This window comes from Lottiidibacillus patelloidae, assembly GCF_002262935.1.
Lineage (GTDB): Bacteria > Bacillota > Bacilli > Bacillales > SA5d-4 > Lottiidibacillus > Lottiidibacillus patelloidae.
The window spans coordinates 230,687-288,357 of record NZ_NPIA01000002.1 but is presented as its reverse complement, the minus strand read 5'-3'; the positions used below and the strand labels follow the sequence as shown (position 1 = coordinate 288,357).

General features: G+C 34.7%; 66 protein-coding genes and 1 other RNA gene (2 of these 67 running past the window's edge). 46 read left to right on the top strand and 21 right to left on the bottom strand.

The genetic code is table 11. From position 1 onward, the window contains the following. From aspS to CIB95_RS05510, 5 genes are all read left to right on the top strand, one after another. Positions 1-979 carry the 3' portion of an aspartate--tRNA ligase gene (aspS, locus tag CIB95_RS05530; protein ID WP_094922969.1) on the top strand. The gene continues 797 nt to the left of window position 1, outside the view, so only the last 979 of its 1,776 coding nucleotides appear in the window; its start codon lies beyond the left edge, outside the window; it ends in the stop codon at positions 977-979. Between the two features lie 64 nt (positions 980-1,043). Then, positions 1,044-1,228, top strand: a non-coding RNA gene (gene ssrS, locus CIB95_RS05525) — 6S RNA. A 154-nt stretch (positions 1,229-1,382) separates the two neighbouring features. Continuing rightward, the gene (locus tag CIB95_RS05520; RefSeq protein ID WP_094922966.1) at positions 1,383-2,141 is read left to right on the top strand and encodes a tRNA threonylcarbamoyladenosine dehydratase; all 759 of its coding nucleotides are present in this window, start codon (positions 1,383-1,385) and stop codon (positions 2,139-2,141) included. A 131-nt stretch (positions 2,142-2,272) separates the two neighbouring features. After that, positions 2,273-4,111 (top strand): GAF domain-containing sensor histidine kinase, encoded by a 1,839-nt coding sequence (locus CIB95_RS05515; protein WP_094922964.1) that lies wholly within the window; start codon positions 2,273-2,275, stop codon positions 4,109-4,111. Beyond that, positions 4,089-4,739, top strand: a complete 651-nt coding sequence (locus CIB95_RS05510) for a response regulator (protein ID WP_094923441.1) — start codon at positions 4,089-4,091, stop codon at positions 4,737-4,739. Before CIB95_RS05515 ends, CIB95_RS05510 begins: the two co-directional genes overlap by 23 nt. A 308-nt stretch (positions 4,740-5,047) precedes the next feature. On the opposite strand, the gene CIB95_RS05500 is transcribed toward CIB95_RS05510, so the two are convergent. Both CIB95_RS05500 and CIB95_RS05495 read right to left on the bottom strand, forming a co-directional pair. Further along, entirely contained in the window at positions 5,048-5,845 is a 798-nt protein-coding gene (locus CIB95_RS05500) for an RsfA family transcriptional regulator (protein WP_094922960.1), read from the bottom strand. Positions 5,846-5,967: 122 nt separating this feature from the next. After that, on the bottom strand, positions 5,968-7,302 hold the full coding sequence (locus CIB95_RS05495) for an AAA family ATPase (RefSeq protein ID WP_094922959.1): 1,335 nt from the start codon (positions 7,300-7,302) through the stop codon (positions 5,968-5,970). A gap of 186 nt (positions 7,303-7,488) precedes the next feature. Here CIB95_RS05495 and CIB95_RS05490 point away from each other — a divergent pair, with 186 nt between their 5' ends. The 19 genes from CIB95_RS05490 (at position 7,489) to CIB95_RS05400 (ending at position 25,122) form a co-directional block, all read left to right on the top strand. After that, positions 7,489-8,076 (top strand): YczE/YyaS/YitT family protein, encoded by a 588-nt coding sequence (locus tag CIB95_RS05490; RefSeq protein WP_094923439.1) that lies wholly within the window; start codon positions 7,489-7,491, stop codon positions 8,074-8,076. Next, on the top strand, positions 8,060-8,479 hold the full coding sequence (cymR, locus tag CIB95_RS05485; protein WP_094922958.1) for a cysteine metabolism transcriptional regulator CymR: 420 nt from the start codon (positions 8,060-8,062) through the stop codon (positions 8,477-8,479). The genes CIB95_RS05490 and cymR overlap by 17 nt, the downstream gene beginning before the upstream one ends. Before the next feature lie 24 nt (positions 8,480-8,503). After that, positions 8,504-9,649 (top strand): cysteine desulfurase family protein, encoded by a 1,146-nt coding sequence (locus tag CIB95_RS05480; RefSeq protein WP_094923436.1) that lies wholly within the window; start codon positions 8,504-8,506, stop codon positions 9,647-9,649. Between the two features lie 24 nt (positions 9,650-9,673). After that, positions 9,674-10,798 (top strand): tRNA 2-thiouridine(34) synthase MnmA, encoded by a 1,125-nt coding sequence (mnmA, locus tag CIB95_RS05475; protein WP_094922955.1) that lies wholly within the window; start codon positions 9,674-9,676, stop codon positions 10,796-10,798. Positions 10,799-10,903: 105 nt separating this feature from the next. Continuing rightward, on the top strand, positions 10,904-11,572 hold the full coding sequence (locus tag CIB95_RS05470) for a tetratricopeptide repeat protein (RefSeq protein WP_094922953.1): 669 nt from the start codon (positions 10,904-10,906) through the stop codon (positions 11,570-11,572). A gap of 22 nt (positions 11,573-11,594) precedes the next feature. Continuing rightward, positions 11,595-13,871 carry an SF1B family DNA helicase RecD2 gene (recD2, locus tag CIB95_RS05465; protein WP_094922952.1) on the top strand — a complete coding sequence of 759 codons (2,277 nt, stop codon included), beginning with the start codon at positions 11,595-11,597 and terminating at the stop codon, positions 13,869-13,871. A 49-nt stretch (positions 13,872-13,920) separates the two neighbouring features. Further along, positions 13,921-14,391 carry a PRC-barrel domain-containing protein gene (locus CIB95_RS05460; protein ID WP_094922950.1) on the top strand — a complete coding sequence of 157 codons (471 nt, stop codon included), beginning with the start codon at positions 13,921-13,923 and terminating at the stop codon, positions 14,389-14,391. A gap of 19 nt (positions 14,392-14,410) precedes the next feature. Next, on the top strand, positions 14,411-14,599 hold the full coding sequence (locus tag CIB95_RS05455) for a hypothetical protein (RefSeq protein WP_094922949.1): 189 nt from the start codon (positions 14,411-14,413) through the stop codon (positions 14,597-14,599). Between the two features lie 20 nt (positions 14,600-14,619). Further along, the gene (locus CIB95_RS05450; RefSeq protein WP_094922947.1) at positions 14,620-14,757 is read left to right on the top strand and encodes a YrzQ family protein; all 138 of its coding nucleotides are present in this window, start codon (positions 14,620-14,622) and stop codon (positions 14,755-14,757) included. A 67-nt stretch (positions 14,758-14,824) separates the two neighbouring features. After that, entirely contained in the window at positions 14,825-15,889 is a 1,065-nt protein-coding gene (locus tag CIB95_RS05445; protein WP_094922946.1) for an AI-2E family transporter, read from the top strand. 337 nt (positions 15,890-16,226) lie between these two features. Continuing rightward, a complete protein-coding gene (gene alaS, locus CIB95_RS05440; protein ID WP_094922945.1) occupies positions 16,227-18,860 on the top strand; it encodes an alanine--tRNA ligase in 2,634 nt (877 codons plus the stop codon). Positions 18,861-18,933: 73 nt separating this feature from the next. Beyond that, on the top strand, positions 18,934-19,197 hold the full coding sequence (locus CIB95_RS05435) for an IreB family regulatory phosphoprotein (protein WP_094922943.1): 264 nt from the start codon (positions 18,934-18,936) through the stop codon (positions 19,195-19,197). Position 19,198: 1 nt separating this feature from the next. Continuing rightward, a complete protein-coding gene (ruvX, locus tag CIB95_RS05430; protein WP_094922940.1) occupies positions 19,199-19,612 on the top strand; it encodes a Holliday junction resolvase RuvX in 414 nt (137 codons plus the stop codon). 17 nt (positions 19,613-19,629) lie between these two features. Next, on the top strand, positions 19,630-19,929 hold the full coding sequence (locus tag CIB95_RS05425; RefSeq protein WP_332893032.1) for a DUF1292 domain-containing protein: 300 nt from the start codon (positions 19,630-19,632) through the stop codon (positions 19,927-19,929). 178 nt (positions 19,930-20,107) lie between these two features. After that, positions 20,108-21,247, top strand: a complete 1,140-nt coding sequence (gene mltG, locus CIB95_RS05420; protein WP_158217566.1) for an endolytic transglycosylase MltG — start codon at positions 20,108-20,110, stop codon at positions 21,245-21,247. Positions 21,248-21,331: 84 nt separating this feature from the next. Beyond that, positions 21,332-21,973, top strand: coding sequence for an O-methyltransferase (locus CIB95_RS05415; RefSeq protein ID WP_332893029.1), 642 nt, complete (start codon positions 21,332-21,334; stop codon positions 21,971-21,973). Between the two features lie 76 nt (positions 21,974-22,049). After that, a complete protein-coding gene (gene udk / locus CIB95_RS05410) occupies positions 22,050-22,685 on the top strand; it encodes a uridine kinase (protein WP_094922932.1) in 636 nt (211 codons plus the stop codon). Positions 22,686-22,767: 82 nt separating this feature from the next. Next, on the top strand, positions 22,768-23,244 hold the full coding sequence (greA, locus tag CIB95_RS05405; protein WP_094922930.1) for a transcription elongation factor GreA: 477 nt from the start codon (positions 22,768-22,770) through the stop codon (positions 23,242-23,244). 102 nt (positions 23,245-23,346) lie between these two features. After that, on the top strand, positions 23,347-25,122 hold the full coding sequence (locus CIB95_RS05400; RefSeq protein WP_233143929.1) for a peptidoglycan D,D-transpeptidase FtsI family protein: 1,776 nt from the start codon (positions 23,347-23,349) through the stop codon (positions 25,120-25,122). Here the strand turns inward: CIB95_RS05400 and CIB95_RS05395 are convergent. After that, positions 25,119-25,334 (bottom strand): KTSC domain-containing protein, encoded by a 216-nt coding sequence (locus CIB95_RS05395; RefSeq protein WP_094922928.1) that lies wholly within the window; start codon positions 25,332-25,334, stop codon positions 25,119-25,121. The two genes, CIB95_RS05400 and CIB95_RS05395, sit on opposite strands and share 4 nt — an antisense overlap. Before the next feature lie 142 nt (positions 25,335-25,476). Between CIB95_RS05395 and CIB95_RS05390 the strand changes: the two genes are divergently transcribed. Further along, positions 25,477-26,112, top strand: coding sequence for a YrrS family protein (locus CIB95_RS05390; protein WP_094922925.1), 636 nt, complete (start codon positions 25,477-25,479; stop codon positions 26,110-26,112). Positions 26,113-26,136: 24 nt separating this feature from the next. On the opposite strand, the gene CIB95_RS05385 is transcribed toward CIB95_RS05390, so the two are convergent. Next, positions 26,137-26,343, bottom strand: a complete 207-nt coding sequence (locus tag CIB95_RS05385; RefSeq protein WP_094922923.1) for a DUF2536 family protein — start codon at positions 26,341-26,343, stop codon at positions 26,137-26,139. 122 nt (positions 26,344-26,465) lie between these two features. Between CIB95_RS05385 and mtnN the strand changes: the two genes are divergently transcribed. The 4 genes from mtnN (at position 26,466) to CIB95_RS05365 (ending at position 29,536) form a co-directional block, all read left to right on the top strand. Continuing rightward, complete coding sequence (gene mtnN / locus CIB95_RS05380) at positions 26,466-27,164, top strand: 5'-methylthioadenosine/S-adenosylhomocysteine nucleosidase (RefSeq protein ID WP_094922920.1); 699 nt, start codon at positions 26,466-26,468, stop codon at positions 27,162-27,164. A gap of 108 nt (positions 27,165-27,272) precedes the next feature. Continuing rightward, positions 27,273-27,512, top strand: a complete 240-nt coding sequence (locus tag CIB95_RS05375) for a YrhC family protein (protein ID WP_233143919.1) — start codon at positions 27,273-27,275, stop codon at positions 27,510-27,512. Positions 27,513-27,650: 138 nt separating this feature from the next. Then, positions 27,651-28,784, top strand: a complete 1,134-nt coding sequence (locus tag CIB95_RS05370; RefSeq protein ID WP_094922918.1) for a bifunctional cystathionine gamma-lyase/homocysteine desulfhydrase — start codon at positions 27,651-27,653, stop codon at positions 28,782-28,784. Between the two features lie 158 nt (positions 28,785-28,942). Beyond that, the gene (locus tag CIB95_RS05365; protein ID WP_233143918.1) at positions 28,943-29,536 is read left to right on the top strand and encodes a polysaccharide deacetylase family protein; all 594 of its coding nucleotides are present in this window, start codon (positions 28,943-28,945) and stop codon (positions 29,534-29,536) included. Positions 29,537-29,602: 66 nt separating this feature from the next. Here the strand turns inward: CIB95_RS05365 and CIB95_RS05360 are convergent, their stop codons facing one another. Continuing rightward, positions 29,603-30,043, bottom strand: a complete 441-nt coding sequence (locus tag CIB95_RS05360) for a cell wall hydrolase (protein ID WP_094922916.1) — start codon at positions 30,041-30,043, stop codon at positions 29,603-29,605. Positions 30,044-30,157: 114 nt separating this feature from the next. Next, complete coding sequence (locus CIB95_RS05355) at positions 30,158-31,534, bottom strand: MATE family efflux transporter (RefSeq protein ID WP_233143916.1); 1,377 nt, start codon at positions 31,532-31,534, stop codon at positions 30,158-30,160. A 552-nt stretch (positions 31,535-32,086) separates the two neighbouring features. On the opposite strand from CIB95_RS05355, the gene sigK reads away from it, so the two are divergent. Beyond that, a complete protein-coding gene (gene sigK / locus CIB95_RS05350) occupies positions 32,087-32,791 on the top strand; it encodes an RNA polymerase sporulation sigma factor SigK (protein WP_094922911.1) in 705 nt (234 codons plus the stop codon). A gap of 43 nt (positions 32,792-32,834) precedes the next feature. Here sigK and CIB95_RS05345 read toward each other — a convergent pair whose 3' ends face one another. From CIB95_RS05345 to CIB95_RS05330, 4 genes are read right to left on the bottom strand one after another with little or no spacing between them, the layout of a single operon-like run. Beyond that, positions 32,835-33,527, bottom strand: a complete 693-nt coding sequence (locus CIB95_RS05345; protein WP_094922908.1) for a hypothetical protein — start codon at positions 33,525-33,527, stop codon at positions 32,835-32,837. Then, a complete protein-coding gene (locus CIB95_RS05340; RefSeq protein ID WP_094922906.1) occupies positions 33,527-34,264 on the bottom strand; it encodes a hypothetical protein in 738 nt (245 codons plus the stop codon). Before CIB95_RS05340 ends, CIB95_RS05345 begins: the two co-directional genes overlap by 1 nt. Beyond that, complete coding sequence (locus CIB95_RS05335; protein WP_094922905.1) at positions 34,236-35,147, bottom strand: ATP-binding cassette domain-containing protein; 912 nt, start codon at positions 35,145-35,147, stop codon at positions 34,236-34,238. Before CIB95_RS05335 ends, CIB95_RS05340 begins: the two co-directional genes overlap by 29 nt. 2 nt (positions 35,148-35,149) lie before the next feature. Beyond that, on the bottom strand, positions 35,150-35,533 hold the full coding sequence (locus tag CIB95_RS05330; protein ID WP_094922903.1) for a GntR family transcriptional regulator: 384 nt from the start codon (positions 35,531-35,533) through the stop codon (positions 35,150-35,152). A 214-nt stretch (positions 35,534-35,747) separates the two neighbouring features. Here CIB95_RS05330 and CIB95_RS05325 point away from each other — a divergent pair, with 214 nt between their 5' ends. Continuing rightward, entirely contained in the window at positions 35,748-37,541 is a 1,794-nt protein-coding gene (locus tag CIB95_RS05325) for a M3 family oligoendopeptidase (protein WP_094922902.1), read from the top strand. A 102-nt stretch (positions 37,542-37,643) separates the two neighbouring features. Then, positions 37,644-38,099 (top strand): hypothetical protein, encoded by a 456-nt coding sequence (locus CIB95_RS05320; RefSeq protein ID WP_094922900.1) that lies wholly within the window; start codon positions 37,644-37,646, stop codon positions 38,097-38,099. A 56-nt stretch (positions 38,100-38,155) separates the two neighbouring features. Here CIB95_RS05320 and pssA read toward each other — a convergent pair whose 3' ends face one another. Further along, on the bottom strand, positions 38,156-38,695 hold the full coding sequence (gene pssA / locus CIB95_RS05315; protein WP_094922898.1) for a CDP-diacylglycerol--serine O-phosphatidyltransferase: 540 nt from the start codon (positions 38,693-38,695) through the stop codon (positions 38,156-38,158). A gap of 105 nt (positions 38,696-38,800) precedes the next feature. On the opposite strand from pssA, the gene CIB95_RS05310 reads away from it, so the two are divergent. Continuing rightward, positions 38,801-39,580 (top strand): phosphatidylserine decarboxylase, encoded by a 780-nt coding sequence (locus CIB95_RS05310; RefSeq protein WP_094922897.1) that lies wholly within the window; start codon positions 38,801-38,803, stop codon positions 39,578-39,580. A 47-nt stretch (positions 39,581-39,627) separates the two neighbouring features. Here the strand turns inward: CIB95_RS05310 and mnhG are convergent, their stop codons facing one another. The 6 genes from mnhG to CIB95_RS05280 are packed head-to-tail and all read right to left on the bottom strand — an operon-like array spanning position 39,628 to position 44,863. Beyond that, a complete protein-coding gene (mnhG, locus tag CIB95_RS05305) occupies positions 39,628-39,978 on the bottom strand; it encodes a monovalent cation/H(+) antiporter subunit G (protein ID WP_094922894.1) in 351 nt (116 codons plus the stop codon). Next, entirely contained in the window at positions 39,959-40,249 is a 291-nt protein-coding gene (locus tag CIB95_RS05300) for a Na(+)/H(+) antiporter subunit F1 (RefSeq protein WP_094922891.1), read from the bottom strand. The genes mnhG and CIB95_RS05300 overlap by 20 nt, the downstream gene beginning before the upstream one ends. After that, positions 40,246-40,722 (bottom strand): Na+/H+ antiporter subunit E, encoded by a 477-nt coding sequence (locus CIB95_RS05295; RefSeq protein WP_094922888.1) that lies wholly within the window; start codon positions 40,720-40,722, stop codon positions 40,246-40,248. Before CIB95_RS05295 ends, CIB95_RS05300 begins: the two co-directional genes overlap by 4 nt. A gap of 4 nt (positions 40,723-40,726) precedes the next feature. Beyond that, positions 40,727-42,196 carry a Na+/H+ antiporter subunit D gene (locus tag CIB95_RS05290; protein ID WP_094922885.1) on the bottom strand — a complete coding sequence of 490 codons (1,470 nt, stop codon included), beginning with the start codon at positions 42,194-42,196 and terminating at the stop codon, positions 40,727-40,729. Next, the gene (locus CIB95_RS05285; RefSeq protein WP_094922882.1) at positions 42,189-42,527 is read right to left on the bottom strand and encodes a Na(+)/H(+) antiporter subunit C; all 339 of its coding nucleotides are present in this window, start codon (positions 42,525-42,527) and stop codon (positions 42,189-42,191) included. Before CIB95_RS05285 ends, CIB95_RS05290 begins: the two co-directional genes overlap by 8 nt. Beyond that, positions 42,527-44,863, bottom strand: coding sequence for a Na+/H+ antiporter subunit A (locus CIB95_RS05280; RefSeq protein ID WP_094922879.1), 2,337 nt, complete (start codon positions 44,861-44,863; stop codon positions 42,527-42,529). The genes CIB95_RS05285 and CIB95_RS05280 overlap by 1 nt, the downstream gene beginning before the upstream one ends. 168 nt (positions 44,864-45,031) lie before the next feature. On the opposite strand from CIB95_RS05280, the gene CIB95_RS05275 reads away from it, so the two are divergent. Beyond that, a complete protein-coding gene (locus tag CIB95_RS05275) occupies positions 45,032-45,505 on the top strand; it encodes a hypothetical protein (RefSeq protein ID WP_094922876.1) in 474 nt (157 codons plus the stop codon). Between the two features lie 13 nt (positions 45,506-45,518). On the opposite strand, the gene sda is transcribed toward CIB95_RS05275, so the two are convergent. Continuing rightward, complete coding sequence (gene sda, locus CIB95_RS05270; protein ID WP_094922873.1) at positions 45,519-45,656, bottom strand: sporulation histidine kinase inhibitor Sda; 138 nt, start codon at positions 45,654-45,656, stop codon at positions 45,519-45,521. A 344-nt stretch (positions 45,657-46,000) separates the two neighbouring features. On the opposite strand from sda, the gene CIB95_RS05265 reads away from it, so the two are divergent. The 8 genes from CIB95_RS05265 to CIB95_RS05230 are packed head-to-tail and all read left to right on the top strand — an operon-like array spanning position 46,001 to position 51,090. After that, positions 46,001-46,516, top strand: a complete 516-nt coding sequence (locus CIB95_RS05265; protein WP_094922870.1) for a YqeG family HAD IIIA-type phosphatase — start codon at positions 46,001-46,003, stop codon at positions 46,514-46,516. Positions 46,517-46,519: 3 nt separating this feature from the next. Continuing rightward, the gene (yqeH, locus tag CIB95_RS05260; protein ID WP_094922867.1) at positions 46,520-47,629 is read left to right on the top strand and encodes a ribosome biogenesis GTPase YqeH; all 1,110 of its coding nucleotides are present in this window, start codon (positions 46,520-46,522) and stop codon (positions 47,627-47,629) included. Positions 47,630-47,646: 17 nt separating this feature from the next. Beyond that, the gene (gene aroE / locus CIB95_RS05255) at positions 47,647-48,486 is read left to right on the top strand and encodes a shikimate dehydrogenase (protein ID WP_094922864.1); all 840 of its coding nucleotides are present in this window, start codon (positions 47,647-47,649) and stop codon (positions 48,484-48,486) included. Beyond that, positions 48,480-48,770 (top strand): ribosome assembly RNA-binding protein YhbY, encoded by a 291-nt coding sequence (gene yhbY / locus CIB95_RS05250; RefSeq protein WP_094922861.1) that lies wholly within the window; start codon positions 48,480-48,482, stop codon positions 48,768-48,770. The genes aroE and yhbY overlap by 7 nt, the downstream gene beginning before the upstream one ends. 20 nt (positions 48,771-48,790) lie before the next feature. Next, the gene (locus CIB95_RS05245) at positions 48,791-49,363 is read left to right on the top strand and encodes a nicotinate-nucleotide adenylyltransferase (RefSeq protein WP_094922858.1); all 573 of its coding nucleotides are present in this window, start codon (positions 48,791-48,793) and stop codon (positions 49,361-49,363) included. After that, positions 49,350-49,922 (top strand): bis(5'-nucleosyl)-tetraphosphatase (symmetrical) YqeK, encoded by a 573-nt coding sequence (yqeK, locus tag CIB95_RS05240; protein ID WP_094922855.1) that lies wholly within the window; start codon positions 49,350-49,352, stop codon positions 49,920-49,922. Before CIB95_RS05245 ends, yqeK begins: the two co-directional genes overlap by 14 nt. Positions 49,923-49,948: 26 nt before the next feature. Then, the gene (gene rsfS / locus CIB95_RS05235) at positions 49,949-50,302 is read left to right on the top strand and encodes a ribosome silencing factor (RefSeq protein WP_094922852.1); all 354 of its coding nucleotides are present in this window, start codon (positions 49,949-49,951) and stop codon (positions 50,300-50,302) included. Between the two features lie 44 nt (positions 50,303-50,346). After that, positions 50,347-51,090, top strand: a complete 744-nt coding sequence (locus CIB95_RS05230; RefSeq protein WP_094922849.1) for a class I SAM-dependent DNA methyltransferase — start codon at positions 50,347-50,349, stop codon at positions 51,088-51,090. Positions 51,091-51,166: 76 nt separating this feature from the next. Here CIB95_RS05230 and comER read toward each other — a convergent pair whose 3' ends face one another. Then, entirely contained in the window at positions 51,167-51,991 is an 825-nt protein-coding gene (gene comER / locus CIB95_RS05225) for a late competence protein ComER (protein WP_094922846.1), read from the bottom strand. A gap of 225 nt (positions 51,992-52,216) precedes the next feature. Here comER and CIB95_RS05220 point away from each other — a divergent pair, with 225 nt between their 5' ends. Continuing rightward, positions 52,217-52,687 carry a helix-hairpin-helix domain-containing protein gene (locus tag CIB95_RS05220; protein ID WP_158217565.1) on the top strand — a complete coding sequence of 157 codons (471 nt, stop codon included), beginning with the start codon at positions 52,217-52,219 and terminating at the stop codon, positions 52,685-52,687. A 23-nt stretch (positions 52,688-52,710) separates the two neighbouring features. Continuing rightward, a complete protein-coding gene (locus CIB95_RS05215) occupies positions 52,711-54,963 on the top strand; it encodes a DNA internalization-related competence protein ComEC/Rec2 (RefSeq protein ID WP_094922841.1) in 2,253 nt (750 codons plus the stop codon). 50 nt (positions 54,964-55,013) lie between these two features. Here the strand turns inward: CIB95_RS05215 and CIB95_RS05210 are convergent, their stop codons facing one another. Then, positions 55,014-55,145, bottom strand: coding sequence for a YqzM family protein (locus tag CIB95_RS05210; RefSeq protein WP_094922838.1), 132 nt, complete (start codon positions 55,143-55,145; stop codon positions 55,014-55,016). A 296-nt stretch (positions 55,146-55,441) separates the two neighbouring features. Between CIB95_RS05210 and holA the strand changes: the two genes are divergently transcribed. Continuing rightward, complete coding sequence (holA, locus tag CIB95_RS05205) at positions 55,442-56,461, top strand: DNA polymerase III subunit delta (RefSeq protein WP_094922835.1); 1,020 nt, start codon at positions 55,442-55,444, stop codon at positions 56,459-56,461. A gap of 71 nt (positions 56,462-56,532) precedes the next feature. On the opposite strand, the gene rpsT is transcribed toward holA, so the two are convergent. Continuing rightward, positions 56,533-56,799, bottom strand: a complete 267-nt coding sequence (gene rpsT / locus CIB95_RS05200) for a 30S ribosomal protein S20 (protein WP_094922832.1) — start codon at positions 56,797-56,799, stop codon at positions 56,533-56,535. A gap of 167 nt (positions 56,800-56,966) precedes the next feature. Here rpsT and gpr point away from each other — a divergent pair, with 167 nt between their 5' ends. Then, positions 56,967-57,671: the 5' portion of a GPR endopeptidase gene (gpr, locus tag CIB95_RS05195; protein WP_094922829.1), read on the top strand. 402 nt of this gene lie beyond the right edge of the window; the window shows 705 of its 1,107 coding nt (coding positions 1-705); its start codon is at positions 56,967-56,969; the stop codon falls past the right edge of the window.

Sequence of the window (57,671 nt, the reverse complement as noted above, 5' to 3'; positions counted from 1 at the left end):
AATTCCATCACCATTCCCTCGTATGACTTATAAAGAGGCGATGGAGAGATATGGTTCAGATAAACCTGATACTCGTTTTGCGATGGAAATCATAGACGTTTCAGCAGTTGTTGAAAATTCATCCTTTAAAGTATTTAGTTCAACTGTATCGAACGGCGGCAAAGTCAAAGCACTTAACGCTAAAGGTGCGGCAAGTAACTATTCAAGAAAAGATATTGACGCATTAACAGAGTTCGTATCTGTTTATGGAGCTAAAGGTTTAGCTTGGATGAAAGTGGAAGAAGACGGCTTAAAAGGACCGATTTCAAAATTCTTCGCCGATGAAACTGGAACTAGTTTAAGTGAAACATTAAATGCCGAAGCAGGTGACTTATTATTATTTGTTGCCGATAAACCTCAAGTTGTTGCCGATAGTTTAGGAGCACTACGCTTAAAACTTGGAAACGAATTAAACTTGATTGATCAAGCAAAACTAAATTTCCTATGGGTTGTAGATTTCCCATTATTAGAATTTAATGAAGAAGATGGGCGTTATTACGCAGCACATCACCCGTTTACAATGCCAAAACGTGAAGACTTAGAGATGTTAGATTCTGATCCAGGAAATGTACGTGCTCAAGCATATGACTTAGTGTTAAATGGCTATGAGCTTGGTGGAGGATCACAACGTATATTTGAACGTACTATCCAGGAAAAAATGTTCAAAGCACTTGGATTCACGGAAGAAGCTGCTAAAGAGGAATTTGGTTTCTTAATGGAAGCATTTGAATATGGTACGCCGCCACATGGTGGGATTGCTTTAGGTTTAGACCGTATTGTCATGCTATTAGCTGGTAGAACGAATTTACGTGATACGATTGCATTTCCAAAAACTGCAAGCGCTAGTGATTTATTAACAAATGCTCCTAGCCCAGTTAGCGAAAAACAGCTAGATGACTTGCATTTAAGGCTAAATGTTAAAAATGAAATAAAGTTGTAAGAAAATTGAAATAATTTCCTTGTTGAAATTAAAAAAACAATATGATAAGATTTATTTAAGTTAAAAAGTCCTAAGGTGTTAGTTAAACAGCTTAAGTTTTGAGCCAACACCATTTTTACGGGAGCACCGGGTTTCAGCTTGGCGTGCATGCTTTATCCATTTTGATAAAGAGCGACAAAAAGTTGAATAGGGCACCCACCTGCGAGGGCAGGTTCAAAACTTAAGCGGGACGGCACAGTTGGGACTTGAACATGTAATTCATACCTTAAGGAAGTAACATTCCTTAAGGTTTTTATTTTTCCTATAAATAAGACTTTATGAGAAAAGCTGGCTATGATATATTCATCATGGACAAACTACATAAAAATGCTTTATAGCAATAACTTCGGAAGGGTGTACATATATGCTTCATCAATTTTCAAGAAATGAATTAGCAATTGGAAAAGAAGGATTAAATTTATTAAAAAATAGCACTGTAGCTGTTTTAGGTATTGGTGGTGTTGGTTCATTCGCTGCAGAAGCATTGGCAAGATCAGGTGTTGGACGACTTGTTTTAGTTGATAAAGATGATGTTGATATAACGAATGTAAATCGCCAAATCCATGCATTAGTTTCGACGGTTGGACAGCCTAAAACGGATTTAATGAAAGCACGTATTGCGGATATTAATCCAGAATGTGAAGTAATTGCCTTAAAAATGTTTTATACAGAAGAAACATATGAGCAATTTTTCTCACATGGTTTAGATTTTGTTATAGATGCTTCAGATACGATTTCTTACAAAATTCACTTGATGAAAGAATGCTTAAGCAGAAACATTCCAATAATCTCAAGTATGGGGATGGCCAATAAAATGGATCCTACGCGTCTGAAAATTGCAGACATCTCTAAAACGAGCTATGACCCGATAGCAAAAGTAGTAAGAACAAGGCTTCGCAAAGAAGGTATCCATAAAGGAATTAATGTTGTCTTCTCTGATGAAAAACCAATTAAAATCCGTGAAGAAGTAAGAAAAGATATCGTAACAAATGAAAATACTCCGATTAGAAAGGCAAAGCTACCACCATCTTCAAATGCTTTTGTTCCTTCAGTTTCCGGGTTAATTATGGCTGGACATGTTGTAACGGAAATAACGAAAGATATAACAATAAATCGTCGATAATGAAAAACCCTCTCCAAAAGAGAGGGTTTTTATATATAATAGAATAAAGATAAATTATTTAGAGTATTGTTTATTTTACGGACAAAAGACCTAGATATCTTTCGAATATAAATAGAAAGGGTGTGAAGCTGATGCATAAAAGAGAAAGTATTATAAGGAAATACATATTCATTCTTACAGTATTGGGATGGACAGCATACGCGTACCACTTACACCTATATATCTTACCTGAAGACATTTTTATTTTTGTATGTCTTGTCATATTTTTAGGGGTGATTGAGTATTTTCGCTTGCCTATTGGCAAAGTATCAACATCCATTGGGTTTCCAGTCCTCTTTACGTTATATCTAATTTATGGCTTGTCTACGACGATTGTTTTTTATGGACTTGTCCTTACCGTAGTCAATGTGTTATTAAGGAGACCATTGCGTGTCGTCCTATATAATCCAGCCCAATTAATCGTATCCTTTATTCTTTCGATACAAGTAACAGGGTTACTAACATCAGTTAATAAATTAACGTTTGGAAGTGCTTTGGAAGAACAATTTGTTTTTTTAACAGTATTATTAATCTCTTATACTGTAATTAATAATCTATTTGTAGATTTCGTTTTATTATTTCGTGTTGAAAAGTTATCACTTACCAATTGGGTTCAAAAATTCTTAATTTCCTTATCTGTTGCACTTATATCTTACTTATATTGTTTACTACTGATCGTTTTAGGACATCAAGACCGCGGTGACATTGACGTTTTATCTTACGCTTTCTTCTTCTCACCACTTCTTGGACTATCCTTGCTAAGTTCAATCATTGTTCGACTACAGCAAGAAAAAGAGCGTTTAAATGCATTAGTATCTATTACATCAGAGATTAATGATTCTTTCGCGACAAATGATTGGATAGATAAGATTAAACCTAACTTATTTTCTTTTTTACAAACGGATGTAGCATTTCTATGTGCCGAGCAAAACGGTAAATGGGAAATCTTAATAAAAGATGGGCTTGAAAAGGATTTTACATTCTCTGAAAAAATTAAAGAAGAAATAATTCCGATAACACAAGCCATCGTATACAGTAATAAAAAACATAATGGTGGCCCATTGGCGAAAGCCTTTCCGAGTTATATACAATCTATCGTCTATGCACCGTTAAAAATTGAATCAAAGGTTGTCGGTATGTTAGTAGTCGGAAGAACGAGAACGTTTAGTTTCTCGAATGAAGATGTTCAATTTCTATCGGCAGTTGTGAACCAATTAGCAGTTACGTTAAAAACAAGAAAATTAATTGAAGAGCAAGAGAAAAATATGATTTTAGAAGAAAGAAATCGTATTGCACGGGATATACATGATGGTATAGCGCAATCTATTGCTGGTGCAGTTATGAACCTAGAAACAGCACAACGTAAGTTCGAAACAAGCGCGCAAGCAGCTTATGATTTAATTTCTAATAGTGTTAGCAAATTGCGAATTAGCTTGAAAGAAGTAAGACAATCCATTTATGCTCTGCGACCATACCCTACTGAAACTATCGGGTTAAAACAAGCATTAGAAAAAAGGGTCGCCGACTTCAATAAAGAAAGTTCAATTATCGTTAAGTTTGAAGAACGGGGTACACCTTTTGAATTAAGTACGAAAAATCAAAAGTTGTTATTTGATATTGCGAAAGAAAGCTTGCAAAACATAAAAAAACATGCGAAAGCAACAGAAGTCAGTGTACTGTTAAGCTATCAATCTGATTTTGTTCTTTTAAAGGTAAAAGATAATGGAATTGGTTTTTCATTATTTGATGCCATGTTAAAAGCACGTAATGACCCACATTTTGGTATACTTAGTATGAATGAGCAAGCTGAGCGATGTGGAGCGACGTTGCAAATAGATAGTAAGAAAAACCAGGGTGCTGAAATTAAGTGCATTGTTCCAAAAGATATAGGTGACGAGGGGGAAAAGAATAATGAAAATTATGTTAGTTGATGATCATGCAGTATTAAGAGACGGTCTTGCAAATATTTTCGAAATGGAAGAAGACATGGAAGTGGTTGGAGTAGCTGAAAGTGGTGAAAAAGCACTAGAATTACTGCCGAGCTTTAACCCTGATATTATTATTTTAGATATTAATATGCCTGGTATGAATGGTATCACTACTGCATCTGAAATTAAAAAACGCTACCCTAAAGTTAAAATATTGATGTTAACGATGCACAATGAAGATGAATTTTTAATGGCAGCATTAAGGGAAGGTGCAGATGGATACTTATTAAAAGATACACCTTCTGACCAAGTAGTAGAAGCAATTAAAATGGTTGCAAACGGTGAGTCTATTTTACATCCAGAAATGACCAAAAAATTAATAGATTTCCATCAACAAAAAATTCCTGACACTGATTCACAGTTAACTGAGCGTGAACAAGAAGTACTAATGTGTTTAGTTAACGGTTTAAGCAATAAAGATATTGCCAAAAATTTATTTATAAGCGATAAAACAGTTAAAATTCATGTTAGTAAGATTTTTAAAAAATTAGGTGTAAAAAGTCGTTCACAAGCTGTAATTCATGCTGTTCAGCATCAATTAGTACCACTACCGAAGTCACCGACGACTTAAATAGAAAAAGAGAATGGGTCTAAACTAAAGTTCTTGCAAAAGAGGAACTTTATATTTGGAGAAAATAGAAGATGTGGCGAAGTCAAAAAGCAGAGACTCCTACGGGAAAGCCCGTGTCCGAAGACCCCGCAAGAAAGAAGAGTTTGCTTTCTTTCTTAGGAGGCTGAGGCCGGGCCCGTGGAAAGCGAAGGATTTTGACGGAGTATTTTATTATATTTTCTTAAGAAAAAGAGAACCGAACCATCCAGATCGTAAATCTGAATGTGTTCGGTTCTTTCTATTCTTATAAACTTTTCGTTCGAGCCTCTTTATTTTGCGATTTTTTCAAGATTCCCGTTTTTATCCATTTTAAATGAAGTAGACGACACATTTTCATCGTCAGAAAAGACAACCATTCGTCGTGCGCGATCCATAATTTTAATTAATGATTGATAATCTTCTTGAATTGTTTCTTGGTCTTGCTCTAAACGTTTTACTTTTCTCTTTAAATTCTCGTTTTCGTCAAGTAGAGATTGTAAGTCTTGCTTTAATCTTTCATTCTCTAACTGTAGCTTTTGTGAAGATGAGTTAGAGTAGTTTAAGTTTTGTAAAAAGGCAATGACATCTTTTAGTGACATTTCATTCGCCGTTGTACTACCATTCATATTAGCGGCAGTTTGCACAGTCCGATTAGAACCGTAGGCTGACATCTCTCTTTCTTGCTTTTCATTGCTAGTTTGATTAACGACAGTAGATTGTTGTTCCTCCTTATGTTCAGATGTATGCGATTTTCTTTCAGATAAAGGGATGTATTCTTCACCAAACTCAAAAGCTGAAAAGCTTTGTGGATTTTGATACGTTTTTCTATCATTTGCAGCTGCTTGCTGCTTAGCTAGCGCACGCTTTCGTTCTTTTCTTTGCTTTTTTGCTAGTGAAATAGCTTGCTCATATTTTCTGCGAACGACAGCATTCCAACGGAAACCACACGCAGCTGAAGTGCGGTTTAAATGATCGCCAACTTCTTCAAATGCTTGGAGTTGTGTGCCGCCGTCTCGAATATGACGTAATACAGTTTCTGCTAATAGTAGATCGTCTTCATGGGACCATGCATCTTGTCTAACTTTCATAGTATTCTCACCATCTCCATTTTCATGAAATTTTACTATTAACATTGCCAAATAGAGAGGTGAATATACGTATCTTTTACTTTTTTTACTAGTTTTTTATTAAAATAGATAAAATACGTTGATCATTTGTTTTCATTTGGCTCATTTTTAAAGAATTGTAATCTTTTCTTTATATTTTTTTCAAAGCCACGTTCCGTAGGAGTGTAAAAGGATTTATGTTGCAAATGGTCTGGTAAGTATTGCTGTTTTACAAAACCATTTTCATAATCATGAGGGTATTTATATCCTTTACCATTGTTCAATTCTTTTGCACCTTTATAATGTGTATCTCTTAAATGAAGCGGAATCTCACCCATTCGTTCATTTTCCACAATTTTAAATGCTTTGTTAATCCCTTCATAAACGGCGTTGCTTTTTGGCGCAGTTGCTATATATACAGTTGCTTCTGCTAGAGGAATTCTAGCTTCAGGCATACCAATGAATGTAACAGCATGTGTTGCAGCTTGGGCGATTAATAAAGCATTAGGGTCAGCCATCCCGACATCCTCTGCAGCATGAACCATTAATCTTCGACAAATAAAGGTTGGATCTTCACCTGCATAAAGCATTTTCGCTAAATAGTAAAGGGCGGCATCTGGATCAGATCCTCTTATGCTTTTAATGAACGCAGAAACCGTATCGTAATGGTTATCGCCATTTTTATCATAGTTTATTACTCTTTTTTGAATGGACTCTTCCGCAATTGCTAGAGTAATATTTATGACATTGTTTTCATCTTTCTCTGTTGATATTACTGCTAACTCTAAAGCATTTAGAGCTGTCCTGGCGTCTCCGTTCGAGATATTGACTAAATGTTTCATGGCCTCGTTTTCAATAGAAATGCTTTGCTTGCCAAATCCTCTTACTTTATCTGTTAATGCTCGTTGTAAGACTTCTTCAATATCATTATCATCTAAATGCTGAAACTGAAATAATCTTGACCTAGATAAAAGTGCTCGATTTATTTCAAACATAGGACTTTCAGTTGTCGCTCCAATTAACACTACGGTTCCATCTTCAACAAAAGGTAATAGTGCATCTTGTTGTGCTTTATTAAAACGATGAATTTCATCAATAAATAAGATCGTTCGTTTCTCTTCAAATTTCGCGCGTTCTTTGGCACGTTCCATAATGCCGCGAATATCACTCATTCCAGCAGTAACTGCGTTTAATTGTTCATAAATTGCATCAGTTGAGCGAGCGATGATTTTTGCTAACGTCGTTTTCCCTGTTCCTGGAGGGCCGAAAAATATCATTGGTGTTAATTGGTCTGCTTCAATTGCACGGCGAAGCAATGTGCCTTTACCGACTATATGTTTTTGACCGTAAAATTCGTCTAGTGACTTTGGTCTCATGCGATTTGCTAAAGGACCTCTTTTTTCCTTGTTTTCATTATTAACAACGTCGAATAAATCCATTGTAAGCTTCCTTTCTGAACGAGACTGTATGAATGCATGATTAGTATTATCATGCTATAATAGCAAAGACTGAAACGACTTTTCAGCTTGAAAGGACTCTACCCTTTCACTTTTTTTATGGAGATGTGAACTTTGAAAAATAAAACAGAATTAATCATTAGATGGTCTATATTTATTATTGGCTTAATGACATTAGCATTAGGCGTTACATTAACGATCAAAGCAAAACGATTAGGAATTGGACCATGGGATGTGTTTCACTATGGCTTATTTAAACAGTTAGGTTTAACAATCGGTACTTGGTCCATTATTGCTGGTTTTGTGGTACTTGGGATTAGTTATCTCTTAAATAGAAAGTTACCGCAACTTGGAACAGTTGCAAATATGGTTTTAATTGGTCTCTTTATTGATTTCTTTTATTTTTTATTACCAGCACCTACTCATATTGTATCGCAAGTCATTGTGTTTTTAACAGGAATCATCATTTTAGCTTATGGAATTGGACTGTACATAGCTGCAAATGTTGGAGCTGGACCACGTGATAGTTTGATGTTAGCCATTTGTGAAAAAACAAATTGGTCCGTGTCAATTGTTCGTGGTGGGATGGAAATCACTGTGCTAATTCTCGGTTGGTTATTAGACGGTCCTGTTGGCTTTGGCACAGTGTTAATTGCATTAAGCTTAGGTCCAATTGTAGAAATATCTTTACGACAAAGTAAACAACTCGTAAATTTCATAGTAAAAAGAGGTGAAGTAAATGAAAATCTCAACTAAAGGAAGATACGGATTAACGATAATGATTGCTTTAGCTAAGAAAAATACAGATAGTCCGACTCCACTTAAAGTAATCGCACAAGAAAATGATTTATCAGAACATTATTTAGAGCAGTTAGTAGCACCACTTCGAAATGCAAGATTAGTGAAAAGTATACGAGGAGCATATGGTGGGTATATTTTAGCCAAACCATCAAATGAAATTACTGCTGGTGACATTATCCGTGTATTAGAAGGTCCAATTAGTCCTGTCGAAGTGATGGATGATGAAGAGCCGGCGAAAAGAAAGCTTTGGCTACGTATTCGTGATGCAGTTAAGGATGTATTAGATAATACTACTTTAGAGGATTTAGCAAATGATACAAATGATGGTGAACAAGAACCATACATGTTCTATATTTAAACTAAACAAGAGGTGAACATGGAAATGGAAAGAATTTATGTAGATCATGCAGCAACTTCTCCGACACATCCATTAGTTATTGAAAAGATGATACCATATATGAATCAAGCTTTTGGAAATCCCTCAAGTATCCATCATTTCGGCAGAGAAACGAGAAGAGTTGTTGATGAAGCAAGAAGCTATATAGCTAAAAGTATTAATGCACACCCACATGACATTACTTTTACAAGTGGTGGTACAGAAGGTGACAATCTAGCGATCATTGGTGCCGCTAAATCCAACAGTCATAAAGGTAAGCATATTGTAACAACTGAAATTGAACATCATGCTGTTTTAAATAGTTGTAAACACTTAGAAAGCCTCGGGTTTTCTGTCACGTACTTGCCAGTGGATGAAACAGGCAGAGTTTCGGTGACAGACCTTGAACATGCACTAACAGATGAAACTATCTTAGTATCAATCATGTATGCAAACAATGAAGTTGGTACAGTGCAACCTATCAAAGAAATTGGACAACTATTAAAAGAGCACGATATTCTTTTTCACACAGATGCTGTTCAAGCATATGGCATGATTGCTATAGATGTGGAAGACTTACAAGTCGATTTATTATCAATTTCTGGTCACAAAATTAATGGACCAAAAGGAATTGGATTTTTATATAGTCGTCCTCGCGTCTCTTTTACGCCACATTTTTTTGGTGGCGAACAAGAAAGAAAGCGTCGGGCAGGAACTGAAGATGTCCCTGCTATTGCCGGGCTCAAAGAAGCTGTAAAGCTAATAAGTGAGAATAAAGAAGAAAAAGTAAGAACATATAAACAATATCGTGATATGATGATTGCTATTTTTGATCGTGAGGAAATAGAATATCATATTAATGGTCATCAAGAGTATTCATTACCAAATATCATTAATGTTAGCTTCCCAGGCACAACAGCAGAATCTTTATTAATGAATTTTGATTTAGCTGGAATTGCAGCTTCAAGTGGATCAGCATGTACTGCTGGTGCTTTAAAACCTTCGCATGTATTAACAGCAATGTATGGGGAAAATGATGAGCGAGTAATGGCAGCGATTCGTTTTAGCTTTGGATTAGGAAATACAGAAAAACAAATAGCAACAGTTGCAACGAAAGTAGCGCAAATTGTTAAGCGAATTACAGCAGTATAAAAATAAAAGAATGGAGGGGTTTGCATGACTAAACCTAAAACTAAATCGCCTGAGCAAACCCGTGTCATTGTTGGGATGTCTGGTGGCGTAGATTCCTCAGTAACAGCATATTTGTTAAAGCAACAAGGGTATGATGTGGTAGGAATTTTTATGAAAAACTGGGATGACACAGATGAAAATGGAGTATGTACAGCAGACCTTGATTACGAAGATGTTAGAAAAGTTTGTGATCAAATTGGGATACCATATTTTGCTGTTAACTTTGAAAAGCAATATTGGGAAAAAGTATTCACCTACTTTTTAGATGAATATAAAGCTGGTAGAACGCCAAATCCTGATGTTATGTGTAATAAAGAAATTAAGTTTAAAGCATTTTTAGACCATGCCTTAACATTAGGTGCCGATTATGTGGCAACAGGGCACTATGCTCGTGTAGTGTTTGAAGATGGCGAGTATAAAATGTTACGTGGCGTTGATGAAAATAAAGATCAAACGTACTTTTTAAACCAATTAGGACAAGAGCAACTTTCCAAAACAATGTTTCCTTTAGGAGAAATTCCGAAACCAGAAGTTAGAAAAATTGCAGATGAAGCAGGATTGGCTACGGCTAAAAAGAAAGACAGTACTGGTATATGCTTTATCGGTGAACGTAATTTCAAGGAATTTTTAAGCAGTTATTTACCTGCGCAAAAAGGTGAAATGCAAACATTTGACGGAAAAGTAATGGGCAAGCACGATGGTCTCATGTATTATACAATTGGACAACGTCATGGACTTGGAATCGGCGGGTCAGGTGAACCTTGGTTTGTTGCTGGAAAAGACTTACAAAGAAATGTTTTATATGTTGTACAAGGCTTTCATAATGAAAAGTTATATTCCGAAAAATTGACAGCAACACATGTAAGCTGGGTCAGTGATAAGGGTCCTACAGAATCATTTACTTGTACTGCTAAGTTCCGCTACCGTCAAGCTGATACAGAAGTTACAGTTAATCCGCTCGATGAAAATAATGTAGAAGTAATCTTTGCAGAAAAAGTAAGAGCAATTGCACCAGGTCAAGCTGTCGTTTTTTATAATGGAGACGAATGCCTTGGTGGGGCGACAATTGATAAAGCTTATAAAGATGGTAAGGAATTAACGTATTTATAATAAAAAAGTGAAGAGAAATCGACTCATGTGAGTTGATTTTTCTTTTTTACGCAAAGTTTTACAGAGATGGTATACTAAAAAAAACGCAACGAGGAGCGAGTAATGATGACAGATTATAATCATTTAGGAATTCAATATATGCAAGAGGGAAAGTATGAGGAAGCGGCAAATGCCTTTAATTCAGCAATTGAAGAAAATAAAGAAGATCCAATTCCATACATTAATTTTGGGAACTTATTAAGCGCAGTAGGCGAGTTAGACAAAGCAGTTAACTTTTATCACAAAGCTATTGGCCTTGATGAAAAAGCAGCAACAGCATACTTCGGCTTAGGTAATACATTATACAATCTTAACAAATTTAAAGAAGCGATTGTCGCTTATAAAAAAGCGATCGAAAATGATTTAAAGGAAGCAGATATTTACTTCATGTTAGGGATGGCAAATTTGCAAGATGACAATGTTAGACATGCCCTTCCGAATTTTCAACATGCGCTAGAGTTAAATGAAGATGACAATGAAGCTCGTTTTCAGTATGCAATGTGCCTGGCACATTTAGAGCAAGTTGACGAAGCAATTCCAGTATTTCAAAAAGTAGTACAAATTGAGGAAAACCATGCTGATGCCTATTATAACTTAGGAGTTGCTTATGCATTCAAAGATGATCTAGAAATGGCATTAGCTTCTTTTGAAAAAGCAATTGATATTCAACCAGACCATTTGCTTGCTGGTAATGGTAAAAAGATGGTAGAGGAAATGAAGAACAAACAACATTAAAAATGGGGATGGAGTGTTCAAAATGGTGGAGCATAACAATGAGAATGAAAGAAGCTTTATTAAAGGGACACTTCGTGCGCTTATTTATCACAATGAAGAAAATTTATTTACAATCGCCAAAATAAACATAAAGGAAACGAACGAAGGTATTTCAGAAAAAGAAATAGTCGTAACAGGTTCGTTTCCAATTTTAACTGAAACGGACCTTTATATTTTTTATGGTGCCATTAATAATCATGAAAAATACGGAGTGCAATATCAAGTAACGGATGCAAAGAAAGAATTACCAGATACGAAAGAAGGAATCGTGCAATATTTATCTAGTGATTTGTTTTCTGGTGTTGGTAAAAAAACAGCAGAAATGATTGTTGAAAAATTTGGAACAAACGCAATTCAAAAAATTATGGCTACACCTAGTTTGCTGGAAGAAATTCCTCGTTTGTCGGAACAAAAAGCAAAAGAGTTCGTGGAAAAACTTCACGAACATCAAGGTTTCGAACAAATCATGGAAGTCTTAACGCCTTATGGCATTGGACCGAGTATTGCAATGAAAATTTTCCAAAAGTACAAAATGGAAGCGCTCGATATTATTAATACTAACCCGTATGCGCTAATTCATGATATTGAAGGGATTGGCTTTAAACGTGCCGATGACATCGCGAAAAATATGGGAATTCCCCCACATCACCCACAACGAATTCAAGCAGGGTGCTTATTTATTGTACAAGAAGCTTCAAAACAACAAGGGCATGTTTACATAACGTTAGAACAACAAATCATTGCTGCTCGGCAACTTCTCTCAGCACAAGTAAATAAAATTGAAGAAAGTGATATTGCCCGGGAGATAATAGCTTTAGGAGAAGAAAAAAAGCTAATTGTTGCTAAAGATAAAGTTTATTTACCTAGCCTTTACTATGCAGAAACGCAACTGACAGATAAAATTGTTGAATTAGCTAGCAATAATGATTTATTTCACCATTTTGCGAAGGATGATTTTTATAAAGCACTTGGTGAATTAGAAGAGCGGATTAATGTGCAATATGCAAAATCGCAAGTGGAAGCCATACAGCAAGCATTGCAGTCACCATTTCTCCTATTAACGGGTGGGCCTGGTACTGGTAAAACTACGGTTATAAAAGGAATTATCGAGCTTTATTCTGAACTTCATGGTGTTTCCTTAGACATTGCCGATTACAAAAAAGGAGAGCCTTTTCCAATAGTACTCGTTGCACCTACTGGAAGAGCAGCTAAACGAATGAATGAATCGACAGGAATACCTGCTGTTACCATTCATCGTTTGTTAGGTTGGAAGGGTGATCAGTTTGAGAAGGATGAGCAAAATAAGATTGAAGGTAAATTACTAATTGTTGATGAAGTTTCGATGGTCGATCTACCACTAGCGAATCATCTTTTTAAATCATTGCCGGATGACATTCAAGTTGTTTTAGTAGGTGATGAAGATCAACTTCCTTCGGTAGGTCCAGGGCAAGTTTTGGCAGATTTACTTCGTTCAAAAGTATTGCCAACTGTTACGTTAAAGGACATCTATCGTCAAGAAGAGGGGAGTTCAATAATTGAACTGGCTCATGAAATTAAAGACGGTGCGATAACCTCGCTTGAATCACAGAAAAAAGATCGCAGCTTTTTTCCATGTGGACAACACCAAGTGATAGATGTTATCGAGAAAGTGTGTTTAAATGCCATTAATAAAGGATACTCAGCAAGAGATATCCAAATATTAGCTCCTATCTATCGCGGTGATGCAGGAATTGATTATTTAAATGAACGATTGCAAGCACTTTTTAATCCACCAGCAGAAAAAAGGCGTGAATTAAAAGCGGGAACAAGAGTATTTCGTACTGGAGATAAAGTACTACAACTTGTAAACAACCCTGAACAGCAAGTGTTTAATGGGGATATTGGTGAAATCACTTCAATATTTTTTGCAAAAGAAAATACAGAAAAAGAAGACCAAGTTGTCGTTGATTATGATGGAAAAGAAGTTGTCTATCCACGAAAAGAATTACAACAAATCATGCTCGCCTATTGTTGTTCCATCCATAAATCTCAAGGGAGCGAATTTCCGATTGTTATTTTACCAATGATCTCTGGTTACCACCGGATGCTCCAACGCAATTTATTGTATACAGCAATAACGAGAAGTAAGGATTTTTTAATTCTTTGTGGTGAACGTCACGCTTTTGCCAAAGCAGTAAGCGATAATAACAAAGGGAAACGACAAACGATGCTTGCTCAAAATATTCAAGAGCAGATTGGAAAAATTAGTCCAACATCATAATTGAAAAATAGCAGAAACTATAAATGTTCGGGAAGGTGGGGATAAGTCTTTGCGAACATTTTCACTTTTAAAAGAGATACCTGTTTTTCAATTAAATGATGGAAAAGCAATTGGTTCTGTAAAAGATCTTTGCTTAAATAATGAGGGCACAATTAAAGGGTTAGTCATTAATCGAAAAGGCTGGTTTTCAAAACAAGCGATGGTTCCAATCGATCTTGTACAGGCTTTTGGAAATGATGGTGTAATGATAGAAAGTGAAGACTGCTTGCAATGTCATAATAAAAAAGCACACTCTTTCATGCACCCTCATCGCGGGATATATGGGAAACCTTTATTATCAGCCGAAGGTGAAAAACTTGGGCTAATTGAAGATGTATATTTTAATGAAGAGTTGGGCACAATTCTAGGGTATGAAGTGACGGAAGGATTTTTTGCAGATTTGAAAGAAGGACGAAAGGTAGTCAAAACTGATAAACCGCTCGTCTATGGCAAGGATGTTTTATTCGTCCACATGAAATAGCTTAGAGGAGGCCCTTTCGATGTTGTGCCCGAATTGTAATAGTAAAGATCTAGGGAAAATAGGAGTTAACCAATATTATTGTTGGGGATGTTTTATTGAATTATCAGTGAATGAAAATAAGTTTTCTTTACACCAAGTCGAAGAAGACGGCTCATTAAGTTCACTTGATGATTTATTTGAAGAGGAAGATATGACATTCGAAATGTAACATCATAGGTGGTGAACATCATGAGAAAATCAATGACTTCTTTAATAGCATTCGGATTAGGAGCAGTAGCGTCAAACATGGCAAAAGGCCGTGGGAATATGATGAAGACAAGAACGATGAAAAAACTGCGTAAAAAAATGATGCGCGGAATGTTTTAATAGTAAAGCCCGCTGAAAAGCGGGCTTCTTTTTACATAGAAAAGGAAAGTGGGGGGGTTATGCGTAAATGACGAGAGAACGGTTAATAAACCATTTATTAAAAATAACAAACGTACTCTTACTTTTAATTTGCATTTACGTTTTTTTAAAGTTAGCACCACTTTGGAAACCTGTACTTTCTATCGCAGTCACAGTGCTAACACCTTTCTTCATTGCAGCGTTAATTACATATTTACTTCACCCAATAGTTGAAAAGTTGCGGAAGCACGGTCTGCCTAGACCACTATCTATCATAATAATTTACAGCATATTTTTTGGTGGAACAGGCTATGCATTATTTAAAGGTATACCGTATGTAACAGGACAATTAAAAGATTTGAATGACAATATACCAACTTTTGTTGAAACGTATCGTTCTTTTATTACAAATATTAATCATTCAACTGACCAACTACCAGATGCACTCCATGAAAGAATTCATGTACGTCTACAAGGGACAGAAGCTTATTTAGATACAGTCATCAATACGGTCATCAATAGTGTGAAGGGAATATTTAATTCTTTAATTATTATTGCAATCATCCCATTCGTAGTATTTTATTTACTAAAAGACTATCCGTTAGTAGAAAAGGTGTTTTGGTATTTTTCACCTCGGAAATATCGGAGAAGTTTAAAAAGATTATTGCGTGACATTAACCATTCTCTCGGTAGTTACATTAGGGGTCAATTAATAGTTTGTTTACTCATTGGTATTTTAGCAACAATCTCATTATGGCTTGCTGGCATTTCCTACCCAGTACTACTAGGAATAATTATCGGACTTACAAATATTATTCCTTACTTTGGACCTATTTTAGGAGCTATTCCAGCAGTTATTATTGCCTTCACCGTTTCAATAAAGTCTGTAATAATTGTTATCGTAATTATTTTTGGCTTGCAATTTGTAGAAGGTAATTTACTTTCTCCATTAATAGTCGGAAAAAGCTTACACATGCATCCTATTTTAATTATCTTTGCTTTATTATTAGGTGGTGAAATTGCAGGAATTATTGGCTTAATTTTAGCCGTTCCATTTCTTGCAGTTGCAAAAGTTATCGTACTCCACACTTTCGCTCATTATCAGAAACATTGACAAATGTGATTTGCTTTGTCTATAATATCGGCATATGAACTAAATTATTGTGGAAATTGATGAAGGACCCAGTATGTTAAAGCCCATTTTCGTGCTAAATAGCACATTAGAGAGGAATTTCCTAGGCTGAAAGAAATTCTAAATGAAGGTTAACAGAAAGCTAATCCTGAATGCAGGAAAAACCCTGCCGGCTAAACACCGTTACATGTTACTTAAGTGATGAACAAACGATTGTTGTTTGTAATCAGGGTGGTACCGCGTGAGTTATCTCTCGTCCCTGCTTTTAGGGATGGGAGTTTTTTTATTTTTTTTTACATAATTGAAGGAGGAAAAAGGTATGAAAAACTTAACTTCTGCTCAAATTAGACAGATGTTTTTAGACTTTTTTAAAGAAAAAGGCCACTCGGTTGAGCCTTCAGCTTCATTAGTTCCTTTCGAGGATCCAACATTATTATGGATTAATAGTGGAGTAGCAACATTAAAGAAATATTTTGATGGACGAGTTGTTCCTGAAAACCCTAGAATCTGTAATGCACAAAAATCTATTCGAACTAATGATATTGAAAATGTTGGAAAAACTGCACGTCACCATACGTTTTTCGAAATGTTAGGGAACTTTTCGATTGGTGATTATTTTAAAGAAGAATCAATTATATGGGCTTGGGAATTTCTAACGGATGAAAAATGGATTGGCTTTGATCCAGAAAAGCTATCTGTGACGATTCACCCTGAAGATGATGAAGCATTTGAATTATGGAATACTAAAGTTGGTTTACCGAAAGAGCGCATTATTCGTTTAGAAGAAAACTTCTGGGATATTGGAGAAGGTCCTAGTGGACCGAACACGGAAATTTTCTATGATCGAGGTGAAGCTTTTGGAAATGACCCGAACGACCCTGAGCTTTTCCCTGGTGGCGAAAATGAGCGCTATTTAGAAATTTGGAACCTAGTGTTTTCACAATTTAACCATAATCCAGATGGTAGCTATACACCACTTCCGAAAAAGAATATTGATACTGGGATGGGTCTTGAGCGAATGGCGTGTGTCATTCAAGATGCGCCAACAAACTTTGAAACAGACCTTTTCATGCCAATTATTAAACAGGTAGAAAAGCTTTCTGGTGTTACTTATGAGATGCACTCTGACAACACAATGCCGTTTAAAGTAATCGCAGACCATATCCGTACAGTTACGTTTGCAGTTGGTGATGGTGCTCTTCCTTCAAATGAAGGCCGTGGCTATGTATTACGTCGTTTATTACGCCGTGCAGTTCGCTTTGCAAAGCAACTAGGAATTGAACGTCCGTTTATGTATGAACTAGTTCCTTTAGTAGGAGATATTATGGTAGCGTTCTATCCTGAAGTGAAAGAAAAACAAGAATTTATTCAAAAGGTTGTTAAAACAGAAGAAGAACGTTTCCATGAAACATTAAATGATGGGGAAGCAATCTTTGCTGAATTAAAAAAGAAAGCACTAGAAGACGGCTCGAAAACAATTTCTGGGAAAGATGCATTCCGCCTTTATGATACGTATGGTTTCCCATATGAGTTAACAGAGGAATATGCTGAAGAAGCAGGCTTGTCAGTTGACCGTGCTGGCTTTGAAGCAGAAATGGAAAGCCAAAGGGAACGCGCACGCTCAGCACGTCAAGATGTTGACTCGATGCAAGTACAAAGCGGTGTTCTTGGTGATGTACATGTTGAAAGTAGCTTCGTTGGATACGAGACAGCTTCTCTAAAAACGAAAGTTGTTGCCCTTTTACAAAACAATGAATATGTTGATGTAGTAAATGCTGGGGAAGAAGGACAAATTATTTTAAGTGAAACACCTTTTTATGCTGAGAGTGGTGGGCAAGTAGCTGACCAAGGAACAATTGAAGGGGAAGGCTTTAAAGCACAAGTTGTCAGTGTGAAAAAGGCTCCAAATGGTCAACATTTGCACTCTGTAAAAGTTATCGAGGGTAAGCTGTTAAAAGATGATGCTGTTACAGCGGAAATTAATAAAGAAAAGCGTAACGACATCGTGAAAAATCATACAGCTACACATTTACTGCACCAAGCATTAAAAGATGTTCTAGGGACACATGTTAATCAAGCAGGTTCGTTAGTATCCCCTGATCGTTTACGATTCGACTTTTCACACTTTGGTCAAGTTACAGCTGAAGAGATGGAAAAAATCGAGCAAATCGTAAATGAAAAAATTTGGGCGAATATCACTGTTGAAATAGCTAACAAATCATTGCAAGAAGCAAAAGCAATGGGAGCGATGGCTTTATTCGGTGAAAAGTATGGCGAAGAAGTTCGCGTTGTCCAAGTAGCTGATTATAGCTTAGAGCTTTGTGGAGGCTGTCACGTTTCAAACACTTCGGAAATTGGCTTATTCAAAATAGTTTCTGAATCTGGAATTGGAGCAGGAACACGCCGAATCGAAGCAGTAACTGGAAGAAATGCATATGAAGAAATGAATGGACAAATTACGCTTTTAAAAGAAGCTGCTAGCCACTTAAAAACAAATATGAAAGAAGTACCTTCAAAAATTGAAGCATTGCAACAACAAATGAAGCAAATACAACGAGAAAATGAATCCTTGCATGCTAAATTAAGCAATGCTGAAGCAGGTCAATTAATCAATGAAGTGCAAACAATAAATGGAGTTTCTGTTCTTGCAAAACAAGTTGATGCAAGTGATATGAACTCTATAAGAACAATGGTTGATGAATTGAAACAAAAACTAGCTCCGGCAGTAGTTGTTTTAGCTGCAGTGAATGGTGCGAAAGTTAATATCGTCTCAGGCGTTTCAAGTGACTTAACAAAAGAAGGATATCACGCAGGTAATATTGTGAAAGAAGTTGCTACCCGTTGCGGCGGTGGAGGTGGCGGTCGCCCTGACATGGCACAAGCTGGTGGGAAAAATCCAGAACAAGTAAATGACGCTTTAAATTATGTCATTGAATATGTAAAAAACGTTTAATTTTTATCTTTGCAGGGAAATAGTGTACAATAGAGGAATATATAGGTACGTCAGCAAATTGCGAGGTGAAAATATGAATTTCAGTGATAAAACAATGAAATTTAACATTCATGATGAACAACAAACAAGCGGGAAAGAAGTTTTATTGTCTGTCCATGATGCACTACAGGAAAAAGGCTATAATCCAATTAACCAAATTGTTGGCTATTTGTTATCAGGTGACCCAGCATACATTCCTCGTCACAATGATGCGCGAACGTTAATTAGAAAAATCGAACGTGATGAATTAATTGAGGAATTGGTGAAATCCTATATAGAGAAGCATAAAGAGGACTAGTATGAGAATTTTAGGTTTAGATGTTGGAACGAAGACAATTGGAGTAGCTATTAGTGATGAAATGGGCTGGACAGCACAAGGGATTGAAACAATTAAATTTCAAGACCAACCGACAAAAAAAAGTTATGCCAGGCTAAGAGAAATCATTGAGCAGTACAACGTTGAGAAAATAATTGTTGGACTTCCAAAAAACATGAATGGGACAATTGGGGAACGCGGTGAGGCTTGTAAGGAATTTGCCGAAAAGATTAAGACCAAGTACCAATTACCTGTTCAACTGTGGGATGAGCGTTTATCAACTGTGTCAGCAGAAAAAATGCTTATTTCAGCAGATGTAAGTAGAAAGAAGCGCAAGAAAGTCATTGATAAAATGGCTGCTGTAGTTATTTTGCAAAATTACTTAGATAGCATATAAAAAAATGAGGTGTCATAATGACTGAAGAATTAGATCGTATTTATATTACATTACCAGATGAAAACGACAACGAAACAACATTTAGAGAACTTTTTAAGTTCGACGTAGATGATACAGGAAGAACTTATATTGTTCTTGAAGAAGTGAAAGATGAAGATGCAGAAGACGACGCTGACAACGATGTTGATTTAGTTGATGTTGTGGCTTTCCGCTATGAAGAGCAAGGCGAAGAATTTATCCTAACTGATATCGAAACAGATGAAGAGTGGGAAATTGTTGAAGAAATGCTAAACACTGTTGCAGATGAAGAGATGTAATTTGTGAATAAAAAGAGGTTGAGAATTTTTTCTCAACCTCTTTTTTTTATTTCACAATAATAAAACATCCAGCTTTAAAAGAATCATTACCAATAATTAATGCAAGATAATCTATGAAAATAGTATGTATATCTCCCTTTCCTATAGTATAATAGAAAAGTTGAAAGGGGAGAATCTTATGGTTACACCTAATCCAAATAGTGAACAACAAGTTATTATAGAGCGCAATCATGAAGCTAAAATAGTCCGTCGTGTAGTTATGATATTTTTACTAATATTCACTTTTACATCGGTAGGTGTAGTTTATGGTGCATACTCTTATATAAAAGGATCATTAGAACCGCTTAATCCAGAAAGTGAATCTACTATAGCAGTTTCTATTCCAATTGGATCATCATCTACTGCAATTGCAAGAATTTTAGAAGAAAATGAATTAATAAAAGATGCTAGAATTTTTAAATTTTATGTTAAATTTAAGAATGAGTCTGGATTTCAGGCTGGTGAATATGCATTATCACAATCCATGAATTTACAAGAAATAATTGATATATTGAAAACTGGGAAAGTCATTCGAGAAGTTAAGTTCCGTTTAACGATACCAGAAGGTCTTTCAATTCCTAAATTCGCTAAAGATGTAGCCTCAAAAACGGATTATACCGAAGAAGAAATTTTAGAGAAGCTACATGATGCGGAATATCTCTTATCTTTAATTGAAAAATATGAAGTGCTAGATGATGGTATTTTACATCCAAATATTATCTCGCCGTTAGAAGGATATTTACACCCCTTAACTTATGATTTTTATGTAGAGAATCCTACTATTGAAGATATTATTGAAAAAATGTTAGTGAAAACAGATCAAATTTATGCAATGTATAAACCAACCTTAGAAGAGAAAGGCTTATCTTTCCATGATGTTTTAACTTTAGCGTCTATTATTGAAAGAGAGTCTCGTCTAGAAGATGATCGATATAAAGTTTCAAGTGTATTCCATAATCGAATTAAAATTGGAATGGCATTACAATCGGACGTAACAATTATGTATGTTGACGATAGTATTGGGACGATTCCAACTTTTGAAGATACGTTAATTGATTCGCCGTATAATACGTACAAATATCCAGGAATACCAGTAGGCCCAATTGCTAACCCAAGTATTACAGCAATTGATGCTGCAATTAATCCATTCGATATGGAAGACTTATTCTTCTATGCCCGTCCAAACGGAGAAGTTCTTTATAGTGAAACGTATGCTGAGCACTTAAAAGTAAAAGAAACATATGAACATGAGTGGCACGAATTAGATAATGAAGAATAATAAATGATTGTGGGAAGGCGATATGTACTCGCTTTCCCTATTTCTTTATGGTAAAATATATCGGGTTAAAGGAGCGTGTCTAACGTGATCGTTCATCCAAAAATAGAAAAATACTTAGAAAACTTAGTGCAAGATCGCACTGGTTTGTTAGAAGAAATGGAGCACTATGCAAAAGAAAATAATGTACCTATCATGGACATCGTTGGTATGGAAGCATTATTACAATTCTTACGTCTAAAGCAGCCTAAAACAATCTTAGAAATCGGAGCAGCAATTGGTTATTCAGCCATACGCATGGCACTAACGCTTCCACAAGTTACAATTGTGACGATTGAAAGAGATGAAAAACGCTATTCAGACGCTGTTTCTTTTATAAAAAAAGCGGACCTTGAAGAGAGGATCCAAGTCATTTTTGGCGATGCACTTGATGTTTTAGAAGATGTAAAAGAAAAATATTCTTTTGATGCAATATTTATAGATGCTGCCAAAGGGCAATATCAAAAGTTTTTTACTACGTCACAACAATGTTTAAACGAAAACGGAATGATTATTTCAGATAATGTATTATTTCGTGGGTTAGTTGCTTCCATTGAAGATGCTGAGAAACGCCATAAAAACATGGTGAAAAAAATTGATGCTTATAACGAAGAAATTATGAACGACCCACAATTTGATACGATGATATTACCTATCGGAGATGGAATTGCGATTAGCTTAAAAAAATAGAAAATGACTGCATGAACATACTTCTTTACGTACATCCTAGAAAAATATGTCACCGTTTTGAGGAAGGAGTAACAAAATGGGGAATAAACCTATAGTTATTGGAGTAGCCGGAGGTACCGGTTCAGGGAAAACAACTGTTGCAAAAGAAATTTATAACGAATTTGCAAATCAATCAATCCTTATGATTGAACAAGATGCATATTATAAAGACCAATCAGATATACCAATGGAAGAAAGATTAAAAACGAATTATGATCATCCGTTAGCATTCGATAACGATTTATTAATCCAACATATCGAATCTTTATTAAATTATGAATCAATTGACAAACCTGTTTATGATTATGCAGCTCACACTCGTTCTTCCGAAGTAAATCATTTAGAGCCGAAAGATGTTATTATTTTAGAGGGTATTTTAGTTTTAGAGGACGAGCGTCTACGTAACTTAATGGACATTAAACTTTTCGTCGATACCGATGCCGACATTAGAATTATTCGCCGTATGGTTCGTGATATTAGTGAACGAGGTAGAACAATTGAATCAGTAATTGATCAATATACTTCAGTCGTAAGGCCAATGCACTTGCAATTTATAGAGCCTACAAAACGCTATGCCGACATAATTATACCTGAAGGTGGACAAAATAGAGTGGCAATTGATTTAATGGTTACGAAAATTAAAACTATTCTTGAACATAAAGCCATATTATAATAGCATTATATAAGTAATAATATTTCTTCATTTTTCCATCTTACATATTTATGGTTCGATTAATTGACAAGGAGTGACTACAATGGCTGAAGAAAAACAGCATTATATGACCGAGGCAGGAAAGCAAAAGCTTCAAGATGAACTAGAGGTACTAAAAACAGAAAAACGTAAAGAAGTAGTTGAACGAATTAAGATCGCGAGAAGCTTTGGAGATCTTTCGGAAAACTCTGAGTATGATTCAGCAAAAGAAGAGCAAGCATTCGTTGAGTCTCGTATTCAACAGTTGGAAAAAATGATTCGTAACGCTGTAATTATTGAAGACGACAAATCTAACCCAGATGTCGTATCAATTGGAAAATCAGTTACTTTTGTTGAACTTCCAGACGGAGATAAAGAAACGTATACAATCGTTGGTAGTGCAGAAGCTGATCCATTTGAAGGAAAAATCTCAAATGATTCTCCGATGGGAAAAAGCCTTCTTGGTAAAGGGATTAATCAAGAAGTAACAGTTCAAACTCCAGGTGGAGAAATTAAAGTTAAAATTGTAGAAGTAAAATAATTCAAAGAGCAGATGATTCTGCTCTTTTTTCATTTTTATCGCTTTTAGCTAAGCCGGTATTTTGATTAAAACTAACAGGAAAAGGTGAAAATGGAAAATGAGGTGATTTTCTTGCAAATAAAGAAAAGGGCATTTCTCTTCGTTACTGTTTTCATTCTTTTATTTTTAACAGCAATTGCAAGATTAGCATACATTCAACTAATTGCTACTAAGAACTTTGAAGGTCGCCATATTAATCTAATTGAGGAAAGTGTCAATCAACGAACACAATCTTATCTATTAGATTATGGGAGAGGGCGATTTGTTGACCGGAACAATAAGAAACTTACACATGAACAATACCCTGTATTAATTTTATTTCCATTTTTAAAACAACTCAATTGGCCAGTCGATAAAATAGCAGCCATTATTGGAATAGACAAGGAAATCATACTTAACCAATTAGCAGAAGAAAAGACCCCGTTTGCTTTAAGAAATGATGGACCGATCCCATTAACGGAAAAGCAAATGGAGCAAATTAATGCTTTGCAAATACCTGGTGTTTATGTTCAATATAAGCACTTTACAATAACAGATCATGTTGCTCAGCCGTTAATTGGAGTTATTGGTGAAGATCCAAATGAAATTGTAAGGCTCTATAAAGAAAAAGTAACAAGCGGATTATTAGCAAGGAATACGGAAATAGGCAAAACAGGCCTACAGAAGGCCTTTGATCCATTTGTAATAACAGAAGGCCCTTCCAAACTTTTATACCACGTAGATGGTAGAGGAGGGCCTTTATTTGGCATGAACGTTAAATATGTAGCACCTGCTAATCCATTTTATCCAATTACTGTACAAACGTCGTTAAATAAGGATATTCAAATTGCTGCTGAAAAGATAGTTGACCAACATGGAATAACTAATGGTGGTCTTGTTTTACTTGATGTTGAAACTAGTGATTTAATTGCAATGGTTAGTAGGCCAATTGATTTAAAAGATCCATTTGGCCGAGGGAAGAATGAAATGCTTTCGCTACAAATACCCGGGTCAACATTTAAAATAGTCGTAGCTGCTGCTGCTATTGAAAAAAACATGATTGAAAGAGGCCGGATATTCGATTGCAGTAAAAATGTGCGAGGTGATGGGCTTGCACCATATGATTTTGGCAAGCTTACATTTAAAGATAGTTTTGCTCGTAGTTGTAATTACACGTTTGCAACATTGGCAAAAGAAATGGCGAAAATCGATGAGAATATTTTACATGAATATGCAGAAAAATTAGGGTTAGTAAGTAGGGTAAGTTGGCAAGGGAGAGTGTTTCATTACGACAATTTCTCGCATTTACCAATCGAAGAAGAGCAGGTAGGAAGAGTTTGGCTTGATAAGATGGATAAGAAGGATGAAAATTACATTTCACAAACAGCAATTGGACAACAAGATGTCCGAGTAACACCGCTAGCACTTGCAAATATGATGGCGACAATTGCACGTGGCGGAATAAAAAAGCAAGTAAGAACGGCTAAAAAAATTATGTACAAAGATGGCAGTACATTAGTTTCGTTCGCAAATGATGAGTTAGATGATAACAAAATAGCACCTTTTACAGCATTAAAGTTAAAAGAATTACTAGAACATGTCGTCGATTACGAATTAGGGACAGGAAGAACTTTTCGTAACCTTCCTTATAAAGTAGCAGGCAAATCTGGTACAGCACAAATAACGACTGAGATAACGAATAAAAACCACCATTGGTTTGCCGGATATTTCCCTGCAGAAAAACCCAAATATGCCTTAGTAGTTGTAAATCTTGAAAAAGATAAAGATAAAAAAGCTTTTCACGTATTTAAAGACTTACTAAAATATATTCATAGCTACGAACAATCTCACGAGCATTAGTTAAGTACTTTAGAATTAATTTTGTCATAAAAGAATTGTTCTTTTTGGGGTGCAATTATAAATTCAAAAATCGTTTCTTCACTTATATTTGTGAACTTTTTTTCTTCACCTGAGAAAAATTTCACGATAAGTGTTTTGGTAGTTTTGTCATATCCGATCGTATCAAATTGCTTTAAATTCCATAGAACACGATTAAAAGTAGTGAATTTCATTATAATCCTCCCAGAAAATAGTCCTTGATGTTAAATAGACGTATATAAATGACAATAGTTACAGTTTCTATAAAAAATTTAGAAAATTTGTATTACTACTAAACCAACATAGTATAATGGTAGAGTAAGGGGGACTATATCTATGCGAATGAATAGAATTCACGAAAGAAAAAAGAGAATTAAAAAATCTATTATGTCAGTCACTTTATACGTTGGACTTATCATTGGGGCATGTATCTTAGGAATAAGCATTGTCCATTTCTTTTTTAATCCATCGGTACAGCCAGTCGTTTCAGAAGAAAATAATACAAATACGAATGATCAAGTAAATGATGAAGAAAATAAAACCGATTCCAATTCTGGTAAAGAACAAAATGAAGACACCAATAGTGCTGCTAGTGATGGAGCTAACAATTCTAATGGAGAAAATAGCAATGACGATAATAGCAGTAACGGAAGCGGAAACTGGGAACCTGTAGGGACAACTCAAGAAGAGCCACATCAAACACAATATGATGAGAATTCAGTTGATTGGGAAGAGATGAAGTTAGCACTTAGTGTTGCAATTAATGTTGATAAAAGTAACATGTCATTATGGTGGATTGGTAATGATGGTGCCCCAGACAAATCTTTTGGTATTGTGTCAAAACGTGGATCGAATGAATATAAGAAAGTAACGATTGAATGGGTAACGGAAAAAGGTTGGAAACCGACTTCAGAAAGAAATCTAACACAAGAAGAATATGAAAAATATGTTGAACCATATCTTACTAACTAAAAAAAGTGAGTGCATCAATTGCACTCACTTTTTCCCTTTAAAATGGACGACAGCTGAGTAGTATAGTTTCCCATTTTCCAATGGCGAAACTTGATGAGAAATATGATGCACCTCTAGTAATAATGCACGATTTTGATCAATTTTTTCATTAACGAGATATTCCAATTTTTGCAATGTTGCCGCCTCAAAAAATTCTACTTTATCTTCAATTCGTTCTAAGCTTAGTGACATCATGAGCATCCTTTCAAAATATATTCTATTTCTACTATACTAATTGGCTAGATTTTTGAAAAGTTGTTATTATAGATATTAGTTTCAACAAAATGAAAATTCCATTAAGGAGCTGTACATACATGAAAATTGCAATTATTGGAGCAATGGAAGAAGAAGTAGAACTATTAAAGCAAAAATTAAATGGAGCTACCGTATACGAAAAAGCTGGATGTGAATTTACAACAGGGGAAATGGCAGGACACGAAATTGTACTTTTAAAATCAGGCATTGGTAAAGTTAATGCTGCTGTTGGGACAACCTTATTAATTGATGGTCATCAACCAGATGTTGTCATTAATACTGGTTCTGCTGGTGGATTTCATCATTCTCTAAATGTTGGTGATATCGTCATTTCTACTGAAGTACGTTACCATGATGTCGATGCAACAACTTTCGGTTATGAATACGGTCAAGTACCAAGAATGCCGGCATTTTATAAGCCAGATGAAAAGTTAGTCGCAACTGCAGAAAAAAGTGCAGAACTGTTAGATGGGTTGCAAGTTGTCAAAGGGTTAATTACTTCAAGCGATTCCTTCATGGATTCGGCGGAACGTGTCCAATTCGTTAAAGATACTTTCCCGAACGTATATGCAGCTGAAATGGAGGCAGGGGGAATTGCTCAAGTTTGTTATCAATTTAACGTCCCTTTTGTCATTATCCGCTCCTTATCTGATATTGCAGGAAAAGATGATGATTCACGCAACACATATGAGCAGTTTTTAGAGAAAGCATCTGTTAACTCAGCTAATTTAGTCATTAATATTGTAAACTCCCTTTAATACTTTTTGTTTTACCAATTCTTATTAGTATTGGATACATTTTAATAAAGCCTTTCCAGTCAATTTTTGTTACATTTGATGTATAGATTTTGGAAAGGTGGGGACAAAGTGGAGCAGATTAATATGAAAGAATATTATGCGAAAATGAATGACTTTTCTCGGTTCGGTATTGTTTTGCTGGCTCTAAGTGGTTTCCTCTTTTTAGGGTTGTTAATTCCTTATGAAGGAAAAGAAGCATCACATGCACCATATTTAATTGCTGCGAATTTTACTTTTATTTTTACTTCAGCATTCTTTTTCCAAAAAGCAATGAAAATAAAAAAGCAAATAGATGAACTAAATTCATAATAAGCAAAATGTGCCTAACGGTATGTTTTGCTTTTTTTCATAATAAAAATAAATATATTGACGACTATAATTCAAAAATTACTAAGTAGAAGGGATAATGTGTAGTGTTGACGAATTTCAATTGAAGGAGGGATTTTCTTGCGAAAAAAGACTAAGTTAATTCATGGTGGCATAACTGGAGATGAAGCAACAGGTGCGGTAAGCGTACCAATTTATCAAGTTAGTACATATAAACAAGAGGCAGTTGGTAAGCATAAAGGATATGAATATTCACGAACAGGAAATCCAACTAGACATGCATTAGAAGAAGTTATTAAAGATCTAGAAAACGGAGAGGCGGGATTTGCATTTTCCTCTGGTATGGCAGCAATTTCCTCGGTGATGATGTTACTATCTGCAGGAGACCATATTATTTTAACAGATGACGTCTACGGTGGTTCATACCGTTTAATGAATAAGGTGTTAAACCGTTTCGGTTTAGAAGCTACATTTGTTGATACGAGTAATCTATCAGAAGTAAAAAATGCAGTGAAAGCTAATACGAAAATGATATATATTGAAACACCGACAAATCCCCTTTTAAAAATAACCGACATACAAGAGATAGCAACATTAGCAAAAGAGAAAAACTTACTAACTGTTGTAGATAATACGTTTAGTACACCTTATTGGCAAACACCAATTGACTTAGGTGCAGACATTGTTATTCATAGTGCGACAAAGTATATTGGTGGTCATAGTGACGTTGTCGCAGGGCTCGCTGTAGTAAAAACGATCGAGTTAGCCAATGGACTACATTTCGTACAAAACTCAGTAGGCGGTACAATAGGACCACAGGATGCATGGCTGCTAATGAGAGGGATAAAAACCCTTGGAATAAGAATGGAAGAAATCGAAGAAAATACAAAAAAACTGGTTTCCTTTCTAAAAGCTCACGATAAAGTAACTAAGATTTATTATCCAGGCTTACCTTCACATAAGGGACATGATATTCACCTAGAACAAGCTTCAGGATTCGGTGGAATGATTTCCTTTGATGTTGGAAGTGGAGAGCTAGCGGAAAAAGTTTTGAAAAAAGTAAAATACTTTACCCTTGCAGAAAGTCTAGGAGCAGTTGAAAGCCTTATTTCATTACCCGCTAAAATGACACATGCATCTATTCCAGCTGAGCGAAGAGCGGAACTTGGGATTACTGATGGACTCATTCGAATCTCTGTCGGATTGGAAGATGTAGATGATTTAATTGAAGATTTACAACAGGCATTAGAATAGTAGAAAGACTTCCAAATGGAAGTCTTTTATTTTTACTTAATCAGTTATCACCTTTAAAATAGAGGTATATAGTAGTAGAGAAGATTTGTTGGCAGATCAATAAAGAGAGAAGGGTTCTTATGAGAAGTAATTGTCCTTGAATTGTAACTGATGAGATCGTGTACGATCATGTAGATGAAAATATATTAACAAGAAACTTAACAGCTACCAATCCTTCTGTAACGTTAACATTTGATGATGGTCCAAGTAGGCTTATCTTACCGATTCTTAATGTGTTAAAAGAAAAGGAAGTACAGGCTGTATTTTTCTGGCAAAGTCGTTTAAGTCATCATAAACGTCCATGGGATAGAATGAGTGAGGATGGGCATCAAATTGGCTCCCATTCACAGAATCATCCTAACTTCGCAAAACTAAGTTATATAAAGCAGCTTGAACAAATGAAATATAGTAAAGAAAAACTGGAGAAATTATCAGGAAATAAGATAAAATATTTTCGCCCACCATTTGGCCAATTTAACGATGACACAATAAAAATAGCTAAGCAGTTAAACATTGAAATAGTAATGTGGCGAATAGCTTCTATGGACTGGCAAAAAGGTATTACAGCTGAATCACTAATAAAAAATGTAACGGACAACTTGGAAGATGGAGCTATCATTTTATTACATGAGTTACCTGTCACGTTGGAAGCATTACCAAAATTAATTGATGCGATAAGAGAAAAAGGATATTACTTCTCAAAGCTTCCATAATTAGATTTCTTAAAACCGAAACATATTCCTACCTAACAAAAAAATCCCCACAAAAAGTGGGGGATTTTAATACCTATATGCGCCTTCACATGTGTTAGCCTTTGGCTCGTAATAGCAATGTTGCTTAAATTGACCTGCAAATGGTTGATCATACCAAGTAGGAGGGCAAGCAGCATACGGATTAAAGTACCATAGTGCGTATTTTGACGGGTGTTCTCTCCAATAATTTAACGTTTGCTTAGCTAACCTTTTTTCTACATTTCTCGCTCTATTATAAAAAACGTTCCCTTTTTGTACAGCTTCAAAAGAGTAATTACCACCTTGAACTTGGAAAATTACTTGTCTTATAGATTTTAATCCTTCAAAATCGCCACAATTAGCCTTCAGTCGATTTACAATGACGTTACCAACCATTAGCATTCCTAGTTTTCCTTCACCCTCGGCTTCTGCCCTCATCATCCTTGCCATTAAAGCGATATCACTATCTGTATATTTAACTCTTGTCATTTTTATCACCTCAAAATAATTGTATGAAAAAAGCCAATAAAAATGCTTTATCAAGTAAACTTAAGTAAAATAGGGAAAAAAATACCCTCATAAAAATTATTGAGGGTAGAAAAGTTACTTCTCGAGTAAAACATCTGGCTTATTCGTAAATGATTTATTTTCCCAAACTCTTGAGCGCCAGCGAATGAGCATAATAATACCTCGAAACCATTCATCTATAATAAATGCAATCCAAATACCTACTAAGCCATATCCGAAATAAATTCCGAGCACGTATGCAATAGGAACACTCAGTCCCCACATCGAGGCAATCCCCATGTACACAGGAAACTTAACATCCCCAGCTGCACGTAACGAATTTATAACTACGAGGTTAAAAGCTCGTCCAGGTTCAAGAATAATGGTAAGAAAAATTAACGATTTACCTACTGTAATAATATCTTCATTTGAAGTGAATATTCGAAACAATGGTTCAGCAAAGGTGTAAAAAATAGCACCCATGCTAAATGAAATGATGATTGCTAGCTTTAAACTTTTAATACATCTCGTATAAGCTTCATCAAACTTCTTAGCACCTGCTAAATGTCCAATTAATATTTGAGTTCCTTGGCCAATCGCTACTGCAAACAATAAAATAAATAACATTAAATTTTGTGTATACACTTTCGTTGTCAGTGCTATCGTACCAAGTGAGGCAATATAGAAAGTAATTACCATTTGTGACGTATTATATGATAATTGCTCTCCAGCTGATGGAATACCAATTTTTAATAAATTACGTATATGATGCATTGGGAAAGAGAAAAGAACTTTTAATGACAATGATCCTTTTACTCGTTTTTGTAAGATAATTAGGACGACGATAAACCCTAACAAACGACTTATCACTGTTGAAATTGCAACCCCATCAACGCCTAAAACTGGTAAACCAAAGGGACCAAAAATAAATATATAGTTTCCTATTACATTTAAAATGTTCATTCCTATCGTCACGTACATCGTGTCTTTCGTAAATCCATGACTTCGAACAATTGCTGATGCAGTCATTAAGAGTGCTTGAATAAATGCAACCCCACCAACAATTTTCATATAGGATAGAGCTTCAGGCATTAATTCCTCAGGTATGCCCATAGCTACTAAAATCTGTTCACTAAATATAAATAAAGCAAGACTTAAAAGAGCACCAAAGATGAAGTTAACTGAAAGTGAAGTTGTTGATACTTCATTTGCTTGTTTTTCGTCGTCGGCTCCTAAGTATTGAGCAACAATGATTGCAGTTCCGGTTGCAATAAAGCCAAACATGACAATAACAACGGAAATAATTTGGTTAGAAACGCCAACGGCAGCAACTGATTTGTCTGAGTACTGGCTTAGCATTAATGTATCGGCATTACCCATCAACATATGTAAAAGAAATTCTATAAATATTGGCCAAGTAAGCGCAAATAACGTTAATTTTTTCTTGGTGTTTTTAGAAGATTTGCTTGGCAAAGTAACACTCCTTAACTGTGTAAATCTTTTTTTCAATATTCCTAGTTTACTTCTTTTGTAAAATATTGAAAAGAAAAAAGTTTCGTATGTCGAAAAATATTTTTTTCGAAACAAAAAAGAATTAAAGCAAGTCTAAAGAAAGAATAATGAAAACGATGTTTGAGGTGGTTGTTTCAAAAAATACTAATAGTAGTTATGTGTATCTTTTTATTTAGCACTGGATGCAATTTTACTGAGGAAAATAATACGCCCGAACAAATGCCAGATGACTTTCATTTTTCTTTACTCTACGGTATAAGTAATAAAAATGAAAATGAAATAAATACATTTGGAAAGAAGAAATGAACATTATTATGCTTATAATGCGAGAAATTAATATTTCTAGTGATAAATGGCTTCCTGAGGCCAAAGGTGGATATGAATAAATAAACAAATTACAAATTTCCTTAGGCAATGCACAAAATATTATAAACAAATAATATAGGACAGACACAGACAATCACACATCAGCATATAGATGAATAATGAAATCATCTGGGGGTGTGTCCATCAATGTCAATTATTGGTACATTAACGTACTTCTTTAAAGAGCTTCTCTTTTTCGTTTCTTATGTAAAGAACAATGCATTTCCACAGCCATTGTCAGAAGATGATGAGCGAAAGTATATTCATGATTTACAAGAGACAAAATGTCAAGTTGCACGTGAAAAATTGATCGAGCACAATTTACGCTTAGTTGCCCATATTACGAAAAAGTTTGACAACACTGGTGAAGATAATGAAGATTTAATCTCCATTGGTACTATTGGATTAATGAAGGCAATTGACAGTTATTCGACTGGAAAAGGCACGAAACTAGCAACTTATGCAGCACGATGCATTGAGAATGAAATTCTAATGCACCTGCGCTCCTTGAAGAAGACGAAGAAAGATGTATCACTACATGACCCAATCGGGCAAGACAAAGAAGGTAATGAAATTTCATTAATTGATGTTCTTCGTGAAGATGACGAAGATATCGTCGAAGCAATCCAGCTCGAAATATTAAAAAAGAAGATTTATGACTATATTCATGTGTTAGATGAACGGGAAAAGGAAGTTGTTGTTGGTCGTTTTGGCTTATATGGCTTTGACGAAAAAACGCAGCGAGAAATTGCAAAAGAATTAGGAATTTCAAGAAGTTATGTATCACGGATTGAGAAACGATCCTTAATGAAGTTGTTCCATGAATTGTATAAAGATGAAAGAGGACAATAAAGTGAAGCCAAACCGAAGTCGGTTTGGCTTTTTTCTTTAGTGTTTATTGATTAACTAGTTGATACTTACTGTTAGGGGTAAGCTTTAATCCTTTAGGTATTCGAATGACAATCGCATCAAAACTTCTACTATTCATTGGAATAAAATAATCACCACTATATAAAGAGCCTTCATTAAATTGAATAACAACAAAATCTTTCTTAAAACCAGCAATTTCATAGTCGAATTTTTCTGGGTCAGTAATCATCAGCTTGTTGTCATGGAAAGTAATTGTAAATGTATTTTTCTTCTCTGTTAAATCGGTTGAGCCGAATGAGAATTTTGAAGTATAGTGAACAACTTCAATTGCATTATTGTCGCTTTCTCTTCGCTCAACGAAGATCGGAGAGGACGATTCAGGATAAATTATTTCAATCTCTCCATCATGACTAGTAAAATCCCACGTTTTTTTAATAATAAATTGCTCGTGATCTTTGAGTGTATCACTGTGAATGGCTTGATAAAATGCATTGAAATCCGCACTATGAGGTTCACTGATTCTTATATCTTCTAAAGAGATAAAGTTATCTTTCGGTAGTATGTGAACGAAAGCAGCTGAAAGTAGTAATAGTAAGAGATAAAATATGAAAACCTTTCTTAATGCAATAACTTGTAAATATCTTTGCATAATGAATAAAGCAACTAAAACTATTATTAAAGGGATTGCTATTGCTATGAAAGAAAATATACCGAACATTAGCGGACCTCCAATCTATTAGAAATAAGGAAGGAAAAACTAAACAAGGCCAGTAATAATGTAGTAATTTTAATGGTAAATATGAAAAACGAGGTCTCTAGTACAAGAAACTCAACAAATTTAATAACAGCGTTGTTTCCTCCTGTAAAAAGTAGTGACCAGAATAATAATGCAGGAAGTAAGAATGCAAATGGCTTAAAAAATTGTACTAGCATACCAAAAGCATAGCCAATAGCTCCTAATAAACAAAGATATAATGCAGTAACAGAAATCCCCCAAAACAGCTCTGAAGCAGTATAAGTAATAGCTTCGTTAATAATTAATTCATCTGTATTAATAAAGTAAGCAATGGAGCGGAGCAAGTATCCTGACAGAAAACAAGTGATACTCCCTATAACGGATAAAGTAAACAAATACATAATATTAGATAAGTTACTACTTAAGCGGTTAGAGACGAAAGTAAAATCAGAAGTTCGGTATGCTTTTGTCGTTAACGTAACCCCACCAAATAAAATCCAAAGTAATGTAAAAATGATGAAAATTTCATTTGAATATAGCTTCATTTTAATAGATACATAATTGTTACCAGATCCACTAGTAGCAACTCCATTTAAAGAAAGTAATAACGCAAGAACGTGAAGCGGAATCAAACTAAAAATAAACCACATATATGCTTTCATTTTGTATAAATATTGTTTTACTGCTACATCAAATACTTTCACTTTTGTCAAAGACACTATCAATTCCTCCTTTGTTTTTAGCTGTTAAATATACACAAGTTTCGTCAGCTGAAATAGGTGAAATTTCTACTCCAGATAATTTAAGATCATCTATCTGTGACGCTGATAATTTATTTTCAACAACAATATACGTGTAATTTTGACCAATCATTTCTTTATGAAAGATATCTAAATTAGTAACTGCACGTTCAATGTCCTTGCTCTTACCTTTTAGTCCTACAGCCAGTTTTTTTATATGGTCGACAGACATGTGAAGCAGTTTTTCGCCACAATCTAAAAGTAAGACTTCTTCTAAAATATCTTCCATTTCGTTTAGTAAGTGACTAGACAATATGATTGTTCTAGGATGCAGGATGTAATCTTTAAGTAATGCTCGATAAAAGTCTTTTCGCGTTGATGCGTCCATTCCTGTTGTTGGTTCATCGAAAATGGTAAGAGGACACCTTGCAGCTAAGCCGATAATCATATTAAATGTGCTTTTCATTCCCTTTGATAAGCTTTGATGTGTTTGCTTTTTATTGAAAGAAAAATAATCTAAAAGTTTAAAAGCTAATTGTGAATTCCAGTTCGTATAGAAGGTGCTAGCTGATTGAAGTATTTCTAAGAGGTTAATAGAAGAAGGAAACGTCATGTTGTCATCGATAAAGATTACATTTGCTGAAACAGTAATATTGTTAAACGGGTTGTTTTCAAATACCTTTATTTCTCCAGTGGTGTTCCGGTAATACCCAGCCATTATTTTAAGTAATGTTGTTTTCCCTGCTCCATTTCTTCCAATTAAACCAGTAATCGTGTTTTCCTTAATATCAAATGAAATACCTTTTATAGCATCATGCTTTCCATAAGTCTTTGATAGGTCACGGCATTCAACGATGTTCATTTTTATTCCTCCTCTTTATAAGTTGTCATCGCTTGCTTAACTATTACTACTAATTCATCTTCAGAAACTTCTAAGCGCTTCGCCTCAGCAATAAGCTCAAAAACCATTTTTTTCATTATTTGATCCTTCCGTTTCATGAGTATTTGTTCTTTTGCCTTTGGGGTAACGAACATTCCGAGCCCGCGTTTTTTATAAACGATATTTTCATCAGCTAACATATTAAGTCCCTTTGCCGCTGTTGCTGGATTGATATTAAACATTTCAGCAAGTTGGTATTGTGAATATATTTTCTCATCATCCTTAATACTTCCACTCATTATTTCTGTTTCAAGCCATTCAGCTATTTGAACATATATTGGCTTTAGTCCATCATTGCTTAACTTCAACTTTCCACCTCCTTCTACCTACTAGTAAAGTAGTGCATTACTGTTATAATGTACTATATGCCATTTTGTTAGAAAATACAACTCAAAATGGAAAAAAATATTAAAAAACACACCATAATACCCATAAAACTGTTTTGGATGTCGAAATATATTATAAAAACATTCAAAATTTTGTAGTATAATAGTGAAATACATAATTAGGGGAGATGAGCAGATGTTAACAGGTTTAAAAGAGGTTTGGGAATTAGATAATTTTTTCCCAGGGGGAAGCAAATCTGAGCAATTGCATAAGTTTTTAGAAGAGTTACAAAAAGATATGGATGCAAGAGTGTCTGAAGTACAAGCTTGGGATATCCCTCAAGCTGGAAATGAAAGCAAAGAGCTAGTAACATTATTGGAAAATATGCAACAAACTATAAAGAAGGCCCGTGAAGTTAGCGCATTTGTTAGCTGTTTAACTGCTCAAGACGTTAGTGATAAAGAAGCAAACTTATTAAGAGGACGCTTAACACAAATGAATGCAGGCTTCCAAATGGCATCTTCCACATTAGAAGAGAAAATTTCTAAGATCGCAGATAGTACTTGGAAAGTTTTATTGCAAGATGAAAAATTAGCTGAGCTTGCCTTTGTATTAGAAGAGCGCCGTTCTAAAGCGAAAGAAAAGTTACCACTAGAACAAGAATCATTAATAAATGATTTATCTGTTGATGGCTACCATGCTTGGGGACAACTTTACAATACTCTAGTTGGGAGAATGACAATTCCATTTGAAGAGAATGGTGAAACGAAACAATTAAGTGTAGGACAAGCGCAAAACAAACTTTATGATCATGATCGCAATGTTAGACAAGTTGCATTTGCAAATTGGGAAAAAGCTTGGGAAGAGCAAGAGGATTTATTTAGTGAAACGTTAAACAGACTTGGTGGATATCGCTTAAATGTTTATAAGCATCGAGGCTGGGATAAAGTACTTAAAGAACCATTAGAAGTTAACCGCATGAGTGAAGATACATTAGCTACAATGTGGAATGTAATTAATGATAACAAAACTACTTATGTAAATTACTTAAACCGTAAAGCAGAAATGCTTGGTGTTGATAAGTTAGGTTGGACAGATATTTATGCTCCTGTTGGATCAGTAGACAATAAAATGAGTTATGATGAAGGCGCTAACTTTATTGTGAAGCATTTTGAATCATTTAGTCCAAAAATGGCTGACTTCGCTAAAACAGCTTTCACAGAAAACTGGATTGAAGCAGAAGACCGAGCAGGCAAACGTCCTGGTGGTTTCTGTACGAGTTTTCCACTAGCTAAAGAATCTCGTATCTTCATGACATATGACGGCAGTGCAAACAGTGTATCAACATTAGCTCATGAGTTAGGTCATGCGTATCACTCACATGTAATCAATGACTTAGATGAATATAATACACATTACGCAATGAACGTTGCTGAAACTGCTTCTACGTTTGCGGAAATGATCGTATCAGATGCAGCACTCAAGAGTGTAGATAGTAAGGAAGAAAAGTTAGCTTTATTAGATGATAATATTCAACGTAGCATTGCATTTTTTATGGATATTCAATCACGATTCTTATTTGAAACACGTTTTTATGAAGAACGAAAAAATGGTTTAGTTAGCACGAATCGCTTAAATGAATTAATGGTTGAAGCGCAAAAAGAAGCATTCAATGAGTCGTTAAATGAATATCACCCACATTTTTGGAGTTCAAAGCTTCACTTTTACATTACTGGTGTACCTTTCTACAACTTCCCGTATACATTCGGTTATTTGTTTAGTATGGGTATTTACGCACTAGCATTAAAAGAAGGTAAGAGCTTTGAAGATAATTATATTAACTTACTTCGCGACACAGCAAGAATGTCTGTGGAGGACTTAGCTATGAAACATCTAAATGTTGATTTAACAAAGCCTGATTTCTGGCAAGGGGCGTTAGATGTTGCTAATGAATATGTAGCACAGTTTATGGAATTAACAGATAAGTAATTACTTCTAAAAAGATGAAATCATAATGATTTCATCTTTTTTTGACTGAAATTGAAACATGTTAATAATTGGAAAAGTGTTACATTTAATGGAGGCGAAATTATGAGTAAACATTTATTAATAGTAGCAACGCTTACGTTTTTATTGATCATTTCAGGTTGTAGTGGAAAAGTGTATGATCCTGATCACGTTCCTATTGAAGGAAATTCTATAGTAGTACAAAAGCTAAGTGATGATAAGAAACACTATGAAAATATAATGACAATTGAAAAGAGGGGTAGGGTTGAAGGTATTAAGAAAATTCTCACTAAAGTTACGTGGGAGAAGCAAAATACCGATAAATCTCTCTTGGCAGATTATCGTATAATCATCTCCTTAAAAGATTCAAAATGTACAGGTACTCCATACGCAATAATAGTTAGTCCCAATAGAGAATATATCGAAATTATTAAAGAAGATGGATGCAATCAAAGTGTAGATCCATATGCTAGGTTATCCGAAGAAGATTCTGCAACGTTATTTAAACTATTAACGGGTGAACAATTGAATAATGAGTAGTTAGCTGTAGCAAAAAAGGGCTTCCAACTTAAATTGGGAGCCCTTTTTTGTATAGATTATATTTTCTTCATTTTAAAATTACTTATCATTAATAATGCAAGAATTAAAATAAGGTACATAAATACTTGGGGAGGCCATTTTGTCACAAGTAAACTAGAAATCGCAAGAAGTGATCCTGCAGCAGTAATAGGTAGCCCGGTAAAAACAGCACTTGATTCAGATAAGTTAAAACGAGCGAGTCTCAAAGCACCGGTAACGACAAAAATTATTGTAAAGATGACGCCTGGAACACCAAATTGGTGTAACACGGCAGCATACAAGAGGAAAGCAGGAGCAATACCAAATGATACTAAGTCACATAATGAATCCAGTTGTTTCCCAAAATCAGTAACAATATTTAACTTTCTTGCAACTAATCCGTCAAACCTATCGCATAATGCGGCTAAAAGTATTAAAATAAAACTTGTAACTAAATTATCGTTAAGTAAAAAAATAATTGCTGCACTTCCAAAGCTTAAATTTAATACTGTTAAAGCATTAGCAGCTTGACCTTTTATTTTCTTAATTGTATTGTCTATTCGTTCTGTGATAAACATAAGGAAAACACTCCTTTGCGGGTGTAATTTACGAAGATATATTGTTTGTTTATTATACACGAAAAATGTCGTTTGTTGTTATTATTTTATTTTGGAGGAAAGAAAATGAAAAAAACGTTATACCGTGCATTTGTTGAATTAACAGGAGGACCAGTAATTTCAAAAATAATGAAGGGATTTGCAACTTCGAAGGTAAGTAAATTTATTATTCCTTCTTTTGCTAAGACGTTTCATATTAACCAAAGCGAGATGGAAAAAGAGTTACATGAGTTTGAAACATTACATCAATTTTTTATTCGTGGGTTAAAGAAAGACGCTCGTCAAATACATACTGAGGAAAATAGCTTAGTAAGTCCTGTTGATGGAGTGCTAGCTCATTTTGGGACGATCACCGAAAATAATTCATTTCATGTTAAAGGGCAAGATTACTCTTTAGATGAAATGGTCGGAACAAAGGAACGTGCTGAAAAGTACAAAAATGGCACATACATTATATTATACTTGAGCCCTCGTCATTATCACAGAATTCATAGCCCTGTGACTGGGACAGTAACAGATCAAAAGACGTATGGGAAAAAATCTTACCCAGTTAATGAAGCAGGGTTAAAATATGGCGTGCGCCCACTTTCAAAAAACTATCGTGTCGTAACAGAAATTGATTGTAAGGGGAAAAAAGTAGCTGTTGTAAAAGTTGGTGCATTAAACATTAATACAATTGAAACAACCCACCAAACGAATGAACTTAACAAAGGCGATGAAGTAGGCTACTTTTCTTTTGGTTCAACAGTTGTACTATTGTTAGAAAAAGGAACTTGTGAATTACTGCCAAACCTTAAACAAAATAGTGAAGTAACAGTCGGCCAAAAAATTGGTACGTTATTATAAGATAAGAAAAACCAGCACTTGTAGTTTTTCATACAAGTGCTGGTTTTTTACTTTTCATCGTTATTTATTAAAACTTCTATTTTCAAATCATCTTGCACACTTTTTTCCCACATTGGTACGCCACTTCGATAAGCAGCTCTTGCAAGCATATGACTGGCAACAGGTGCAGTTAATAAAACAAAAACAATTCCAAGTAGTAACTTCCCGCTGAAAATATTCTCAAATAAGAGAAAATATAGGAATGAACCAATTAATATACTAGCAACACCTAATGTCCCACTTTTAGAAGCGGCATGTAAGCGAGTATAAAGATCAGGAAAACGCAATATTCCGATCACGCTAGAAATAATAAAAAAGGTGCCGATAATGATACATATACTAATTACGATCTCGCTCAATTATAACACCCTTTTCTAAAAATTTCGCCAATGCGACAGTACCGATAAAAGTTAAAATACCAACTAATAAAATAATGTCATTAAAGTAAGTAGTCTCTGTTAAAATCGCTAAAAGCCCACTCATTGCAATAATAATAACACCTATTGTGTCGAGTGCTACAGCTCGGTCAGGATTTGATGGTCCGATGATTACTCTGTAAAGTAATAAAAGCATACAAGCCCCTAATAAAATTAAGCAAATCAGCGTTACGTTCGTAAGTAAGTCACTCATCTTGTAACCTCCATAATTGCTTTTTCAAAAGAATCCTTAATTTGTTTTATTGTATCTTCGACGTCTGAAATATCAACAGCATGAATATAAATTAACTTATTGTCATTAGAAAGTGTAACAGATAGCGTACCAGGCGTTAGCGTTATTAAGTTGGCAAGCAACGTAATTTCCCAGTTTGTTTTTAATTCAGTAGGTAACGCAAAAATGCCTGGTTCGAGTGTCATTTTAGGTTTATAAACTAGTTTTAAAACTTCAATATTTGCTAAGATAAGTTCTTTTAAAAATAAGAAGATTAAGTATACAATCGCATATACTCGTTTGAAATAAAATTCACCAGGAATAAAGCGGCGTAATAAAAATAATAGCCAAATTCCTAACAAATAACCTAATACAAAGTCGATAAAATAATAGCTTTCATTTAGAAACATCCAAATAATAGCTATTACTAAATTAATCAAAATTTGAAAAGCCATTAGCTTACCCCTTTAATACAGATTGTATGTAATTACTTGGATCTATCAATTGATCTGCCACTTGTTGTACATACGGATAAATATATTCCCCACCTACGCCAAGCATGATTGATAATAGTACTAATAATGAAATTGGAAGTAATAAAGATGTTGGAACTTTTTTGTTTGTTTCAACAGGTTTACCCCAAATAGCGCCAATAAAGATTCGAATTACAGATAATAAAATTAATAAGCTAGTTACTAAGCCGGTAATCGCGATAATGATGTATCCTTCTTCAAATGCACTTTTTAATAATAACAGCTTTCCAATGAAACCACTAAAAGGTGGAATTCCAACTAATGTTAACGCTGCGATGAAAAACAACCAGCTTAACAATGGGTGCGTGGCTAACAAACCGCCCATTTTCCGTAAATCAGAAGTACCACTAGCAATAATAATTGCTCCTACTAATAAGAAAAGAGCAGCTTTTACTACCATGTCATGGAGCAAATAAAAAACAGTACCAGCTATTGATGTTGCAGTAAATACACCTATTCCTAACATCATAAACCCGATTGCTGGGATAATGTTGTAGGCAATGATAAGTTTTATATTATTAGTTGAAAGAGCTCCAAGAACTCCTAAAACCATGGTAAAGCCTGCTAACCAAATAAATAGATCATGTGTAATCGAGTCGTAAACAAAGATTAATGTAAATACTCGTAAGATTGAATAGACGCCAACCTTGGTAAGTAGAGCACCAAATAATGCAGAAATTACTGTTGGAGGAATGCTATACGATTTTGGTAGCCAAAAGTATAGCGGAAATAATGCCCCTTTTGTTGCAAAAACAACAAACAATAATATTGCAATTGTCGTTAAGATTCCTGATTGGCCAACTTCACCTACTCGTTCAGCTAATTGAGCCATATTTACAGTTCCAGTAACAGAATATAAAAATGCAACAGTAATAACGAATAAAATAGATGAAATTAAGTTAATTAGTACATATTTTAACGACTCTCTTAATTGTGCTTTTGTACCTCCGAGAACGATTAGGCCATAAGAAGCCATTAGTAATACTTCAAAGAATACAAATAAGTTAAATAAATCTCCAGTTAAAAATGCCCCTGATACACCAGTAATTAACATTAAGAAAAACGTATAAAAATAAAATTGCTCACGTTCACTATCTAAGGAACGGAATGTATATAACAAACAGGCAAAAGCAATTAGGTTAGTTGTAACGAGAAGTAATGTAGCTAAGCCATCCGCTACAAGAATAATACCAAACGGTGCAACCCAATTACCCGTCTCGAGAATTAGTGTGCCATTGTTATATACATATGCTAGTAAATAGGTAGAACTAGAGATATTTACTAAAAGTGTAATGGTAGTGATTACTCTTGCTAACACAATTTTTTTATTGAAAAAGATTAATACTGCTCCGATGAGTAAAGGAAGCAATATAGGTAAAATAACTAAATTACTCATTATCTGTTCCCCTTAATTGTTCCATATTGTCCGTCCTATTTTCATTGTAAGTTCGATAAGCAAGGACGAGTAAGTATGATGTCACTCCAAAACTAATTACGATAGAAGTTAAAATAAGTGCCTGTGGCAGCGGGTCAGCATATTTTGTAATTCCATCTTTAATAATCGGTGGTGCTCCTCGGTCTAATTTTCCCATCGTTAATATTAATAAATGGGCAGCGTGCGAAAGGATTGCTGTACCAATAATTATTTTTAGTATTTGTCGCTGTAAGAGAAGGTAAACTCCTGCAGCCACTAAACATCCTGATACGATTGACATGAATATTTCCATTATGAGTCTACCTCCTCTTTTTTACGCAGCTTAATCATGCTAATAATAGCTAAAGCTGCTATTCCTAATACGGTTATCTCAAATAGCGTATCTAATCCACGCATATCCACTAAAATGACATTAACGATATTATGTCCTCCACCTAATGATACAGAAGTTTCGATGAAATACTCCGAGATTGCATCGAACTTTTTGAAGCTATGTGAAGCGATAGCGATGATTGTTACAATAAAACCTGCTGATAAGGAAATCACAATATTTAACGTTTTTCTACTCAGCGACTCTTTCGTTTTCGTTAAGTCTGGTAAATGGTAGAAACAAAGTAAAAACAAAGCGACAGTTACTGTTTCAATGATAAGCTGTGTTAAAGCTAAGTCTGGTGCTTTAAAGAAAACGAATAAGATGGATAACCCATAACCTACTACTCCAAGTACTAATATTGCAGCAATGCGATTTTTCATAAATATCGTCGCAATTGAAGCAAACACCATCGTTATTCCTGTAAAGGCAACTGGCCATGTTATTGGAGCCAAATCATCATAAGAAACAGCAAAACCATCAGTAATGTAAATTGTTACAGCAAGAGTACCGATTAAAAATCCGAGAATGATTGACAAGTAATTTCGAATTGATCCTGTCATAAAAAATGAAGTAACAGATTTAGCAAATGTAAAAGTGTTATTTACAAGATAATCATAGACATTTGCCGCACTCCAACGCCCTGGAAATACGTTATAAAACGGTGTCCACTTGTCTCGATAACGGAAGAGCAAAGTACCAATGACAACAACAGTAAATGACATCCAAATCGGAATATTAGTAAATCCATGCCAAAAATGTATATTTATCAATGGAATTTCTCCATTAATTGCCGAAACAGCAGGAGCTAATATCGGCTCACTAATAATGTTAGGCAACAAACCAATAATTATAATGAATGATACTAATATAGCTGGCGAAACTAACAAGCCAATTGGTGCTTCGTGTGGCTGTCTATCTAACATATTTTCCTTGCCAGTAAACGGTTTAAAGAAAAGAATCATCGAATAAACGAATGTAAAGATACTCCCGATTACAGCCAAAATAGGAATTAAAATAGAAATGTCTAAAACATTATCTAAAATAGCAGCTTTAAAAAACATTTCTTTACTTAAGAACCCGTTGAAAACTGGTAATGGGAAACCTGCCATCGAAAACGTTCCAAAGAAAGCAAGTGTCGCTGTAATTGGCATGAATGTGTATAAGCCACCTAGTCTGCGTATATCACGTGTACCAGTTTCATGATCAATTATTCCTGCGACCATAAACAAGCTCCCTTTAAATGTGGCATGGTTAAAAATATGAAATACGGCAGCAACAATGGCTACTTTATTTTCATAGCCTGCACCGAATCCAAGCATCGCCATGATCATCCCGAGCTGACTTATGGTCGAAAAAGCTAAAATTCCTTTTAAGTCAGTTTGGCGAACCGCCATAAATGAGCCCCATGCTAACGTAACAATTCCAAAAACAGAAACTATTATTGCAAAAAGCTGTTCTCCTTGGAAAACTAAGAAAAAGCGAGCGACTAAATAAATTCCTGCTTTTACCATCGTAGCTGAATGTAAGTACGCACTTACTGGTGTTGGTGCTTCCATCGCATCAGGTAGCCAAGTATGGAATGGAAATTGTGCGGACTTTGTAAATGCTCCTAATAAAAATAAGATTAAGATTAATACAAAATAGTTACTGTTAATAATTGCCTCACTATTTAAAATGATTTCTCTAATACTAGTCGATCCCGTTGTAATACTCATTAAAAGGAAGCTTGCGAATAAGGCTAGACCTCCAAATACTGTTATTAACATCGACTTTAAGGCACCATATCGTGACTTTTCACGATGAAACCAAAAACCAATTAATAAGAATGAAGAAATACTTGTGAATTCCCAGAACATATAGAGAACAAATATGTTATCAGATAGGACAACTCCGAGCATTGCACCCATGAATAATAAAAGATAAAAGTAAAAATGTCCTAGATTTTCTTTTTTATTTAAGTAAAAAATGGAATAAAGAACGACTAAAGAGCCAATACCTGTTATTAGTAATGAAAAAAGCATACTTAGTCCATCAATTACAAAAACAAAATTAATGTCCAACGATGGAATCCAGTTTAGGGTAGAATGAATCTTTTCTCCTTGGATCATCTTTTCTAAAAAGCTAATAAAATATGTAAAAAGTAAGACTGGAACAGCTAAAACAAACCACCCTAAGTGGATGTTGCTAAGTTTTGTTCGCAACAAAGGAATAATTAATGCAAATAAAAAAGGGATAAAAATCACTAGATGTAGCATGAAACTCCTCCTAAAAAATCCTAAAAAACATAGATACAATACTTTATTTTACGCACAAAAGTGTCCAATTATCAACTAAACTGCGCATGATTATAAAAGAGGGAATGATTTTATTAAATAGGAAGAAACTAAGAAAAAATTGCAAAAAAAATAGGAGGATTAATTATAATGAACAAAAAGACGATTTTAATTATGGTACTTATATTACCTGTACTAATTAGTTGTGAGACATTTGAGCAGTCTATTTATAAAATTGATGATCAAGAGAAACCATTTGCTCCGAGGGAATATTATCGAGCAAGCCAAATGAACAATATTAGTATGGGAGTTGCCTTAATGAACAGCTCCTTAGTTGAAGAGGGGATTTTATCTGAAATATTAAGTCACAAACATATTAATGATGCCGTTGTATTAAGACAAAAAGATAAGTACTATATAGCCGTAAAGCCGAAGCGTTTTTCAAGACCACATAGTGAAATGATTAAAAGTGAATTAACAGCAATTATGGCTAACAAAGATATAGCAGTAGAGGTTTTTACTAAACCAAGACATTATCGACTTGCAAAACAGCTAAGTAAAAAGCGTTCAGTCAATCCTCAAAAGAGAGAGGAGATATTGGACAAATTTCTACAAAAAAAATAGAGCCTAATTTGGCTCAGGAGATTTTTAAGTGGACGTTTAATTGACGACGATCTATTTCTTTTTCAATAAGTAAAATAAACTCTTTACTTAACTTTAGTTCAAGTGCTTTTGCATATGAGTCTAACAGCATTTGGTCTGATAGGATGCGCATTTTACCCCTCCAAAAATTAATTTATCATAATGTGTATTTTATAACATATAATGGTAAGTTTCGTCGGTGTGAACATAGCTTACCATGAAATAAAATGAAGAACAACCGTTCTTATATCCACAGGAAATAGTGGATAAATTGTGGGTAAGTTGTTTATAAATGTAAAAAAACGAATGGTATCAAGTGGGAAAATGTGTATAATTTTATCCACAATAGGTAAATAAAGTAAAAATTTGTCGAAAAGTTTTTTTGATTTCTATAAATAATCATTGAAAACATTTTGAAAGATGCACGTTTTAACTGTATTATTGATTAGGAACGTCCATAATTAATGAGGTGTTAAAATGTTAAAACGTTTTTTACCAGATGAACATGTAAATTCAGTATTTGAAATAAATATTGATCAGTTAGTAGAAAAAGGGATTAAAGGGATCATCACAGACTTAGATAATACGTTAGTGGAATGGGATCGCCCTGAAGCTACTCCGGAGTTAAAAGAATGGTTTCAAAAGATTCAAGCTAAAGGAATTAGTGTAACGATTGTATCTAACAATAATGAAGACAGAGTAAAGAAGTTTTCAGACCCTTTAGGAATTGCTTTTATCCATAGTGCGCGTAAACCACTGGGAAGTGCATTTAAGAAAGCAAAACAAAATATGAACTTGAAAAGCGATGAAGTAGTTGTCATCGGTGATCAACTTTTAACGGATGTTTTAGGTGGGAATAGCCAAAATTTACATACCATTTTAGTAGTTCCTGTCGTCCAAACAGACGGTGTATTTACGAAGTTTAATCGATTCATTGAAAGAAAAATACTTTCTTATATGAAGAAACGCGGAATGATTTACTGGGAGGAATAAAATTTGCACGAACAAGCTATTACGTGTACTGGTTGTGGAGTATCGATCCAAACGGAAGATAAAAAAGGATTAGGTTATGCGCCAGCGTCTACGTTAAATAAAGAAGTAATTATTTGCCAACGTTGCTTTCGTTTAAAGCATTACAATGAGTTACAGCCTGTATCTTTAACAGATGATGATTTCCTGGAAATTTTAAATGGAATTGGAAAAACTGACTCGTTAGTTGTGAAAATAGTAGATATATTTGATTTTCACGGAAGCTGGCTTCCGGGGTTGCACAGATTTGTCGGTAATAATGACATATTATTAGTCGGAAATAAAGTTGATTTACTACCGAAATCAGCTAATCAAAATCGCTTGAAAAACTGGATGCAACAGTCGGCGAAAGAGTTAGGGATGAATCCAAAAGAAATTTCATTAATTAGTGCGGCAAAGGGTCATAACATTGATGAATTAGCTGCTATTATTGATCAATACCGTGATGGGAAAGATGTTTATATCGTTGGTTGTACAAACGTTGGTAAGTCCACATTTATTAATCGACTGATTAAACAGTTCGGTGGAGAAACAGAAGAAATGATTACGACATCTCACTTTCCTGGAACAACGTTAGATTTAATTGATATTCCGCTTGGTGAAGGTGCGACATTATATGACACACCAGGAATTATTAACAACCACCAAATGGCTCATTTTGTAGATGAAAAAGAACTAAAGGTAATAACACCAAAAAGTGAAATAAAACCGATGGTATTTCAATTAAACGAAGAACAAACACTATATTTCGGTGGCTTGGCTAGACTTGATTACTTAAAAGGTGGACGTCGTTCGTTTGTTGCATTTATGGCCAATAATTTACCTATTCATCGAACAAAACTTGAAAAAGCTGATGACTTGTATGAAAAGCACTTAGGTGAAATGCTATCACCTCCTGGGCCGGATTCATTAGAAAATTTTCCGGAATTAGTGAAGCATAGGTTTTCATTAAAGCATGAAAAAACTGATATTGTCTTTTCTGGTTTAGGCTGGGTAACAGTTCATGATTTAGGAGCACAAGTGGAAGTGCATGCACCTAAAGGAGTTTCCGTGACTGTCCGTCCATCCTTAATATAAGGAAATCAAAAGGTCTTATGAAAAAGCGATTAGCAGTCATTGGTCACCCTATTTCACATTCATTATCACCTCTTATGCATAACAATGAATTCCATGAACTTGGATTAGATTACGAATATGAGGCGATCGATGTAGTCGAAAGTGAGTTAGAGTTAGTAATCAATTCATTCCGTTCTTTGGATTTTTCTGGATTTAATGTGACAATTCCATATAAGGAAAAAGTAATTCCGTTGTTAGATGAAATTGATGAAGAGGCAGCGGCAATAGGCGCGGTAAATACAGTTGTTAACCGCAATGGAAAATTAATCGGGTACAATACTGATGGGCAAGGGTATATGAGTGCGCTAGAAAATATCAGTCCAACATGGAAAAAGAAAAAAATATTAATTATTGGTGCTGGGGGTGCAGCAAGGGCGATATATATATCCTTACTTCGCCACAGTGCCGCTATGATTGATTTAACGAATCGAAGTGTTCAAAAAGCCGAGAATCTGAAGACGGATGCTAAAGTAAGTAATTCGAACGTATTGAGTATTTCTGAAGCAGAAGAGCAGCTAGGGAATTACCAAATAATAATTAATACAACATCAGTAGGGATGAAGCACACTTCAGGTGTGCCACTTCAGTTAACCAATCTTAATAAAGAAGCAGTCGTAAGTGATATTATTTATACACCTATGAAAACAACTTGGCTTCAAAATGCTGAACAAAAAGGTGCGAAAATTATGAATGGTATTACAATGTTTGTAAATCAAGGCGCATTAGCATTTAAGTATTGGACAGGTATATCGCCAAACCAAGAACGTATGAACCAAGTTGTCATCAACAATTTAAAGGAGAGAAATAATCAATGTTAACAGGAAAGCAAAAGCGTTTTTTACGTTCGAAAGCTCATCATTTAGATCCAATTTTCCAAGTAGGTAAAGGCGGAGTTAATGATAATATGATAAAGCAAGTTTCAGAGGCGCTAGAAGCTCGTGAATTAATGAAAATAAGTGTATTGCAAAACTGTGATGAGGATCGAGATACTGTTGCAAAACAATTAGTTAATGGAACGAAAGCTCAGCTTGTACAAGTAATAGGGAATACAATTGTCCTTTACAAAGAGTCAAAAGAAAGTAAAACGATAACACTACCATAACAAGTGAAGGGGGGGAGAGTGTGGCGAAGATTGGAATATTAGGTGGAACATTTAATCCACCACATATTGGTCACTTAATCATTGCTGAAGATGTATTAAAAAAGCAAAATTTAGATGAAGTATGGTTTATGCCAAACTCTCACCCTCCTCATAAAACGACTGAAACATCTGCTCATGACCGCCTAAAAATGGTTCAATTAGCAATTTACAATCATCCGTCTTTTAAAGTGTGTACGGTAGAATTGGAATTAGATGGTCCTTCTTTTACTGCAAAAACGATGAAGACGCTTCGTGCTAAATATAGTCAGCATGAATTTTATTTTATTATCGGAGCTGACAGTGTTGAGACACTTTCTAGTTGGTATGAAATAGATGAATTGCTCAAGTTAGTCACCTTTATAGCAGTTAAAAGATCAGGATTTGTAATCAATTCTCCATATAATAAGCACATCATTCAAGTTGATACACCAATAGTAGATATCTCTTCAACTGAGTTGCGAAAGCGAATTAAAAATGAAGAAAATTATACGTATTTAACAGTCGAAGCCGTCCGTCATTATATTAAGGAGCATAGATTGTATGGAAAGAAATAAAGCACTTGAGCTTGTGAAAAAACAGCTAACAGAACATCGGTATCAACATACATTGGGGGTTATGAATACTTCCATTGAATTAGCAGAAAGATACGAAGTAGATGAAAAAAAAGCCGAGTTAGCGGCAATTTTTCATGATTACGCAAAATTCCGTCCTAAAGAAGAAATGAAAAAAATAATTATTGAGCAAAAGATGGCTAAAAGCTTACTGGAACACAGCAGCGAACTTTGGCATGCGCCTGTCGGAGCTTACTTAGTAGAGAGTGAAGTTGGAATTATAGATAGAGATATTTTGAATGCAATAAAGTATCATACAACTGGTCGGGTAAGCATGTCAAAACTTGAGAAGGTTGTGTTTTTAGCGGATTATATTGAGCCAGGGAGAAGTTTTCCAGGCGTCGATGAAGTGAGAGAAACAGCGAAAAGTAGTTTGGATGAAGCCGTCTTTCAAGCATTAAGAAATACAATAACCTTCCTACTGCGAAGAAAGCAATTAGTTTATCCTGAAACGATACATACTTATAATGATATTGTTACTTTTCTAAAAGAACGTACATAATATACATAAAGGAGGAATGTCATTCAATGGCATCTCAAAATATTTTACAAATAGTGGCAAGCGCTTTAGACGACAAAAAAGCTGAAGAAATTGTTATTTTAAATATGGTTGGTTTATCTTCAATGGCAGATCAATTTGTAATATGCCATGGTAATTCTGATAAACAAGTTCAAGCAATTGCAAAGAATGTGAAGGATGAAGTAACGAAAAATGACTACGAAATTAAGCGTATGGAAGGTTATGATGAGGCACGCTGGGTTTTAATTGACTGCGGCGATATCATTGTTCACGTTTTCCATAAAGATGAGCGTAGCTATTATAATTTAGAAAAACTTTGGGGCGACGCTCCTACTATGGAACTAAATAAAATATTAGCATAGGAAGGGGCATCTGCTCCTTCTATTTCATTTAAGAAGGTGATAAGATGGCATATCATGAATTTGCATATTATTATGATTTACTTATGTCAGATGTTCCATATGATAAGTGGGAAGAATTTGTTAGTAAGCAAATCGAAAAATATAAGATTAGTGGAAAACAGTTGCTAGATTTAGGTTGTGGGACAGGTTCCTTAGCTATTCCTTTTGCAAGAAAAGGATATGATGTTACTGGGATGGATTTATCAATTGAAATGTTAGCTATTGCAAACAATAAAGCCCGACATGAAAACTGCAATATCCACTTTGTCGAACAAGATATGCGAGAATTTGAGAGTCATTTACAATATGATATTATCGGTATTTTTTGTGACTCTTTAAATTATTTGCAATCAAAGGAAGATGTGTTGCAAACATTTAAAAAAGTGTACGATCATTTACAAGATGATGGATTATTCATTTTTGATGTTCATTCTGAATATAAAATTAATCATATTTTTAACAATTATTCGTATGGAAGTAATGAAGAAAATTTCTCTTTTATATGGAACTGCTTTGAAGGATCAGAAACTAACTCAATTGAACATGAGCTTACTTTTTTTGTTGAATCAAAAGAGGGTGAGTATTCGAGGTTTGACGAGCTACATATGCAGCGCACATTCGCACTAGATACGTACAAGACCTTATTGAAAGAAGCTGGATTTAACCAAGTGAAAGTTACAGCAGACTTTTCAGAAATGTCCCCAGTTACTGATAGTGAGCGAATTTTCTTTACAGTAAAAAAAACCTAGCACATCATATTTGATGAGCTAGGTTTCCTTTTATACATTAAATTGTCATTTTTTTTAAAGTCTGAGAAGGTAGATATTAATCATTCTTGAATTGTCTTTCTACGTAATAACGATCTTCTTTATATTTCTCATGCGTACTTTTAATGAGTTTTTCAAACATATCGCCAACTTCATGTTCAAGTACTTTAATTCCTTCTCCAGTAACTCCGCCTTTAACACACACTTTTTCTTGTAAAGAACGGAAAGAATAAATTTCTTTTTCTAAAAGTTTTCCAAAACCAATCATCATTTCACTGACCAATAATGTTGCGTTGTCTTTTGTAATATCTGTTGTTTCAACTGCGCCATCAATTAATCTTTGTAATAAGTAACTTAAAAATGCAGGGCCACAACTTACTAAGTCCGAAGATACTCTTGTTATAGAATTATCTATCTCTACGGGAGTTGATATTTTTTCCATCATCCGTAGTAATTGTTCACGATAAAGTCCGCTACATTTTTCTCCGAACGTAATGAGTGATACCCCAGCTAATGCACGGTTCGTAATGCTCGGGATTATTCTTGCCACATTGCATTCAGCATGGCTCTCTAATTCCTCCACTGTAATTGGGCTAGTAATAGATACGATACACTTATTGGAATGTAAATCAGGTTTTAACTGTTGAATAAGTGGGTATATATCTAATGGCTTCACACATATGAAAATAATGTTAGATTCTCGCACAACCTCACTAGCATTATTCATTACATGGAGGTCAGGATAGTCAGCTTTTAGTCTTTCAGCTTTTTCCTTAGTTCGATTAGTTATATAAAGTTGCGATGGAGTGATCGCTAATGAATCAATGAAGGCACTAATTAGCACACTTCCCATGTTGCCTGTTCCAATAATTCCTATAGACATATGCCTTATCCCTCCCTCGACTCCTAGTCTTTACCGTCATATATATGACATTAACTATTGAAATATGATTGGAGGTAGAGCAACATAAATAAATTATTTATCCTCTCCAGACGTGAAAAATATATAGCAGTAATTGTTTTTGCAATTAGTTTCATTATTATGCTGTGTATTTCTTATTTATTGCCAAAAGACCAAGTAAAGAATGAAACGTGGGATCTGCCTAGCATGGAAGAAGGGGAAGGTAGCGATGATACCCAGCAAGTAATAGAAGAAAGCGCGCCAATAGTAGTAGATGTCAAAGGTGCAGTACAAGCTCCTGGTGTGTACCAAATGGAAAAAGGCGATCGTGTTATAGATGTTATAGAAAAGGCTGGAGGATTGATAGTAAATGCGAATGATGACGTCGTCAATTTTGCACAAATTCTCTATGATGAAATGGTTATCTATGTTCCTAAAAAAGGAGAGGAGGTTAAAAGTGAATTTAATAGTTCAATGAATAGTAACAAAATAAATATTAATAGTGCATCTGTCTCTGAATTAATGACATTAAAAGGAATAGGTGAGGCAAAAGCAGAGGCCATTGTGTCTTATCGTGAGCAACATGGGAAGTTTGATAATATTGACGACTTATTAAAAATTAAAGGGATTGGTGATAAAACAATTGAAAACTTTCGCGATAAAATTATTGCATATTAACTATTTAGGAGGATCATTGAATATTGCGAGGAAAGGGTTATTTAATTGCAATAACTGTGGTCGTTGCAATAACTGCTGTTTATTATAGAGAAAATATCTTAGTAATGTTGAGCGTATTAATTTGTTGGCTCTTCCTAATTCATTATAAAAAAATTCTTCTATTTCCTCTTTTGACACTTATTGTTTTTAGTGCGTACTTCTTCTATGTAGATACGAATAACACAACGCTTTTATCAGGTGATGAGACGAAATTTCATGGTGAAATAATTACATCTCCAATCAATAAGAATGAGAAGATTACCTTTACAATAAGGAATGATATGAATGAAAAGTTAATTGCCAAGCTTAAAGATAATAAATCCTTATCAATCGGTGAGAAGTGTCATATTGTTGGTACTTTAGAAAAGCCTTTAACATCGAAAAACTTTTATGATTTTAATTACGCCTCCTATCTTTATTTTCAGGAAATACATTGGATTCTCCATGTTAATGAGATTGACTGCAAAAGAAAACCATTATCTGTTTTAGAAAAGATAAAATTGCTTAGAAGTAAAGGGATAGAGAGAGTGAAACAAAGTTATCCTAAAGGCATTAATGGCTATGTGAATGCATTAATATTTGGTGAGAAATCATCAATTCCAAAAGATGAATATCAATTGTATCAACAACAAGGCTTGTCACATTTGTTAGCAATTTCTGGATTGCATGTCGGAACTTTATTTGGTTTTATATATTATATTTTCATTAGAATTGGGCTAACAAAAGAAAAAACAAGGTCGCTTCTTTTATTTATACTTCCCCTTTATGCAATTATTGCTGGAAGTGCGCCTTCTGTTGTACGTGCTTCTAGCATGGCATTTTTCTTCTTATTATTTCTTAGACTAAGAAAAAGAATGCTTGCATTAGATGCAATTAGTATAGCTTGTATCATTACTTTAATTTATGACCCGTATAAAGTATTTCATTTAGGCTTTCAACTTTCATTTATCGTTTCTTTTTTCTTAATATGTTCGACAAGAATTATTTCACGGTATCAGCAACGCTATAAGCAACTTTTTGTAGTAACCATTATTGCTCAGTTGGCCTCGTTCCCTTTAGTTTTGTATACAAACTATGAAATATCAATATGGAGTTATTTTTTAAATTTACTATTTATACCTGTTTACTCCATTGTTTTATTACCATTATTATTTATATCGTTTTTTATTATAGAATTTCAAGCGGTCTTCCATGGATTAATTTCTTTTGTAGAATTCGTATTTAGTACGCTCCTTCAGCTACTTATTATGGTTGAAAGTTTTTCATTCGGGAAAATAATATTTGGAAAACCTCCTATATTTATCGTCTTAACTTATTACTTTACATTATTAGTTGGTTTTTATATTTGGGAAAAGAACGAAGGGCTAAAAGACATTTTAAAGGCATTCACACTATTTATGATACTATGCATTGGACATTGGTTATTTCCATATTTTGATGGAAGTATTGAGGTAACTATTTTAGATGTAGGCCAAGGTGACGCAATAGTATTAAAACTACCTTATCAGCGCGAAGTGATTGTTATTGACACAGGGAAAGCAATTGTAAACAAGGAAGGGGAAGAAATTTATAACGCTGGTAAAGCTGTCGTAAATCCATTTTTAAAAGCGAAAGGGATAAAAAGAATTAATAAGCTAATTTTAACTCATGGCGATATAGACCATATTGGCGGTGCAACTGCTATTCTCAATAATTTTCCCGTTAACAAATTACTACTTCCAAAAACAAACATAAAAGATAAAATAAGTGAACTCACAAAAGCGGCATCAAAAAAAGGCATTGAAATTATCTATGCAACTAGAGGGATGAGATGGCATGTGAAGAGTGGTCAATTTGTAATATTACACCCTGCAAAACAAAATTATTACAATGATAGCAATAATCAATCCATTGTGTTATTAAGCGAACTTGGTAATAAGAAGTGGCTCTTTACTGGTGATATAGAAAAAGAAGCGGAAGAAGAACTAACAAAAGTATATAAAAATATGGATGTGGATGTACTAAAGGTTGCTCACCATGGAAGCAATACATCTTCAACTTTGAAATTTATAAATGAGACGAACCCTCATGTTTCTGTTATTTCTGTAGGGCGAAATAACATTTATGGTCACCCTCATGATGACGTGCTAAATAGACTAAGAAGAAACTCGGGATTAGTTGCGAGAACAGATCGTGACGGTGCAATAACTTTTATCTATAAAAGAGGAAAATGGAAAATCATTAAGTCATTAAATTAAAGAAAGTGGATGACAGAAGTCACCCACTTTCAGACACATTAAATAAGTTTTTAAGCAAACATTTTGAAAATAACGCCGATAGCAAATATAGTAGCAAAGAATCCAAATCCTACAACAAATCCAACGCCAGAATCGATAACATCATTTCTCGTAGTTTGCACTTCTTTTTCGAATTCGTTCACAGGTACCCCTCCTAATTCAATTTTTAGTATAAGCGATATTAAAAAAAAAATCCATATACAATATCCATTTCCATCACTGACAAGAGTTAACACATATAGTTCTCTACTGCATAGGATACCATAAGAAATACAGAAAGGCGATTATCGTTAGCGAGTAAGTATCCTAGGTCTTGCTTTCTAACGTTAATATAAATGGGGGTGACCAATTACTGGTTCACCTCCTTTTTTCCTTTGCAAAGCTTACGACAAAAAGCTATATTTAATACAGGAAAAGCCGTTTGAAAAGGGTGATAAGGTTGGCACAAGACGATATACATAAAAAGATTAGCCAAAATAATTTTGCACATATGTATCTTTTATATGGAAAAGAAACTTTTTTGATGGAGGAAATTGAACAGGAAATAATTAAGAAAACGTTATCGGATGATGTGATAGATTTTAATTTAGCTGTTTATGATATGGAAGAAGTACCGATAGATATTGCAATTGAAGATGCTGAAACATTACCTTTTATGGGAGAAAAGCGTGTTGTAATAGTAAAAAACGCATCTTTTTTAACGGCAGCTAAACAAAAGATAGAGCATGATTTAACCAAGTTTCTTACATACATTGAAAACCCTTCGCCATCCACGATTATTATTATTCAGGCTCCTTATGAAAAGCTTGATGAACGAAAAAAAATTGTGAAGTTACTTAAGAAACAAAGTGATGTATTAGAGGCGAACCAATTAAATGAAACGATGATTAAAAAATGGGTTCAATCACGAGCAAAAAGTTTCTCCGTTTCTATTTCAGATCGAGCCATTGAAAAGCTCCTTTTAGTTAGTGGTGCAAACTTAATGTTACTTGCCAGTGAAATTGAAAAACTTGCGCTATTCGCAGGTGATGGTGGTGAAATAACAGAAGAAATAGTTGAAGAACAAGTAGCAAGAACGCTTGAGCAAAATATTTTTACACTTATTGATAAAGTAACCCATCGAAAAATAGATGAAGCATTTCGAATTTTATATGACTTGTTAAAACAAAAAGAAGAGCCGATAAAAATCGTTTCATTACTAGCTAGACAATTTCGCATTATTTACCAAGTGAAGCAACTCACACAAAAAGGATATGGTCAAAAGAATATTGCCTCGATGATAAAAGTGCACCCATTTGCAGTGAAATTGGCCGGAGAACAAAGTAGAAGGTTTTCCGACCACGAACTTCTCACTATCATTGATCGCCTAGCCGAAGCCGACTTTCAAATGAAAAGTGGAGCAATGGACAAGCGCTTAATATTAGATTTATTTTTAACAAAATTAAAAGAAACGGTTTGAGTACGAACGCCCGACATAATAATAATTTATTAATAAAAAAACGACTCCGAAAGGGGTCGTTTTTTTGTGCATTAAGCAGTAAGTCCGTTTAATTGTTTAGCTAAACGAGATTTATTGCGAGCTGCAGTATTTTTATGGATGATGTTGCGTCCAGCAGCTTTGTCAAGCTTTCTTACAGCTTCAACATAAGCAACCTTTGCACCTTCAACGTCGTTGTTAGCAACTTTAGCTTCGAAAGCTTTAACTGCAGATCTCATTGCAGATTTAATAGTGCTGTTATGTGCACGTTGTGCGTCGTTTGTTTTAACACGCTTAATAGCAGATTTAATATTTGGCATTCCTTTCACCTCCTTGAGGTTTTCGGCTGTATTCGTGATGAATAAATTTAGAACAGAACAAACTGTATTTTATCAAACAGAGCAGATAATTTCAATAGAGGAATAAGAACGAATTTATTTGGCGATGATATTTAATAAAATACTTGAAAATAATGGGAGGACTTTACGTGAGTGGAGAGTTAGATTTAGAGAAATATTCGGTGCGGACAGACTTAGCGATTGAAGCTAGAGAAATGGTAATCGAAGAGCAAGAAGAACAATCACAAGATATTCAAGGCGTAATTGTCAAAGAGCGTGACATTGATGGAATAAACATTACGCACGTAACAATTACTGATGAAGGTACGGAGATGATTGGGAAAAAAGCCGGACAATATTTAACGTTTGAAGTTCAAGCAATCCGTAATAGCGATACAGAAATGCAGCGTAAAGTAGAAGAAGTTTTTGCTCGTGAAATGAGCGCTTTTTTAACGAATATGGGCATTAGCAAAGATGCCAGTTGTTTAGTTGTCGGCTTAGGAAATTGGAATGTGACACCTGATGCATTGGGACCGATAGCTGTTGAAAACCTTTTAATAACAAATCATTTATTTAATTTAGCCCCAGAAACAGTACAAGAAGGCTATCGCCGAGTAAGTGCAATTTCACCTGGCGTTATGGGGATAACTGGAATTGAAACGAGCGATATCATTCACGGGGTCATTGAAAAAGCAAAACCTGATTTTGTTATCGCAATTGATGCACTTGCAAGTAGGTCAATTGAAAGAGTGAACACAACCATACAAGTTTCAGACACCGGAATCCATCCTGGTTCTGGCGTTGGCAACAAGCGAAAAGAATTAAGTAAAGAAACGTTAGGTATTCCTGTAATT

Coding starts and splice junctions, on each gene's coding strand:
- greA (WP_094922930.1), top strand. CDS start 22,768: ATGGCTGAAGAAAAACAGCATTATATGACCGAGGCAGGAAAGCAAAAG.
- CIB95_RS05495 (WP_094922959.1), bottom strand. CDS start 7,302: ATGGATTTATTCGACGTTGTTAATAATGAAAACAAGGAAAAAAGAGGT.
- CIB95_RS05425 (WP_332893032.1), top strand. CDS start 19,630: ATGACTGAAGAATTAGATCGTATTTATATTACATTACCAGATGAAAAC.
- rpsT (WP_094922832.1), bottom strand. CDS start 56,799: ATGCCAAATATTAAATCTGCTATTAAGCGTGTTAAAACAAACGACGCA.
- CIB95_RS05435 (WP_094922943.1), top strand. CDS start 18,934: ATGAATTTCAGTGATAAAACAATGAAATTTAACATTCATGATGAACAA.
- alaS (WP_094922945.1), top strand. CDS start 16,227: ATGAAAAACTTAACTTCTGCTCAAATTAGACAGATGTTTTTAGACTTT.
- CIB95_RS05335 (WP_094922905.1), bottom strand. CDS start 35,147: ATGAACATCGTTGAATGCCGTGACCTATCAAAGACTTATGGAAAGCAT.
- rsfS (WP_094922852.1), top strand. CDS start 49,949: ATGGCATCTCAAAATATTTTACAAATAGTGGCAAGCGCTTTAGACGAC.
- comER (WP_094922846.1), bottom strand. CDS start 51,991: ATGTCTATAGGAATTATTGGAACAGGCAACATGGGAAGTGTGCTAATT.
- yqeK (WP_094922855.1), top strand. CDS start 49,350: ATGGAAAGAAATAAAGCACTTGAGCTTGTGAAAAAACAGCTAACAGAA.
- pssA (WP_094922898.1), bottom strand. CDS start 38,695: ATGTTTATCACAGAACGAATAGACAATACAATTAAGAAAATAAAAGGT.
- CIB95_RS05280 (WP_094922879.1), bottom strand. CDS start 44,863: ATGCTACATCTAGTGATTTTTATCCCTTTTTTATTTGCATTAATTATT.
- recD2 (WP_094922952.1), top strand. CDS start 11,595: ATGGTGGAGCATAACAATGAGAATGAAAGAAGCTTTATTAAAGGGACA.
- CIB95_RS05220 (WP_158217565.1), top strand. CDS start 52,217: ATGGAAGAAGGGGAAGGTAGCGATGATACCCAGCAAGTAATAGAAGAA.
- mtnN (WP_094922920.1), top strand. CDS start 26,466: ATGAAAATTGCAATTATTGGAGCAATGGAAGAAGAAGTAGAACTATTA.
- CIB95_RS05480 (WP_094923436.1), top strand. CDS start 8,504: ATGGAAAGAATTTATGTAGATCATGCAGCAACTTCTCCGACACATCCA.
- CIB95_RS05500 (WP_094922960.1), bottom strand. CDS start 5,845: ATGAAAGTTAGACAAGATGCATGGTCCCATGAAGACGATCTACTATTA.
- CIB95_RS05385 (WP_094922923.1), bottom strand. CDS start 26,343: ATGTCACTAAGCTTAGAACGAATTGAAGATAAAGTAGAATTTTTTGAG.
- yhbY (WP_094922861.1), top strand. CDS start 48,480: ATGTTAACAGGAAAGCAAAAGCGTTTTTTACGTTCGAAAGCTCATCAT.
- CIB95_RS05360 (WP_094922916.1), bottom strand. CDS start 30,043: ATGACAAGAGTTAAATATACAGATAGTGATATCGCTTTAATGGCAAGG.
- CIB95_RS05520 (WP_094922966.1), top strand. CDS start 1,383: ATGCTTCATCAATTTTCAAGAAATGAATTAGCAATTGGAAAAGAAGGA.
- CIB95_RS05470 (WP_094922953.1), top strand. CDS start 10,904: ATGACAGATTATAATCATTTAGGAATTCAATATATGCAAGAGGGAAAG.
- ruvX (WP_094922940.1), top strand. CDS start 19,199: ATGAGAATTTTAGGTTTAGATGTTGGAACGAAGACAATTGGAGTAGCT.
- CIB95_RS05325 (WP_094922902.1), top strand. CDS start 35,748: ATGTTAACAGGTTTAAAAGAGGTTTGGGAATTAGATAATTTTTTCCCA.
- sda (WP_094922873.1), bottom strand. CDS start 45,656: ATGCGCATCCTATCAGACCAAATGCTGTTAGACTCATATGCAAAAGCA.
- CIB95_RS05455 (WP_094922949.1), top strand. CDS start 14,411: ATGTTGTGCCCGAATTGTAATAGTAAAGATCTAGGGAAAATAGGAGTT.
- CIB95_RS05290 (WP_094922885.1), bottom strand. CDS start 42,196: ATGAGTAATTTAGTTATTTTACCTATATTGCTTCCTTTACTCATCGGA.
- CIB95_RS05320 (WP_094922900.1), top strand. CDS start 37,644: ATGAGTAAACATTTATTAATAGTAGCAACGCTTACGTTTTTATTGATC.
- CIB95_RS05265 (WP_094922870.1), top strand. CDS start 46,001: ATGTTAAAACGTTTTTTACCAGATGAACATGTAAATTCAGTATTTGAA.
- CIB95_RS05450 (WP_094922947.1), top strand. CDS start 14,620: ATGAGAAAATCAATGACTTCTTTAATAGCATTCGGATTAGGAGCAGTA.
- CIB95_RS05230 (WP_094922849.1), top strand. CDS start 50,347: ATGGCATATCATGAATTTGCATATTATTATGATTTACTTATGTCAGAT.
- CIB95_RS05390 (WP_094922925.1), top strand. CDS start 25,477: ATGCGAATGAATAGAATTCACGAAAGAAAAAAGAGAATTAAAAAATCT.
- CIB95_RS05490 (WP_094923439.1), top strand. CDS start 7,489: ATGACATTAGCATTAGGCGTTACATTAACGATCAAAGCAAAACGATTA.
- CIB95_RS05300 (WP_094922891.1), bottom strand. CDS start 40,249: ATGAGTGACTTACTTACGAACGTAACGCTGATTTGCTTAATTTTATTA.
- CIB95_RS05295 (WP_094922888.1), bottom strand. CDS start 40,722: ATGGCTTTTCAAATTTTGATTAATTTAGTAATAGCTATTATTTGGATG.
- CIB95_RS05285 (WP_094922882.1), bottom strand. CDS start 42,527: ATGGAAATATTCATGTCAATCGTATCAGGATGTTTAGTGGCTGCAGGA.
- CIB95_RS05345 (WP_094922908.1), bottom strand. CDS start 33,527: ATGTTCGGTATATTTTCTTTCATAGCAATAGCAATCCCTTTAATAATA.
- udk (WP_094922932.1), top strand. CDS start 22,050: ATGGGGAATAAACCTATAGTTATTGGAGTAGCCGGAGGTACCGGTTCA.
- CIB95_RS05445 (WP_094922946.1), top strand. CDS start 14,825: ATGACGAGAGAACGGTTAATAAACCATTTATTAAAAATAACAAACGTA.
- sigK (WP_094922911.1), top strand. CDS start 32,087: ATGTCAATTATTGGTACATTAACGTACTTCTTTAAAGAGCTTCTCTTT.
- mnmA (WP_094922955.1), top strand. CDS start 9,674: ATGACTAAACCTAAAACTAAATCGCCTGAGCAAACCCGTGTCATTGTT.
- CIB95_RS05395 (WP_094922928.1), bottom strand. CDS start 25,334: ATGAAATTCACTACTTTTAATCGTGTTCTATGGAATTTAAAGCAATTT.
- CIB95_RS05515 (WP_094922964.1), top strand. CDS start 2,273: ATGCATAAAAGAGAAAGTATTATAAGGAAATACATATTCATTCTTACA.
- mltG (WP_158217566.1), top strand. CDS start 20,108: ATGGTTACACCTAATCCAAATAGTGAACAACAAGTTATTATAGAGCGC.
- aroE (WP_094922864.1), top strand. CDS start 47,647: ATGAAAAAGCGATTAGCAGTCATTGGTCACCCTATTTCACATTCATTA.
- CIB95_RS05310 (WP_094922897.1), top strand. CDS start 38,801: ATGAAAAAAACGTTATACCGTGCATTTGTTGAATTAACAGGAGGACCA.
- cymR (WP_094922958.1), top strand. CDS start 8,060: ATGAAAATCTCAACTAAAGGAAGATACGGATTAACGATAATGATTGCT.
- CIB95_RS05275 (WP_094922876.1), top strand. CDS start 45,032: ATGAACAAAAAGACGATTTTAATTATGGTACTTATATTACCTGTACTA.